We start from the raw sequence: 57,671 nt of genomic DNA on the forward strand, positions 1-57,671 counted from the left end.
GAGGCGCTGCGTCTGGCCGCGCGCAAAAGTGTGTTGCTGGTGTGTGGGGCGATGCTGTTCCTGTTGATCGCAGCCTTTATCGAGGCTTATTGGTCGTCGAAAACCAGCGTAACGCCGCTGACCAAATACGCCGTCGGCGCCGCGCTGTGGCTGGCCGTCGCGGTGTATCTGCTGTTTGCCGGAAGGACCCGCCATGCGCCTGAGTGACGCCAGCGTGGTGATCCGCCCGCGCACGACCTGGGAAGCCATGGACCTGGGCGTGTTGATGAGCCAGCAGCATCGGCGGTTGTTGATGACCAGTTGGGCGATCGTCACCCTGCCGCTGTTCGCCCTGCTCAGCCTGTTGCTGTGGGATTCGCCATCGCTGGCGGTGTTCATTTTCTGGTGGCTGAAACCGGCCTACGAACGCCTGCCGCTGTACATCCTCTCCAAAGCGCTGTTCGGTGAAACCCCGACGCTCAAGCAAGCCTTGCGTGAATGGCCGCGCCTGCTCAGGCCGCAACTGTTGGCGAGTCTGACCTGGCGCCGGCTGAGCCTGAGTCGCAGCTTTGTGCTGCCCGTAACGCAACTCGAAGGGCTCGACGGCGAGGCAAGACAACAACGTCTGCAGGTGCTGCTGCAACGCAACGGCGGCGCCGCGCAATGGTTGACGATTATTGGCGTGCATCTGGAAACCGCGCTGTGGATCGGCTTGATGCTGCTGTTCTACATGCTCTTGCCGCAGCAGATCGAAACCGACTGGGACTGGCAATCGCTTTTGCTAGCCGCCGATCAGGATTGGCGCTGGCTGGAGCACCTGACCAACGTTTTTTACGCGCTGATCCTGGTGGCCTGGGGACCGGTGTATGTCGCCTGCGGTTTCAGCCTGTACCTGAACCGCCGCACACAACTGGAAGCCTGGGACATCGAGCTGGTCTTCCGCCGTTTGCGCCAGCGCTTGAACAACGGCGTGCTCGGCGTGTTGCTGGCGGCGTGTCTGCTGCTGCCGAACCTGCAACCGGTGTGGGCCAGCGATGCGCCGGATGCTCCACGGTTGCTCAATCAGCCGCTGACCAGTCAGGCCTCGCGCGACAGCATTCAGTCGCTGCTCGAACAACCGCCGTTCAAGAACAAGGAGAGCGTCACCCGTTATCGCTTTGGCGACGACCCGGCAAGTCCGACCAAAGACGCGCAAGCGGGTGAGGCACCGCAGTGGCTGAAAACCCTTCTCGGTTGGCTCGATGGTCGACACCTTGATGCCTTGGCGAACGTGATTGAGGTGCTGTTGTGGGGCGCGCTGATTGCCGCGCTGGGCTGGCTGGCCTGGCGTTATCGCGAATTCCTCGGGGCTTTCGTCAGCCGCCGCCCGAACCTGCCAGCGCGCAGCAAACCGCCGGCGTCGCCACAAGTCTTCGGCCTCGATCTGAACCGTGAAACCCTGCCGGATGACATTGCCAGCAGCGCCGAACAATTGTGGCTGAGCGAACCTCGCGCCGCGCTGGGCCTGCTCTATCGCGGCCTGCTCAGCCGTCTGTTGCATGATTTCCACCTGACGCTGAAAGCCGCCGACACCGAGAGCCAGATCCTCAAACGCATTGAGCAATTGCAACGCCCTGACCTGCTCGCCTACAGCCGCAACCTCACTGTTCACTGGCAGAACATGGCCTACGGGCACCGACTTCCAGCTGCGCACCTGCAAGCAGAGCTGTGCAACGGCTGGCGTGAATTGTTCGGCAAAGGTGCCGGGCATTGAACCGGCGCATCGGCTGGTCTTTGGCTGCGCTGGCGCTTTTGCTGCTTGGCGGCTTGAGTCTGTTCCTCTACCTCAAAGCCCGTCCTTATCAGGAAGTCATCGATCACGGCCCCTCGCCAGCCGCGCAAGCCAATCCTTATCTGGCGGCAGAAATGTTCCTGCGCGAGCGCGGCCTCGCGGTCAATCACGCCGAGACCCTGGCGGTACTGCCGCAGATCGATCCGCACAGCCACACCTTGTTGTTGTTCGGCGAGCGCGCGCGGATGACGCCGCGTGAAGTCGATCAGGTGTTGAACTGGACTCGCGCCGGAGGACGTCTGGTGTTCGTCGCCGAATCGTTGTGGGATGCGCAAACCGGGCAAAGCAATGATCTGCTGCTCGACAAGGTGCAACTGCACCAATCGCTGAGCAAGGACTTGAAAGATCCTCCCGAGGAAGTGGAAAAGGACCGCTTCCCGAAACTGACCAAACTGTACCTGGAAGACGAAGACGCGCCGGCCTACGCCGGTTTCGACACCGACTTCCACCTCGACGACCCGAATAATGTCGCGCAAGCCTGGGCCAACAGCGCCAAAGCCACGCACATGATGCAACGGGTGTACGGCCTCGGCACGATCACCGTGGTCACCGATGCCGAACTGTGGAAAACCGGCGCTATCGGCAAATACGATAACGCCTGGCTGCTCTGGTATCTGAGCGCCGACACCGACGTCACGCTGATTTACGACACGACGCACGATGGTTTGTGGACCTTGCTCTGGCGCTACTTCCCGCAGGCCATAGTCGCCCTGCTCGGCTTGATCGGCCTGTGGTTGTGGCAGGCCGGCGTGCGTCACGGCCCGGTGCAAATGCCGGCGCCAGCGGGTCGGCGCCAACTGCTGGAGCATCTGCGTGCCAGTGCCGACTTCCTGCTGCGCCACAACGGCCAGCAGGCGCTGCTGCAAGCCTTGCAGCAAGACATCCTGCGCCGCGCCCGCCGCCGCCATCCCGGTTTCGATCAATTGAATGTGGCCGAGCAATGGCTGGCGTTATCGCGCCTGACTCGGCAACCCACCCGCGCCATCAGCCAGGCCCTGAGCCCACGACCGAAGCAGCGTTTGTCCAGCGCCGACTTCAGCCGGCAGGTCGCTCATCTGCAAACCTTGAGGAACGCGTTATGACTGAACAGATCGAGCCCGGCAGCGCGACGCACGCCGCCCAGCAGCGCCAGCGTGCCAGCCAGTTGGCGCAGGCAGTGCGCAACGAATTGAACAAGGCGCTGATCGGCCAGGATGCGGTGGTCGACGATGTCCTGACCGCGCTGATTGCCGGCGGCCATGTGCTGCTCGAAGGTGTGCCCGGCCTGGGCAAGACCTTGCTGGTGCGTGCACTGGCGCGATGCTTCGGCGGCGAGTTCGCGCGCATCCAGTTCACCCCGGATCTGATGCCCAGCGATGTCACCGGCCATGCCGTCTACGACTTGCAGACCGAGCAGTTCAAGCTGCGCAAAGGCCCGCTGTTCACCAACCTGCTGCTGGCGGACGAGATCAACCGCGCCCCGGCAAAAACCCAGGCGGCATTGCTTGAAGCCATGCAGGAACGCCAGGTGACACTCGAAGGTCGCGCCCTGCCCATCGCGCAACCGTTCATGGTTTTGGCGACACAGAACCCGATCGAACAGGAAGGCACCTATCCGCTGCCGGAAGCCGAGCTCGACCGCTTCATGCTCAAGGTGCGCATGGATTACCCCGACGCCGATCAGGAGCTGAACATGGTCCGTCAGGTCTGTCGTTCGACCCGCGCCGACATGCTCGATGTGCAACCGCTACGCACAGTGTTGCAAGCCAAAGACGTGCAGGCGTTGCAGCGTATTGCCAGCGATCTGCCGCTGGATGATCAGGTGCTCGATTACGCCGTGCGCCTGGCGCGCAGCACGCGCAGCTGGCCGGGCCTGACCCTCGGCGCCGGACCACGCGCCTCGATTGCACTGGTGCGTTGCGCCCGTGCCCGCGCCTTGTTGCGCGGCGGCGAGTTCGTGATTCCGGATGACATCAAAGGCTGCGCACTCGCTGTGCTGCGCCATCGCGTGCGCATCGCACCGGAGCTGGACATCGAAGGCCTGCAGGTCGATCAGGTGCTCGCGCAATTGCTCGATCAAGTGCCGGCGCCGCGCCTGTGAAACCCTCGCGTTTGCTGCTGATCTGGCTGGCGCTGCTGCTGGGCGTCAGCATCGTGCTTGGCGCCTTTCAGGCACTTGGCAGAGAGCTCCCGTCGAGCCTGATTTCGATCAACTGGGGGTTGCTCCTGGCGCTGTTGGCCTTGGCGGTTATCGACGCCGTACGCCTCAGACGCCTGCCCTCGCCGCGCATCAAACGGCAGATGCCCGGCAACCTGGCGCTCGGGCGCTGGGGAGAGGTAAAGCTGGAGGTCGCCCATGAGTTTGCCGAGCCACTGCAGATCAATGTCTTCGACCACGTACCCGACGGCCTCGCGTTTGAATATCTGCCAACAGTTGTCGAGCTTCAACCCGGCCATGTCAGCCAGCTCACCTACCGTCTGCGACCTCTCGAACGCGGGCATTTCTGCTTCGAACAGTGCGAAGTCAACCTGCCCAGCCCCTTGGGATTATGGTCCGGCAAACGCCTGCTCAGCGTCCGCGACGAGACCCGAGTCTACCCGGACTTCGCCCGGCTTTACGGCGGTGAGTTGCGCGCCGTCGACAACTGGCTCAGCCAGCTCGGCATACGTCAGCGACAACGTCGCGGTCAGGGTCAGGAGTTCCATCAGTTGCGCGAATTTCGCGAAGGCGACAGCCTGCGCCAGATCGACTGGAAAGCCACCGCCCGCCAGCGCACACCGATTGCCCGCGAGTACGAAGACGAACGCGATCAACAGATCATCTTCCTGCTCGATTGCGGCCGGCAGATGCGCAGTCACGATGGTGAGCTGTCGCACTTCGATCACGCGCTCAATGCCTGCCTGCTGCTCAGTTATGTGGCGTTGCGCCAAGGGGATGCGGTGGGCATGAGTACCTTCGCCGGTGATAAGCCGTGCCATGTCGCGCCAGTCAAAGGCAGCGGCCAACTGAACGTCCTGCTCAACGCTGTTTATGACCTTGGGAGCACCCAGTTCCCTGCTGATTACCAGGCCGCCGCCAGCCAGTTACTGGCCCGACAAAAACGCCGGGCACTGGTAGTGCTGGTGACCAATCTGCGCGATGACGATGATCAAGTGCTGGGCGCGGTCAGACGGTTGAGCGCGCAACATCGGGTGCTGGTGGCGAGCCTGCGTGAACAGGCGTTGGATACATTGCGCCAGAGCACGGTACAAACGTTGCCGGAGGCACTCGCCTACTGCGGCACCATCGATTTTCTCAATGACCGCTCGCAACTCCATGAGCGGCTGACTGCCCATGGCGTTGCAGTGATGGATGTTCGGCCCGCCGAGCTGGGGGCCGGACTGGTGACAAGCTACATGAGCTGGAAAAAGACCGCTGCGATCTGACAGATTCGATCAGTTGGTGACTGCAACATGCACAGCGCCGCTGTCCGAAGTGCCGTCGCTGTTTTCTACTTTGACGACCAGCGAAATCTGATCCGTAAGGCTCATCGGCCGCCAGTGAGCCTGGTATCGCCCGCTGTGACTGGTAAACGACTCAGTGAACGGTGCTCCATTAGTGGAGACAAGGATTTTCCGTCTGGGCATGGGCTCTCGCCCCTCCTTGGCCACAATCAGCGCGGTCATGGAGACGTAGGTCTGCAAGGGAACCGGATTAGGCGATGCAACAACGGATTCCACCGCTGCTGGACACTCAGTGACGGTCAACCAGAGCGTTTTTACCACCCAGCCAGCCAAACCACCCTTTACCGACGCCCGCAACGCAGCCTCGCCTGCTCCTTCCAAGACAATGCGCGCCGTTGCCTTGCCTTTGGCATCCGTCAGGGTTGTCGGCAGCGAGGTGCGGTCGTACTCCCACATCACTTCGACATTGGCCAAGGGTTGCGCGGTACTCGCTGACACTACCAGGACTTGCGCGGTCATCTGTTGCCCCGGATACCCGCTCGGATAATCGCTGACCAGTTCCTTGATCTCCCGGGGCTCGTGCAGCAAAAACGCTAAGGAAATCGACTCCGAATACAGCGCATCGCCCACCGTGGCGGTCAGTTGCGCCGCACCCGGTGTTGTCGGCACGAACCGTATCCGCGCTTCACCGTAGAAGTTGGTAGTGGTGGTCACCTCACCAAGGTCCGGACTGCGCCAGACAACCTTCATCCCTACCATCGGTCTGCCACTGATGCCCGACACAATGGTGATCCGCTCCGATACAGCCTCGCCCCAAAACAGCGTCTGACTGCTGCGCGAACGATCCGCAATTTTTACCACCTGCGCGCCTTGCCCCAGCGACATCGCAATAACTGGAGAAAGCCTGGCCAACCGCGCCGAGGCAAAGCGCAGGCCGAAACTCCCGTCCTTGAGGTCGCCCGCGTTGAACCGATAGGTCATTCCAGCTTCCGAAAAAAACCTGGGATCACCCAGACGTGGTTCCTCGAAGCGCAAGCCCAATTCCGCCGGCCCGGTGCCGGTCATGCCCAGTGTCAGATATTGGTCATGCAGCGCACTGCCAGCCGGAGCACTCACGCTCAGTTGATGCTGCCCCTTGCGCCGGGGGAATTCAGCGCTTTCACCCAGTGCCTGAAACGGTCTGGAGTCGAAACTGTATTCGAATCCGTCCCACGGATCCCCTTCCAGCGCTAGAACCTGCATGGAGCGGCGCTCTTCAAAACGGTCATAAGGGCTGATAACCGCCGCTGTCACCACATGCTCACCTGCCGTGGTTGGCGCAAAGGGAAAACCACTCCAGCCGTCGGCCCCCGTCCCGTGCACTTCGGTGCTGCCGTCGGCTGTCCATTGAACAGCCACTTGCTCCAGAGGGAGGTCGGGACGATAAGGGGAGCGTACCTTCAGCCACATCCACGCAGGATCCTGCCCAATGACCGGATCCACCGCAGATGCACGGACGTCTTCGATCGTGATTTTATTGTGGGCCAGGGTCATCGTATTGATGTCGCTCACGCCAAAGAAACTGATAATGAACTGAAGTTTGAAAACCCCGGGTTTGGTACTTTTTGAACAGTCCAGCGTCCAGGTAAACCCGCTGTCGTCCACAACATTTTCGCTATTGGGGGGTGGGCTCAACTCGATTCCGAGCTCTGCCGCCGGGCTTCCAGTCCATATCAGATCCATGGGGATACCCACTAAAGGACTCAGCGCATTGGTGCGGAAGATATAGCGATGTATAGCGCCAATACACGGAAAGAGCGGCTGCCCCCTGAGATCGGTCATCTGATCCAGGACCACAGTCATTTCTTCATGGAGGTCAGGTGATAACAGTCGGCAAGAAAAATCCTTGTTCGTGAGAGTGTCGGTGAGCAACCTCACCTCGAAAATACTGCTGGTACTTTCGATACGATCAGAGCTGAACAACCAACTCAGATCTTCCCCTTCGCGCAATATTCTCGGCATATCAAGGTCGCTCACCGCAAGCCCGATCTCTGGCTTTGCGTTGCGCCAACCGAGCGTAATTGCCTCGCCAATCAGCGGGCTATTCTCATATGCACGGACCGTCAGGATGTGCGTCTTGCCTCGCTTGCAAGCGATTCCGTCACTGGAAATTTGAAAGCCATCAAACGTGATCCTGACCTTGTCCTTCCACTCGTCTCGTGCAAACGCCGTGACCGAAAACGTGTGTCCATCTGCCGGCCCGCCTTCGTAGGCTCTCACACTGGCGGTAATCGTCTCGTTGCTCAAAGCCTTCAACGGCCGGTAATACAGGCTGGCCCAGCCACCGCTGCCAGTACGAGACTCGACAATACCCTCGGGGGTTTGCCAGTCGACGAACGCATCAATTACTGGCTCACCGGCACCTTTGTCAGTGACATGCACCACCTGCACTCGCATCAAGGTCTTTTCGTAGTTCTCGACAACCGGCGAAATATTCGGGCCGCGCGTGTCAGCGATCCTGACCTTGTTGCGCGCCAGCGACATGGGTTTACGCGGCGATGGCAGTAACAACTTCGAGCAGACCAATGACAGTTCGAAGCGACCATCCAGCCAGTCCTCGCAGGCCAGCGTCCAGAGACTATCGTCGCCATTGAAAGCGACCGGTTGCTGGAGTGGCGGGTTGACCGTGACCTTCAACTCTTCATGCCCGACGCCGCTCCAGTGCAGCGATAGATCAGTCGCCAGCAAAGGGCTGTCGGCGGGCAAGCGCACGATGAAGGGGTAATCAGTGCCACGATTGGGATAACCGGTCGCGTCCCACAGGGTTACCTGCTCTTCGACAACGCAACGCAAGTCGCGCCAGGGGTCGGTCGCCAGCACCGTGACCGGAAATTCGTGAGTCACCTCGCCATTGCCGTAATAAGCGCTGTCGACCGACGCTGTGATGACAAAATCGCCGGCTTGCTCAGGGACGAAATCGAAGTAAGCCAGGCCCTGTTCATCAGTGACTGCGGTGCCCTGCACGCCCTGCCCGATACTCGTCCACCTGACCTCTCGACCATCAAGCGAACGGCCGGTGTAGAACGAAAGGACCTGCACGCCCAACCGGACGCTTTGTGCATACTCGAGGACGGGGTAATACGCCGCGGTCTGCACTTCGCGAAGCGCCAATCGATGATGCCCCAGCGACACGTCAATCGCATAAGGCTCGGTGTTGTACTGGTTCACCAGGTTTATTGTGAAGTCATGACTTTTCTCTTCTCCCATATCCGGGCAGTCGAGCGACCACTGCGACAGCAGCGGTTGATCGACTCCCCAGTCAGGGGTTGCCTTGACTGCTTCCAATGGGTTGCCCTGAATGATCAGTGCGATATCCGTACCCAGCCAGACGCTGCCGTCTACAGGGGTAAAAGACAGACGATGCGCAATGTACAAAGAGCCGTCCGGGTCATCGCCAAGGGAAGCGCCCAGGCAAAGGTGTAACGTCTGGCCTGGTGGCAGAACTTCGTCATCCAGTCGCACCGTCTGCAGTTGCAACGGTTCAAGCTTCAGTTGCAGGTCGATTCGAGTGATGCAGATTGTCGAACTACGGTCGCCCGCGTTGCGCGGGACACCGCTGACCTCGAAGCTCAATTCGTCATCTTCGACGAACGCCAATTGGTCCAATGATCTTTGATACACCCGCGGCTTGAATTCCAGCGGCTGCTCCGCCCCCAGTCCGGCGTCTTCGTGCACCTGTTTCCGGCCTTCTTCTGCCGTGAGTTCGATGCTCATTAACACATCGCCGCTCTTGCGGATGTGCAACCAGCCCGATTCGCCCGACCATGAAACTCCGGGCCGCAGTTCGCATAGAAACGTCAGTTCGTAACCCGCGCGGGCGCCGGGGGTCTTGGGTGCCTTGATTACCTGTGTAGCCGAAGCCCCGACACCGACCTCCATGAAATTGACTAACTCGTCAGCATAGAATTCTCTCGCCAGGCCAATCATCCCGCTGGGGCGCCACTCTTTGAGCCGATCGTTGAAGTCACCATTGAGCACCAGATTCTGATTGTTTTGCACGACGGGATCATTCATGGTCGCCTGCTCCTTCGACTGGCATCTTCAAACTGGCGTTTTCAGCCTTGGTAACCAGGTCTGTGACTTTTTGGGCGAACGTCGGCTCGCCGGCTTTGGCGCTGTAGCGCACGCGGATAATGATATCGGTCAAGGATTTGAGCATTGCAGCTTGTGGCTGTTTTAGCGGTCGAGGAAAACTCAGTCGCCAGTGGGAAACCGCACCCGTGCATTCAAACGGGTTGAGTAAACCTTCATCAGGTTTCTGGTGGGTCAGGCCACTGTCGGAAAGCCCTACCGATAAAACGATCTGCTGAGCGCTGCGCAGGTTGAACACCAGATCGCCAGGTACGCCTGAGGTCGGCGTATGCAGGTACTGCACAGACTGTGTGGTGGGCCGGGTCGCCGTCACGCTACTGATCTGCAGCAAGGTTGCCCGGACATCCTCGTAAGGACCGGTCAGGACAGGCAGATCCACCTCCACTGAACTGATCTGCCTGCAGAAATGGCCGGGGTAATCCCGGTCGAACAGCAACTGGGTCAGTCTGAACTCCAATACACCTGTTGCCATCAATTGCTGGTGTGCATCTGCCCAACTGCTCACGCCCTCTTGAGGCTCGATGCCGTCGTCGCACAACTGCCGCAAGGAAACTGTTTTGACCAGCTCCAGCCGCCGCTCGTAGCTTTGCAAGCGCCTGCGTTCCTGGTCCAGCAGATACATGTGCAACTGTTCGCCAGAGCCCAGACCATAACGGTGATCGAGCCAGGCCTGAGGCAAAGGGACCGGTGCATCATAATCGCCGGTTTCAGCAGCCAGCGAAGCCTGCGCACTGAGGCACAGACTGACGACCGCGTCGTACGCCTGGTAGTGCAGGGCTTTTAGCTGGCCAAGCATCCAGCCGAACAATTCGGCATTGCTCGCGCGTTTTTTGAGGAAGTTGAACATGGTCAACGCTTGACTGTTGGCCCGAAGCGTCTGTTCAAGGCTGGATCTTGCTGCGTTGACCGCATGGCTTTGCGCTTCGATCTGCGCATTGATTGCGCCCACCTCCGCCAGCGCCTGATCGCGTTGCAGCGCCCATTCAGTGCGGCGGCGACGATAGCCTTCGGTCGTGGCTTGTCGGTCGGCGTCGATTTGCAGCAGTGACGAAGAGACGTCAAAACCGAAAGCCATTGCATCGAATGCGTGTTCGGGCTTGAAGCCACCGTTGGAAGTACCATAGATTTTCGGCAACGCCGCGATGACGCCCCCTGCCACTCTGACGGCTTTGGCCTGCAGGGCTGATGTTTTCGACTGCTGCAGGCTGGCCATGACCTGGTACTCGATCGGCGAAACGTTCTCGTTGTAACGCGTTGCATAGGCATCGGCCCGCTCCTGCGCCATTGCCCGGCTTTGCTGAAGCGCTGTTACATTCGCCTCCAGTTGGGCGATGGATTGTTCCTGCACCGTTTCGGCGTAACGGCCCAACTCCAGCAGATGGTTCTGCTGCAGTTCTTCTTGTTCGGCACGGTCGCGTTGTTCAAGCAGTCGCAGCACCAGACTGCCGAAATCCCGCAGACTCTGTACCCCACGCAGTGCGACTTCGAACGTGACACGCCAACGGTAGGCATTGACCACCAGCCGCCCCCCCATCGGTCTGGGTCCGGCCGCGCTGCCAGCGGCCAGATCGCGGAGCAATTGCCTGGGATCCGTCATCGGGCTGAACAGCAATATGTCCAGCGGTTTGCCATCGATGGTGAGATTGTCGCGCAGGTAACCAAGCCGTTGCTGCGGCCTTGCAAACAGGTCGAGCAGCGATTGATTGATCGGAATTTCAAAAGGTTTGCTTGCCAACAATCCCAGCATCGGCGGGGTATCGGAAGCGATCGGGTAATCCGCCAGGTTGAAATCCTGCGTATCTTCAAGCGCTTCAAGAGGCGGTCGTGAATCACTCTGGGCCAGAAGGTTTTCAACGGTGGCGGTCTGCCAACGAGTCGCTGTGTCGGCGGTGGGCGCCTTGCCCATCAGAAACCCGGCCTGGACGTAGCAAAGCTTGGCGGCCACCAGACTGTCACGGGTCAATTGGCGGTAATACCAATCGCCCCACGCCATCAGGTTTTCCACATAGTCAGTGAACATCAGGATCTGAAAATGCGCGGGTGCGGCATAGCCAATGGCATCCGGATCAGAGGGATTCTGGATTTCCCACCCCGGATTACTTCCCGCCCCCTCTATATCCAGAGGCCGGCAACGCCAGTACGCCGGTTTCGGGTTCATGATCGGGACCGGCGGATCTTTCCGATCCTGGGTTGCCTGTGGATCGAACACGTAATGCAGCCAGTCCTGCGCTTCCTGGAAGCGCTCTTCATCACGCAACCGGGTGGCAATCAAATGCGGCAGGTGAAAAAACAATTCCCAGAAATTCAGACCGTTGGCACCGTTGAAGGGACCATTGAGTTCAACAAATTCTGCGCCGGTCGGCGACGGTTCGAGAATGAACTGGTTGGACCAGTCCAGCACGGCGTCCACGGAAATATTCGAACGCCTTACCAGCTCCGAACCGAATAATGAATTGAGCCGAACGTATTTCAACGCCAGTCCAGCTTGATTGAATGACAGGAACTGTGCCGTGCCTGCACTGCTCCTGTGCAGAGTTGGCGGGACGAAGTCCATGAGATCGACAATCGTCAGGTCGAACTCTTTCTGTCCTGTAGGGTAACTGGGAGAGGCGAATAAAAACGTGACTGGTGTGGGCCAGGTGCCTTTCGTCCGCGAGGAAGTCCACGCTTGAGTTGTCCAGCCACCGCTTGCATCCTGGAGTTCACTAATCGGCGGCGGATCGATATCAGACGATCCCATCACTTGCAGCACCATATTCAACATAGCGCTTTCAAGTCCCGTGGGACTGCAGAAACCCTGCACCGTCAGCACATCGTTGTCATCGACGCGCGTTGCCATAACGTTCAGACCAAGATAGGGGGTCAGAGAACCATGGTTCGTTATGCGAGGGACAGCAGTAACCTGAATGTCGAGCGGGTGCTGAACCGTATCGCTGCTGACGAATCGCTCCTCAAGTGCCAGATCCAGCCACGCGCCACCGTCCAGGAGGGGGCGCATCAGCACGTCGTAAATCGCATGCACTGTCAGATCCGTTTCAGCAGAATCTTCCGGTGGAGAATCTGCGGGTGACTTCTCAGAGAACTTGCCACTTAACAGAATCCCCAACTTGCCCTTCGGATTAAGGTAATCAGCATGCACAGTCGCAATCAGTCGGGGGGGGCTCGCCAAAAGCTTGTCCTTGCACTCTGAACTGTGCACACACAACGGCGCCGACCACTGCCCGTTCTGTGTCATGAATGCCAGATTGATCACCAATTTGCTCGGGCTGAAAGCCTCCGCTGCGCTGCCGACGACCGCGTCACGCCATTCGGCCCAGACCACACATAACCGGCCATTCCAGAACACCGGGCGGATATCCAGCACCTGATTGGTGGTGGGGATTTCCACCGCTTGCCATTCACTCCAGGCCGCCGGGTTGACCGCCGCGCTGGCCGGGCTCAGTTCGATCTCGGCCTTGCGCCAAAAATACTGAAACGGCTGCACTCGCTGCCGCCCCAGGAAGTAGTAATCGGCTTTGGCTGGTGTCATGCCATCCATGAAACAGCTGATCACATCGAGATCGCAGATTTTTTCGAATGCCTGTAGATACTCCTGCAGCGCAGCCTGCACGGTATCGTTGTTCAAACGGGCCTGGTTAAGGTTGTTTTCCAGATTTCTGAACAGACTGGTTTTGCGCAGTCGCACTGATGGAATGATGAAATTTTCCGGATAGCATGGAATTTTGTGCATCGCCGCCCAATCGGAATAATTGCTGTAAAAAATCCATTCGTGCAGATGACGCTTGTCGAACTCATGATCTCCAAAGCCTGGCTCCAGCTTTCGATACACCGCATGAATGTACTGCTGCACACAGCTTGTCGCTTCGGCAACTCTGGAACTCTTCACCTGATAGGTGTCAAGCGGGTCGATGCGCAGCAATTCAAACAGATCGTCAGGCGTTTTCAGAAACGGGTATCGGGTATTGGCCACTTGACCAATGCAGTATTCGAGCAGGGCCGAGCGACGTTTTTCCAGCAGCCCGCCAATGTTACTCAGTGCCATGATCTCGCTCCTTGGAATATGGCCCGGGGACAAACGTTCGCCAGGCAGTACGCAACGTCCTGCCACTAGCTCCGGGCGAACGTGATGGCATTGGTGAATATTCTTTCGCTTTCCCCAGACTGAGTGCGAACACTGAACACGAATGTGCCGCCCGTCCTGCTTGAAACAAAAACCCGTGTAAGCCCCTGCTGATCAGTAAAACCCTGCGCCGGCCGAATAGTGACGGCATCCCTCTTCTCGGGCGCTTCGATTGTCCAGAACCACTCCACCAGCGAGTTCTGTCCGCGGTTTCCGTAGGCGTCTTCCAGCACCGCATAAAGTTCTACTTCATGGCCGTATTCCACTGTATCCAGAGGCGTAGGTGAAAGTTCCTCAAGCGGGAAAAACAGCGTAGCGAAATCGGCCGTGATCTCGATGGAAGGGGCATATTGCGGCTCGAACAAATCCAGCCAGAGCAATGGCGTGTCGTGACCCATGACATTGCCGGGAATAAACTCGGCCACAAGCGTCCCGTCGATCAGGGTGGTGTCGTCCTCAATGGTGCCCAAAGTGGCGCGCCAATGGACGGTGACGCCACTCAGCGGCTCCCCGTTGGCGTCTTTGAGGGTCACCTTGTAAGTGACTTTTTCGCCTGGCTTATTGGCCACAACAGTGCTGTTATCCACCACTTCGCACGTCATCGTGACCAGCCCTGTGACGTCGCCCGGTGCATGCACAATTGGCGCCTGCGCACTGGACTCGCCGAGCAGGGCATGTTCAGCGGCCTTGGCGTAGGAACTTTTGTCGACCGTCTCGGGCAGATTACCGATCAGAAAAATCGTTAACGCATCCATACCGGTCGCGGTGGACAGCGTCAGCACGCGCATCAACAAATCGAGCTGGCTGAGGTTCTTCAGAATCCCGTCGGCATCGATGCGGCTGACACATTCGCGCACTTCCTGCACGCTCCAGCCAAAAAAATTCGCCAGCTTGATGGCAGACGCCTGTTGCGCAAGCCTTTTCGCATCACCGCTGACTGCCGGCAATGCGTTGACCTGACGCAGGTAATCCAAAAGCTTCTGTGGCGATTGGCCGCTCGCGGCTGAGGCGAGGGCAAAAGCGCGAGTGAGCGTCGTCAGGTAATAAAGAGTGCGCACCGTCAACGTATGTTTGTCGGCCTGAACAAGCCAGTCCGTGTAGCCGCTATCCAGATATTCCTGCAACAGCGCGGCGCTTAACCCAAGTGTCGACACCACCTCACTGCGCCGACGAATTTCAGCCAGCAGATCAAATGATGCGCTTGCGGCTCGGTCGCGTGTACGGCCGGACGCCTCGGCTTGCATATCGGTTCGCTCCAATACATGCAGGAGTAATTGATGCACCGTGACGCCTGCCCAATCCAGGACCAGCAACGCTTGATCCACACCCACGCCGGCGTATGCCGCCAGCGTCTCCCTTACCAGCGAAGTCTGAGCATCGCGCATCTGTAGAAAAGCACTGACCATGCTGGTGATGATGTTCTGCCGCAATGCTGGCTCGATCTCACCCAAGGCGCTATTGACCGCCCATGAGATCTTTTGAAGGACGAAGGCCGGATACGTCTCAGCGCCTTGCTCATAGGGCAGGATCAGACCATACAAATCGGTTATCGGCCCCAGGCTGTCGGCGGACGTCGCGAGGAATTCGATCCAGTCGGTAGCACCGGCGGTCGGTACGCCAGCCATGAGGAAAGTGCTATTGGACAGCTGTGCCGTCGGCAGCAAATTGCGAATCTGCTCGAAAAACTGCTCATCCTGTTCGGACAGTTCCTGTACCGGTGGCGCGTCGACCGCATGCTGCAACATCCACGACACCGGCAGATTGTTTTGCGCGCACCACTGCACGCAACTTTGCATAGCCTCGATCAGTTCCAGCGCATCCGGTAAACCGTCCGGAACATCGTGAATGACAGGGACACCGGCGAAGCGGCTGATCCACTCATCGCCGCCCAGCATCGACAGCATCAGTACACCTTCAACCGGTGTGATGTTCAACAGCCGGGGCAGCGACACCAAACGATAAAAACTTGAGATGATCGCTGCGTTGCGATTCAGTGTTTCGGTCAAGCCATAAGCCTTGGCCACTGTTTTCGCCAGAACGTAATAAGTCTGCGGATCAATCGCCAGGCCACTGCAGAGCTGGCTGATCGTCAGATCCACCATGCCAGGCACAGGTGTTACCGCAAACGCACCGTTGTCGAGCTTGAAAGGTTCGCGATAGCCTGATTCGAAATTGAACAACTGATCGAACTGCGAAAGCGCTTCGCCGCGGCCATAAACCGACATCTCACCGATAAAAACCGCGAAGTCCGCGGCAGTGCATTGGTAGCGCTCGCGCAACTTTTGAAACAAGCCAAGTGCATGCACGACGCCATTGGTTATTTCCATTTTGTCTGAGGAGTCTTCAGGCCGATTGCCGAGCGCTGTCGCCCTGATGGCAGCTGCCAACACTACGTCTACCTGATCGAACGGCAATCCGGTCCAGCTCGCCAGGCGCACCATCCGATTCAGTCGGTCATAACGATTGAACCCGATGGACTCGTCGGGATTTGCCGTCAATCGATGCCGAAGCTCGCTTGCATTATCGATACGCACCGCCGGCGCAGTGTTGTCATTGATATAGATTGACCCCGAGCGCTCGCTTTCCGGATGCTCGGGCTTGTCATCTATATAGGTGACATTGGTCGAGCGCACCGGAGCAAAGTCGCCAATCGACAGCAGGGCTTCGATCTGCCGACTGTCGAGCTTGGTGCGCTCACCCAGGAACACCACCTGATTGAGGAACAGGTATTCGTCGAGCTTGCTGGTACCAAAGTTTTGCGCAAAGAAACTTTCGCGATCTTCGAAATCCGCCCGGGTTTCTGTCAGCAACAGGCGCTGATAAGGGCCAAGCCGCGAAGCATGGGCGAAACCCTTTGCAGTATTGGCACCCCGACCATTGGTTTGCAGAAAATACGGATAAGAGAGGTCGACCCGGTGCTCAAAGTCGCCCACCGACAGATCATGAACCTGCGCGATACCATCAATCGTGACCCAATGCTGGTAATAAGGCAGGCCATTGGGGTAGCGAGCTGCGATCAGCGCGTCTTCGATCGAATCGACATCTGTATTCGCCGCAATGAATTTTTCCAGCACCTCGACGATGATGTCCACAGACGAGATCGACTGATAAACCGCATTGAAGTCGACGCTCAGTGCCAGCAAATCCGTGCGCCGGTTATGCAGCGCATATTTTTCTTCCTTGTTGATGCCCTCCAGACGGTCACGAACCCAGCGCAACAAGTCGATCAGATAGGCTACTGGCGACCAGATGGACTCCAGCGCATCTGGCGGGCACAGTGCAGCAAAATCGGTACCGATCAGAGCGTGATAATTGGGACCGTCCACGATCGATAGCAAACCGCTGGAGCTGCGCTTTGGCGCGTCCCTGTTCCCCCTCAGCGTCCTCTCGATAAACTGGCGCCGCTGAGACGTGGCTATGCTGTTGGCGCCGCGCCAGAATTGTTGCGCTTGCTCAAAGCTGAGTTGCGGGTGCTGCTGGAGCATGCCTTGAACACCCTTTTCAACCAGTGGATAAATTGATCCACCGTTTTCCAGGTAAGTCTCGAGGTTCTGCAGTCCGACGTCCTGTGCTCGTTGTTTCTCGCTGAACAACTGGTCGAACAGTTGCAGGGCGGGACGGCGCGAATCAACCATGATCAGATTCCTTTAGGCGACAACTGGCCCGCACAGCCCGACATCCTTCGTCGGGCTGCACATTCAGTAAGTACGATTTAGCGCTGCGAAAGCCGTTCAGTCCACTGTCATTTATGACAGGTTTTATAACCGTTCGTCGGAAGTCAGGCTTGAGGAATTGTTGTGAAAAGCCGCGCGCCTTCAACTTCAAAACGCGCACTATCGGCCCAATCGGACATCGTCGCGTCATCCGCTGCGTCAGTCAGAGTCTGCCGGAATCGGTACCAGTTCCCCCCCAGAGGCAGTGCCCGCGCCGCGTCTCCGCGCCATTGCTCACCGTCCACGGGCAGCTGCGGCACCCATTGCACATCCGGGTTGTACCAACTCACGACGGCGCCCACGCCCGGACGGCCCTTGCCGCTGAACTGCACTGGCTGAGTGACCCAGCGTCCCGGCGCCGGCTCGTCGAGGGCTGGCACAAAAGTACCCAACATGACCGAGCGCAGGGTTTCAAACGATTCGAAACCGTCCCGGGATGCGACTGCCTCCAGCCGGTAAAGCCCCCCGACCAGCGAACTTGCAGCGAGCATCACTGACCAGGTGCGATTTTCCTGCACGATTCCACTTGCCGGCTCTGAGCGCGCGGCACCGACCAGCGTCACCGTAACCGTATCGCCCGGCACGCCAAAACCGCACACCACCACCTGCTGCCCGATGGCATCGTCCTCGATCGGGGTTTCAATGAAGGGGGCGGCCGGCACGACGTCAAAGTGCAGCGGCTCGCTGTCTTTCGACTCCTGCTGTGTGCCGCTTTCATCCATGTACCTTTGCCGAGCCCAGATTGTTTTGCTGCCCACCGGCAACGTCACTTCGGCTTGCCAAATGCCGTGCCAGTCGACATCGACATTACTGAGCAGAGGTTCGGTGAGCCCTAGCAGACAGACTTCGACAACCCCGCCCTTCATGCCGGTACCCTCGAGCAATGCAGTTCGTGGCAACTTGCCGTTTGGTATCGGCTGGAGAAATTCTGGCGGCAGCAACACCACCGTCAATTCATGCTCGTCACTGTACAGCGACGGTCGACCGTCCAGTGTCTGCTGTGCGTCGAAGGTGTAGAGCCTGAATTCCAGAAGGCTCAGGTCAATCGACCAGTCGCCGTCCTGGCTCAATACTTTCGGCTCTCCCAACGGACGGCCAAACCGTTTGTCACGCAGTTGCAAGGTAGCACCCACCATTCCCATCGTGCCCTCGACCGTTACGACACGGCCGACTTCCGAGCCGTCCGGCGGCTGAGTAATCACTGGCGTGACCATCGGCCTCCTGACAATAAAGGTTCTGGACGCCGGCTCCGAAGTTTGCTGCGCGGCGAGCTGGGTTACTGTGACGGTATGGGAAATATCCGGGGCAAAATCCTTGTCGCGCCTGAACTCCCACGTGTCACCAATGACGACACCCTTGTGCACAATGCCGGGTTCGTCGCTGTACTCAATGTTCACGGTTGCATCCGGCCAGCACGTACCGCTGAACCTTGGCGAAAGCCCTTCATCTTCAGGGTCGTTCAGGCTTGGGGCTTGCGGCGCGATGGTGACCTTCAGCACAAACCAGTTTGGCGACTGATGACCGTCGAGAAATTGCTTTATGTGTACCTCACGCTCGAACGACGGTCCCCAGACCGTTGAAGCCTTGGTAGACCATCGCCCGCCGTCGACCTCAGCTTCAGGCGCTTCGAGGTATCCGCTATTGGGCCTGTTTGGATGCACCATGGCTCCGTTGAAGCCTTTGCCGCTGAAGGTCGGTTGGTAGTCGTCGGTGAATTGCACGTCACTGACATCGGGGAGGATGTTTTTGACTTCGAAGGTCAGCGGGAGCGACTCGATCCAGCCGCTGGCGTTGTCAGCGATTTTTTGAATGACGGTAACGTTGTAGGTACCGACAGTCCATTCCTGCGCTGCGGTGCTCCATGTGCCACTCGGCATCACTTCGGCATTTGCGGGCGTGGGAACTTGCACCGCCCCCCCCTGACGGTGAACTGGATTTCAGATTTGCGTTTGGAATCGTAATAACCCTTGCCGGAGAAAGTTACTGTAGTTCCAGTGAAGGTGACGGTGGGCTGTTGCAGGGTGGGCGGGCGAATCCTGAAGGCTTGTGGTGCACTGCGTCCGGATGACACGCCATCCAGATCCTGTTCGACAACAAGGCTGATCGCCCCTGGCGGCACTTTGATCATCCCCTCCCACGGCCCGTCTACATCGCTAACGACTTCCCAGCCAGGAACGGAATCATTCGTCAGATCGAAAAATGCTCTCAATCGCGCGCCAGCCAGGCCGTTGGTTCCTTTCAGGAGGAAGTCTGGATCATGGATTGCCAACTCAGGTGGTTCGGATATTGACGGCACACCCATGACTCTGAAAGTCGCGGCCTCGGTATAAAAATGACTGATATTCGGTGATTTGAGTTCAGCGGTAACCGAGATCGTCCCACTTACTGGGACCTTTGTTGCCTTAGCCTCCCAACTCGTACCGGCATCTCCGACAGTAATAACGTCGCTCCAGTTCTCATAGTGATTTGAGTGCCCAACTACTCTGATATCAGTACCCGACGCAGCAATACCTCTGAAACCAACCACATCCTTTGCCAACATCAAAGCATTAGCTGCCGGGAAAGTAATTCGAGCGCGGTAGACTGTTATATAACCCGTCCGCTCGGAAACCTTACCACCGTACATTTGATATGCTTGAAACATTAGAGAATTTTTGTTTTCTGCCACGGTGACTGGCACTGACCAAGGATCGTAGAAAGCCTCTTTTGCCCCAATCGTACCGCGCCCATCGTCCAGGACAACAGTATAACGGTATATTGCCCCCGTACCCTTGACAGCGAAAGTTGAAGATGTGAAGTTTCGGATTGCACTGATGGTTGGAATGGGCATCCGATAATTGGCGATCTTGTAGGTTTTCAGAACCGGATCACTTGCGTTATCTACATCATAAATATAATCGAACCCCACTGTTACGTTTCTCTGATTGGCGATAATCATTTCTCGATAGGGTTCATCAAGATCGATCCACTCACCGGTCTGGCGAGCACTGCCCGTCAGTTCTCTTACATTACCTTCACCGCTAACCAACGAAAGATAGAATTTTACATTCCCTTCATAACGTCGATTCTCTTTTGCTCTGTACGCTGACACGATGCAAGTAAATGTCGAACCATCGTAGGAGTAGGCATAGCTCACTCGAAGCTGCGCCCACCTACCGTCTTCTTCCGCGTGCAGCTCATGGGTTACAAATGCCACATCCGTTCCGATCTCCTCAGCGCGGACTACCTCTTGTTTCGGGGGCAAGCTGTCGGAAGGATCTTTAATACCATCATCTTGTTCCATGGCCGGATCTCAGAAAGGGCAAGCTGGCTGATAGATAAAACAGGTCACATTCATTGAATACCGATGCGCCGCATCGCTACACCTGTAAAACCTGACAGTCCCGACCAACGGTAACTATTCCACGCCTTAATATGCTTGCGTCCTTCAGCCATTAAACGCGACTGCATCAGCTTGCGTTGTTGCCACACATCACTCAGAGTTCACCAACTTGTACATATGAAACGCCGCCCGGCATGGCTGATCAGGCGCGCGGCTTCGACTTCAAAACGCGCACTGTCCGCCCAATCGGACATCGTTGCGTCATCCGCTGCGTCAGTCAGAGTCTGCCGGAATCGGTACCAGTTACCCGCCAGCGGCAGTGCCCGCGTCGCCTCCCCGCGCCACTGCTCATCGACCACAGGTGCCTGAGCCAGCCACTGCACGTCCGGGTTGTACCAACTCACGACGGCGCCCACGCCCGGACGACCCTTGCCGCTGAACTGCACTGGCTGAGTGACCCAGCGTCCCGCCGCCGGCTCGTCGAGGACAGGCACAAAAGTACCCAACATGACCGAGCGCAGGGTTTCAAACGATTCGAAACCGTCCCGGGATGCGACTGCCTCCAGCTGGTAAAGCCCCCCGACCAGCGAACTTGCAGCGAGCATCACTGACCAGGTGCGATTTTCCTGCACGATTCCACTTGCCGGCTCTGAGCGCGTGGCACCGACCAGCGTCACCGTAACCGTATCGCCCGGCACGCCAAAACCGCACACCACCACCTGCTGCCCGATGGCATCGTCCTCGATCGGGGTTTCAATGAAGGGGGCGGCCGGCACGACGTCAAAGTGCAGCGGCTCGCTGTCTTTCGACTCCTGCTGTGTGCCGCTTTCATCCATGTACCTTTGCCGAGCCCAGATTGTTTTGCTGCCCACCGGCAACGTCACTTCGGCTTGCCAAATGCCGTGCCAGTCGACATCGACATTACTGAGCAGAGGTTCGGTGAGCCCTAGCAGACAGACTTCGACAACCCCGCCCTTCATGCCGGTACCCTCGAGCAATGCAGTTCGTGGCAACTTGCCGTTTGGTATCGGCTGGAGAAATTCTGGCGGCAGCAACACCACCGTCAATTCATGCTCGTCACTGTACAGCGACGGTCGACCGTCCAGTGTCTGCTGTGCGTCGAAGGTGTAGAGCCTGAATTCCAGAAGGCTCAGGTCAATCGACCAGTCGCCGTCCTGGCTCAATACTTTCGGCTCTCCCAACGGACGGCCAAACCGTTTGTCACGCAGTTGCAAGGTAGCACCCACCATTCCCATCGTGCCCTCGACCGTTACGACACGGCCGACTTCCGAGCCGTCCGGCGGCTGAGTAATCACTGGCGTGACCATCGGCCTCCTGACAATAAAGGTTCTGGACGCCGGCTCCGAAGTTTGCTGCGCGGCGAGCTGGGTTACTGTGACGGTATGGGAAATATCCGGGGCAAAATCCTTGTCGCGCCTGAACTCCCACGTGTCACCAATGACGACACCCTGGTGCACAATGCCGGGTTCGTCGCTGTACTCAATGTTCACGGTTGCATCCGGCCAGCACGTACCGCTGAACCTTGGCGAAAGCCCTTCATCTTCAGGGTCGTTCAGGCCTGGGGCTTGCGGCGCGATGGTGACTTTCAGCACAAACCAGTTTGGCGACTGATGACCGTCGAGAAATTGCTTTATGTGTACCTCACGCTCGAACGACGGTCCCCAGACCGTTGAAGCCTTGGTAGACCATCGCCCGCCGTCGACCTCAGCTTCAGGCGCTTCGAGGTATCCGCTATTGGGCCTGTTTGGATGCACCATGGCTCCGTTGAAGCCTTTGCCGCTGAAGGTCGGTTGGTAGTCGTTGGTGAATTGCACGTCACTGACATCGGGGAGGATGTTTTTGACTTCAAAGGTCAGCGGCAGCGAGTCGATCCAGCCGCCGGCGTTGTCTCTGATCTTCTGGACGGCGTTGATCTCATAGGTGCCAAGTTTCCAGCCCGTTACGGCGGTGCTCCAAGTGCCGTTGCGCTGTACTTGTGCGTTGGGAGGCGCGACCGGCATTGGGCCGGCTGGACTTTCGAGGATAGTGAACTCGATTTCGGTTCTGAGCTTCTCGTCGAAATGTCCGGTGCCGGAAAATGTGATCGTTTCATTGGCTTGCGTGTATGTGACGGTCGGCTTGCCCGTGCGTACCCGTATGCCGAAGGGTTCGCTGGTCAGCGATGTCACTCTCAAATAGGTATGCGTGCCGACAATTGAATGCGGACCAGGTGTCAGCGTGAAAGATGCAGACCATGCGCCTGTGGCGGCATCGGTTGGGATGCTGATTTGAGCTTGGGTGTTTTCCGAACGCACAGCAACAGCACTGGAGATCCCGGCGACGACAGTGCCTGTGAACGTCGATGTCATGTCCACCGTCTGCGTCAATCCAGGAGACGTTATTCGGGGGGGGTCAATGACATAAAAATTTCGTTGGACTGACGGCACTGATGTTGCGCCGTCGTATCTTTGACTGGCGACTAGAGAATAATTTTCGCCGAACGCAAACGTATAAGTGCTGGTACCACCCCATGACCCATCAATTTCGATCTTTGCGTCGGCCAATACTTTGATCGATGTGCCTTTGATGTAAACATCCACTCTCGTCATCGCTTGGTGCAGACCGCCTGTACCCGCAAATTGCGGCGTTTGTGTATTTATAACCTTCGGCAACGGCGTGAGCGTTACAGGCTTGAGTACGGTCAGTGATGCTTTCCCCGCGTAGCGCCCCTGCGTATTTCCATACTCCTCACGGATGATGAAATCCTGTAAACCCTGGGGGACATTATCAAGGAGGGTGACAGTCCAATTTCCGTAGCCATTGGTAATGGTCGTTGTGCTCAGTACAGTGCCTGAATTGGGACGCACAAGCGTGATTTTGCTGCTTTTACCGGCGAGGCCTGGAACCGTTGTAGTCACAGTACGATTGCTAGCAATGCGAGCAGCCTTTCTGACCAGCAAAGTCCGCGGTGTCCACCTTGACCATTGATCAACGTAATGCCATCTTCCATCAACTCTGACCTGCAGGTCACTCTCGGGAAGGTCTTCGACTCGAATACTGTGCCAGACGCCCCCCAACCATGCACTTTCAGTGATACGCCGGTAGTAATTATCGGCTCCGTGAAAATCCAGATGAACTTTGTGATAGCGGCCATCGTTTACCGGTATACGAAACTTGAAGTCCATCGTGGTATCTACTAACAGTGACCCGGAGCCGGCCTCATACTCCAAATCCGCGACCAAGATTCCCGGCTCTTCGGAAATCGGATCATCGGATTTTTGGGAAGGGCGATGGTCCTCAGGAAACGGGCCATCTTCTGGAGAATTGGAGCCTGGGTTCTCATGGTCGGACATGATTGAGCTTCCTTATACCGTCGGTATCTGGGTGCCTCATTGAAGAACCGTAAGCACGAAATGACACCTGTAAAACCTGACAGTCCCGACCAGCGGTAACTATTCCCACGCTGCAACATGCAGACGTCCTTCAGCCATTAGCACGCGGCTACATCAGCTTGCGCCGTTGCCTACACATCACTCAGAATCCGCCGGCTTGTGCGCTTTGAAGCTGCCCCGTAACGTGATCCGTGCCGCTGCCAAACAGTGGTCGGGTTTAGTCGCCCGGGGGTTTGTCATCAAGGTGTATAAGCGTCATCCAGTCGGGTAATCCCTATCCCCGCACTCGATGGTGGCTGTACGCAGGGCGCTTCGGCGCGCCGGTTTTTGGTGATACCCCCGGTCGACTAACCTGCGTCCAGCCGCCACCCTTTCGTTTAGTCGCGAGGGGTGAAGGCCCCAACCAAGGGTTATCACCATGATCAAACCAACACCCAATCCCCCTGAAACCGAAGACTCGACCTCCCCCTACGCTTCCCCCGATTCCACCAGACTCCACGAGGCCGCTGAAAAAGCCCTCGATCACTACCTGAAAAAACCCGGCGCTGCGCCGTCGTGCAATTCCGTCGATCGCGGCATGCAGATGTTCATGGTCGCGCCCGACATCAACCCCGAAGCGATGGCCATTCAGACCTACGAGACCTTTTCTTCGGTCAGCATTCTGCTGCTCGACCTGGCGGACAGCCTCGAGGACAAGCCGCGACATCTGGCGATGGCGATCTATCAGTTGAGCGAGATGGGGTTATTGCTGGCGGAGAAGGCGCTGGATCAGGAGCGGGCGATCGCGGTGGCGTGACGTCAAGATCAAAAGATCGCAGCCTGCGGCAGCTCCTACATCTGGAATGCGTTCCCCTCTAGGAGCTGCCGAAGGCTGCGATCTTTTGTTGTTCAGGCAGAAGCGGGCAACGGCTGAAAACTGAAGTACTGCTTCAGCGCCAGCACCAGCTCGCCGAACTCCGCCGGCGCACGCCGCAGGATGAAACCAGCGTCGTAATGCAGCGGTGTGGCGTCTTCATGGCACCACACGCAGCAGGCGCTGAAATCGATGATTTGCTGGCTGCCATCGCGGGCCGGGACCTTGAGGCGTAACTGGAAATCTGCGCCGATCATCATCGGCAACTGGCTGATCAGCATCAGTCCGTCCGCAGACACGTTGCCGAGAAAGCCGACGGGTTTGTCGGTGATGCTATTGAACACTCTGAGGTAATACGGCAACTGGTGCCGTTCGATCCGGCGGTCGGTAAACATGATGTGCTGTACGCCATGCAGGGCTCCGCCAGGGAGCCGCACCTGTGCTTCGGAACGAGCCTGTAGGCAGGCCCGCTCTCCCCGCTTCCGGTGTGACGGTCGCGACAATCGCCGTCACTTTTACCACTGCCAGTCGCAGGTGTTGCGCCGCCATCGAGACAAGCCTCGCAAGCGGTTTCCTTGACTATAGCGGAGCTTGTACAGACGGCCAGATTTTGTACGACAGTACCGTCAGAAGCGTGTCGGCCGTACCACCGCAGCGGCGCTGCGTGTCGGGTAATGGCCCAGGCTCTGCAAGGTTTCCAGACGCGCGCGGGCGCGGTAGGCGTATTCGCTGTTGGGGTACGAAGCGATGATGAACTGGTAGGTCTGCACCGCGTCGATGTACAGCTTCTGCCGTTCCAGGCACTGGCCGCGCATCATCGACACTTCCGGCCACACGTACGGGCGGGCGCGGCTGGCACGTTCTACTTTGGACAGTTCAAGCATGACCTGCTCGCAATTGCCACGTTCATAGGCGCTGTAGGCGTTGTTCAAATGATGGTTCATCGACCAACGGGTGCAGCCCGTCGCGGCGAGGACGCTGAGGGCAAGGGCGGCAATGGGCAACAATCGCATGGGGGTTCTCCTGTCTTGTGCTCTGTATCGACCCCTGGTCGAAAATCTTCAGGCGCGTTTGTCCCGAAGTTGCCACGTTCAATAAAGAAAACGATAAGTAGTGCATTCGAACAATGACTACACCCTTCGAGCATAGTAGCCTCTGCCTGCGCTTGAACTCAGGAGTCTTTGCATGTCCGTCCGTCGTACCAAAATCGTCGCTACCCTTGGCCCGGCCAGTAACTCGCCGGAAGTTCTCGAACAGCTGATTCTGGCTGGTCTGGACGTTGCCCGTCTGAACTTCTCCCACGGCACCCCCGACGAGCACAAGGCTCGCGCGAAGCTGGTGCGTGACCTCGCTGCCAAGCACGGCCGCTTCGTCGCCCTGCTCGGCGACCTGCAAGGCCCGAAAATCCGTATCGCCAAATTTGCCAACAAGAAGATCGAGCTGAAGATCGGTGACAAGTTCACCTTCTCCACCAGCCATCCGTTGACCGAAGGCAACCAGCAAGTGGTCGGCATCGACTACCCGGATCTGGTCAAGGACTGCGGCGTGGGCGACGAGCTGCTGCTCGACGACGGCCGCGTGGTGATGCGTGTTGAAACCGCCACTGCCACCGAGCTGCATTGCGTGGTGACCATCGGCGGCCCGCTGTCCGACCACAAAGGCATCAACCGTCGCGGTGGTGGTCTGACCGCGCCGGCCCTGACTGAAAAAGACAAGGCCGACATCAAGCTCGCCGCCGAAATGGAAGTCGACTACCTCGCAGTGTCCTTCCCGCGTGACGCCGCCGACATGGAATACGCCCGTCAACTGCGTGACGAGGCCGGCGGCACTGCCTGGCTGGTGGCGAAGATCGAACGCGCCGAAGCCGTGGCCGACGACGAAACCCTCGATGGCCTGATCAAGGCTTCCGACGCAGTGATGGTTGCCCGTGGCGACCTCGGCGTGGAAATCGGCGATGCCGAGCTGGTGGGCATTCAGAAGAAAATCATTCTGCACGCACGCCGCCACAACAAAGCGGTGATCGTCGCGACGCAGATGATGGAGTCGATGATCCAGAACCCGATGCCGACCCGCGCTGAAGTGTCCGACGTGGCCAACGCCGTGCTCGACTATACCGACGCTGTGATGCTCTCGGCAGAATCCGCCGCTGGTCTCTACCCGCTGGAAGCCGTGCAGGCGATGGCGCGCATCTGCGTCGGCGCCGAGAAGCACCCGACCGGCAAGACCTCCAGCCACCGCATCGGCAAGGAATTCAGCCGTTGCGACGAAAGCATCGCGCTGGCGACCATGTACACCGCCAACCACTTCCCGGGCGTCAAAGCGATCATTGCATTGACTGAAAGCGGCTTCACCCCGCTGATCATGTCGCGTATCCGCTCCTCGGTGCCGATCTACGCGTTCACCCCGCACCGCGAAGCCCAGGCCCGCGCGGCGATGTTCCGTGGCGTCTACACCATCCCGTTCGACCCGGCCTCGCTGGAACCGCACGAAGTCAGCCAGAAAGCCATCGACGAACTGACCAAGCGCGGCGTTGTGGAAAAAGGCGACTGGGTCATCCTGACCAAGGGCGACAGCTACCACACCACTGGCGGCACCAACGGCATGAAGATCCTGCATGTCGGTGATCCGCAGGTCTGAGTGACCGGCCGCTGAAACGCAAAAGCCCCGCCATGTGAATGGCGGGGCTTTTTGTTGTCTGCATGTCGCTGAAAACCAGTTTTCACAGAACGTCAACTGTCAGTTCTGTCAGTTGTTGCAAGAGCCATTCTTGACTAGCGTGCTACCTCACCACCCAACCACTCAAGACTGGACACGAGTCGTGATCAAGGAGGATTGAAGATGGACGTTGCGGCAAACATCTCGCCAGGTAAATTCGACCCAACGTTTGGCAATCAGGGCGTCGCCACTCCGAAAAAACCTCCCGATTTTTCAGGAAACCTTGTCCTGCGGGGGGTGATGGTCGACAAATCAGGGCGCACCTATATCGCGGGAAGCGTAGGCCAATCGAACGGTGATGCCTACTACTTGATCAGACTGGATAGCAATGGCGTACACGACACTCAATTTGGCCAGAGTGGCTACGTAACCGGTCAATTTGAGGACGGAGAAGGATCGCATTCCTTCGCTAACGAAATAGTGGAACAGGCCGACGGCAAACTGCTGCTCATCGGCAGTTTCTTCCAGGCTAACCTCAAGCGTGCCATAGGAGTCGTGCGTCTCGACGTCGCTGGCAACCTTGATCCGGCATTCAACAAAACCGGCAAAGTCGCTGTTTACCTCACGGACGACGACACGGCACATCAGATGCACCAGCAACTACCCAACGCAGCGAACTCAAAAACCGCTAGCCAGCGGTCGACCGTTCTGCCTGACGGCAAGATCGTATTGCATACCACCGTAGATCGGGATGGAAACAAAGTGGCGACAGCCGTCATTCGACTCTTGCCTGACGGCACACGGGATATTGAATTTAACGAGGGAGAAATCGCCTATGTTCTCCACCCGAATTTCACTCACACGGAGCTATACGATCTATTGGCAAAACAGGATGGGACCTACGTGCTCGCGGGCTGTGTACGTGGCAATGATCCTTACCGGGCAGTACTCAACCGCTTGACTGCTACCGGGAAAATTGATGACTCGTTCGCCGTTGATGGCTTTGAAGTGATGGATCCGATAGAGAACTCGCTGAGCGTCAATGTCTTGAAAGTTATCGGGCAGACGAATAAGCGGCTGTTATCCGTTGGGTATACCGAGCCTGCACACCATGGCGTATTGATCAGCCGGGAATCCGACGGTAAACCCAACATCCAGTTCAACGCAGGCAAACCACTTCTGAGCAGACTGCAAGGCATTGACACCTTATGGCTTGACGCGTCCATCCAGAGCAGCGGACACATACTTGTTGCCGGGCTGAGTCAAGTGTCCTCTGGTTTTAACCATGTTATTGCCAGATTCACCGATGACGGCAAATTGGACACGGATTTTGCGGATGGCAAAGGCTGGCGAGTGTTCGACCTGGAGAGGGGGATCTGGACCGGGGTTGCAATCGGTGAAGGTAAAATGACGTTCCTCGGCCAAAGGCAAGTCGACGGGCAACGGGTTCAATGCGTCGGCCGTGGATTGATCGAGTGACCTGGCGACGAGTTTACCGGCTGCCCCTGTTTGAGAGTTTTATGGTCTGGTCAACCCCTTTCGCGAGCAGGCTCGCTACCAACTTTGAAATGCGTTCCCCCGTGGGAGCGAGCCTGCTCGCGAAGGCGTCTTGACCGTCACCGAAAAAACCTGCTCAACGCCGCAAACGCCTCCGGCGAACAATGGCGCTCTCATCCAAAACCATCGATCACGGACCATACAATGAACATACAAACATCAAACAGTGCAGGGACCCTGGATTTTGATTTTGGCGAAAATGGGGTCGCGATGATTACCGTGCCGCCATACCCGTCAGCAAGCATCCACGGAGTGGAGATCGGCCCGGATAAAAAAATTTACTTCGTAGCAGCTCAACCTGTGCCATTCCCGACCCAATACATACTCGGCCGGCTATTGAGTGACGGTAAAGTGGACACCGATTTTGGTAAGTCCGGGTTTGTCATAGGTAATTTTCCGGGTTTTGCACTAAGCACGAATGGGGTGCAGTCCTTAACCATCCAGCCTGACGGAAAAATAATTGTGCATTGTATTGTTAAAGGTTCTGCAGGCCAGAACGCCGCGGCTTTTTGCCGCTACGACGCTCAAGGTCAGCCGGATACGGATTTCGGTACAAACGGCCAAACCGTACTGGATATAATTTTATCGCCACCGGCCGTAGCCCCCTCTACAGTCAAGCCTCAATCCTTCGAGGGGAACGCCGCCACACCGCTCAGTGTAGAAGTTTTGCCCAACGGCAAACTACTTGCGTCCCATTATTACAGTTTCGACTGGCAGCAGAGCCATGGCCTGATTATCCGACTCAACGAAAACGGAACGCTGGATACGGATTTCAATCAGATTGGCTACATCGCGGTAATTCATCCCCGATATTTGCTTGGTAACACCGTTCTGCTCAATCTAATGGTACAGGCTGATGGCAAATATCTTGGATGCGGCAATGTCGGGGAACTTTCAGATCCATTCAGTTCGGCCATGTTTGTGCGTTACGACACCTCGGGTAAGCTCGATAAGACATTTGGTGAGGGTGGTTTCGTTACTATCGCCAGCGATGCGCATTCACTTCTGATTCGCAGCATGGTGTTGCAACCCAACCAGCACATTCTGGGTGTAGGTTATACAACAGGCGAACCCGCCGTACTGATCAGCATCAAGGCCAATGGTGAGCCGGACGGTGAATTCAATGGCGGCAAGCCCCTCTTTACCAAACTTGAGGAAAGCGCTTTCACCACTTGGCTAGTCGGACGTATTCAAGCGGACGGAAAAGCTGTAGTTGCCGGGGGAGTCAGAAATGGCAATGAGGGATATATTGTCATCGCGCGGTTTATCGATGAGCAATTCGACCCATCGTTCAATTATCCGCACGGCTGGGTTCGCACTGAGTTGGGAAGCGGTTTGCACGTAGCAACTGGTTTGACATTACAGGAAGACGGCAAGATTTTGATTTGTGCTCGCCTGCCTGACGGAAAAATCGGACTGTTGCGCTACCACGCCTGATAGGTGGGAGTCCCGCTGTATAAACGGCGGGACGCTTTGTCAGGTGATCCAGAAGGTGGGGTGACTTATCGAAAGCGATTGGCCCAACGACGCTCTCAATGCCGTTGGACAAATCCGATCAGCGCCGCCACCGCCTCCGGCGAACGCAGGCGCTGGGTGAACAACGCACCCTCCTCCTCGATCACCTTGCGTAGCAGATCCCGATCCGGCGCTCGCATCAATTGCTTGCTGATGCGCACCGCTTCGGCCGGCAATTCATCAAACCGCAGCGCCACTTCTCGCGCCTTGCTCAACGCCGCTTCACCGCTGTCCAGCGCTTCGGTGGCGATCCCCCACTGCGCAGCCTGTTCGCCGTTAAAGCCTTCCCCAAGCAGCAATAACTCAGCCGCTTTCGCCTGCCCGAGCAAACGCGGCAGGATCAGGCTGGAACCGAATTCGGGACACAATCCGAGGTTGACGAAAGGCATGCGCAGCCGGGCGTCGCGGCTGACATAGACCAGATCGCAGTGCAGCAACATCGTCGTGCCGATGCCTACCGCTGCACCGGCGACGGCGGCGATCACTGGTTTGCGGCATTCGAGCAGGTTAAGCATGAAGTGGAACACCGGGCTGTCGAGGTCGCTCGGCGGTTGCTCGATAAAGTCGGCGATGTCGTTGCCGGCGGTGAAGCACTCGGCGCTGCCGCTGATCAGCACGGCGTTGATTTCGGGGTCACCGTTGGCCTGTTTCAGTGCTTCGGCGAGGCGGCTGTACATGGCGCGGGTCAGGGCGTTTTTCTTGTCCGGGCGGTTGAGGCGCAGGGTCAGCAAACCGCGTTCGCGTTCCAGCAGGATGGCTTCGGTCATGGCGTGTCTCGCGTCTGAAAATCAGCGCTCAACCGCGGCTCACAAACACGTCGGCCAGCAGTTGATTGCGCGGCAATCCGGCCAGGTACAGACGCTTGGCGAAGGCGTCGACACTGGCCGTCGAGCCGCAGACTAAGGCCAGGGTCTGCCGGGAAACAAGGCGCAGTTGCGCCAAAGCGGCGGCCGACTCGGCCGCGGTCCACAGCTCGACACTGAGGTTTTCCCGCTGCGCAGCCAGTGCGGCAAGGGGTTTGGCCAGATAGTGCTCACGTTCGTCATGGGCCAGGTGAATGACGCGGATGGCGCCTTGGTGATCCTGACGCAAGGCTTCGCGCAGCACACCGAACAACGGACCTAAACCGCTACCGGCGGCCAGCAGCCACAGCGGGCGCGTATGCCAGTCCGGGTCATAGTGCAAAGCACCACCGCGCAGCTCGCCGAGGCGGATCGAGTCGCCGATCTGCAGCTTGCGTGCGGCATCGACGAATTCGCCGGGCTGGCGGCAATCGAGGTGAAACTCCAGAAAGCGGTCTTCTTGCGGCAGGCTCGCCAGCGAGTAAGGGCGGGCGATGTGGCCGATCCACAGCACCAGATGCTGGCCGGCGCTGTAGCGCAATGGCCGCTGCGGTGTCAGGCGCAGGCGCAGAACGCTGTCGCTGAGCCAGTCCAGCGCTTCGACCAAGGCCGGCAGACCGTCAGTAATCGGATCGAAGGTGTGCACCTGCAAGTCTTCGACAACTTGGCATTGGCAGGCCAGGCGCCAACCGTCCTGACGTTGCTCGGCACTCAAGGCATCCGGGCGGTTGTCGCTGGGCACACCTCGGATGCATTGCACCAGACAGGCATGGCAACTGCCGGCGCGACAGCTGTAGGGCACGGCAACGCCGTTCTGATTGAGACTGTCGAGCAGATTGCTGCCCGGCTCAACCGTCCACTGCCGGTCACCGACACGCAATTCAGGCATCGATGTTCTCCCACGCCGCTGCACAACGATTGCGCCCGTCACGCTTGGCCCGGTACAGCGCCTGATCGGCACGCTGCAACGCCTCATCCAGATCATCGCCAACCGCCAGCAGGGTCATGCCCGCCGACAGGCTCAGGTTGCGCACTTGCAGGCCCATCAATTCCACCTCGCTGAAGGCGATGCGTAAACGCTCGCAACACGCGGTCAGGCGTTCGGCATCGCAGTCGGGCACCAGCACCACGAATTCTTCGCCACCATAACGCGCCAGCACGTCACCGTCGCGCAGGCAGGCTTGCGCCACACCGGCAAACGCCTGCAATACCTGATCGCCGGCGGCGTGGCCGTGCAGATCGTTGATGCGTTTGAAGTGGTCCAGATCGATCAGCGCCAGCCCGTGCATTACGTCGCCGTCCAACGCGTTGAGCTCGCGCGAGGCGATGCGCAGGAAATGCCGGCGATTGAACAGCCCGGTCAGTTCGTCGGTGGCCACCAGGTCTTCAAGCTGGCGCATCATCCCGCGCAGGGTGTCCTGATGCGCCTGCAAGGCAAACCGGCGCTGACGCTGACGTTGCCGCGAGACCTGGACAAAGCGTGCGTAAAGCACCAGCCACGCCAAAACCATCGCCAGAATGCACACTTGCAACGCCGCGAGCGCAGGCTCCGCCAGACGGAAATGGTAAGCGTCCCACAGGGTAATCGCGGAGAAACTGAAGAACACCAGCAGCGCGCAGCGGATGAACACCCGTCGGGTGAGATGGAACAGGCCGAACAGCAGGATCAGCACATAAAACACCAGAAACGCGCCGCGTGCCTCGTCGACATGGGCGATCAGCCACGTCTGCCAGCCGAGGCCCATCAGCACTTGCGCTTCGGTCAGGCTGGGGTCGGCGAAGCGCTGGTTGCGCCCGCTCCAGAACATGGCGAAAAGGCTCGCCTGACTGATGACCACCAGAGCGCTGCCGATGGCCACTCCACTGAGCGATTGCTGATAATGCCCGGTGAAAAACGCCAGCCACAGCAGCAGCAAAGCCAATCCGTAGGTGGCCGCAGCGAGGGCGAAGCGTTTGAGCAAAAGGCGTTGAATGGCGTTATGGGTCAATCGTTGACTCACCGTGCGATAGGAGGCTGACCGAGTGTCCTACTCTACAGACCGGATGCCACTTTAGAGGGCCGGTCGCTAAATGACCACCGATTTTCGGGCTCGAAAATTGACGTCAAATGCATGACCTGATTGAGCTGCATTGATGCCCGCACCAGGTCCCTGTGGTGAGGGGATTTCTCTTCGATGGGCTGCGAAATGGCCCCCTGCAACCTGTCAATCACACTGAGCTCACAGGTTTTACGACTGCTGCGCAGCCGAGCGGGGATAAATCCCCTCGCCACAGGGTCATCCGACCAAAAGCCAATGTGCCCCCACCACCGAGGCGCGGTATACTGCCGCGCCTTTTTAGCGTCGCGCCACAAAGGGACAGCCATAAGCCGCAAGCCTCAAGCGGCAAGCTCAAGCTGTCCGCGTAATGCTTTAACTTGCCGCTCGAAGCTAGAAGCCTGTAGCTTCCCCACCGTTTTCAGAGGAGCGCGACTCATGACCGTGATCAAGCAAGATGACCTGATTCAGAGCGTTGCCGACGCCCTGCAGTTCATTTCCTATTACCACCCCGTGGATTTCATCCAGGCGATGCACGAAGCCTACCTGCGCGAAGAGTCGCCAGCGGCCCGTGATTCGATGGCGCAGATCCTGATCAACTCGCGCATGTGCGCCACCGGCCATCGCCCGATCTGCCAGGACACCGGTATCGTCACCGTGTTCGTCCGTGTCGGCATGGACGTGCGCTGGGATGGCGCCACCATGGGCCTGGACGACATGATCAACGAAGGCGTGCGTCGCGCTTACAACCTGCCGGAAAACGTCCTGCGGGCCTCGATCCTTGCCGACCCGGCAGGCGCTCGCAAGAACACCAAGGACAACACCCCGGCCGTAATTCACTACTCCATCGTCCCGGGTAACACCGTGGAAGTGGACGTGGCGGCCAAGGGCGGCGGTTCCGAGAACAAGTCGAAAATGGCCATGCTCAACCCGTCCGACTCGATCGTCGACTGGGTATTGAAGACCGTGCCGACCATGGGCGCCGGCTGGTGCCCACCGGGCATGCTGGGTATCGGTATCGGCGGCACCGCCGAGAAGGCCGCAGTGATGGCCAAGGAAGTGTTGATGGAATCCATCGACATCCACGAGCTGAAGGCCCGTGGTCCGCAGAACCGCATCGAAGAAATGCGTCTGGAACTGTTCGAGAAGGTCAACCAGTTGGGCATCGGCGCCCAGGGCCTCGGTGGCCTGACCACTGTGCTCGACGTAAAGATCATGGACTACCCGACCCACGCCGCATCCTTGCCGGTGTGCATGATCCCGAACTGTGCCGCCACCCGTCACGCGCACTTCGTGCTCGACGGTTCCGGTCCAGCCTCGCTGGAAGCGCCACCGCTGGACGCCTACCCGGAAATCGTCTGGGAAGCCGGCCCGTCGGCCCGTCGCGTCAACCTCGACACCCTGACCCCGGAAGAGGTGCAGAGCTGGAAGCCGGGCGAAACCGTGCTGCTCAACGGCAAGATGCTCACCGGTCGCGACGCCGCGCACAAGCGCATGGTCGAGATGCTCAACAAGGGCGAAACCCTGCCGGTGGATCTGAAAGGTCGCTTCATTTATTACGTCGGCCCGGTTGATCCGGTCGGTGACGAAGTGGTTGGCCCGGCCGGCCCGACCACCGCAACGCGGATGGACAAGTTCACCCGCCAGATCCTCGAGCAGACCGGCCTGCTGGGCATGATCGGCAAATCCGAGCGCGGCCCGACCGCGATCGAAGCGATCAAGGACAACAAGGCCGTGTACCTGATGGCTGTCGGCGGCGCCGCTTACCTGGTTGCGCAAGCGATCAAGAAGTCCAAGGTGCTGGCATTTGCCGAGCTGGGCATGGAAGCGATCTACGAGTTCGAGGTCAAGGACATGCCGGTCACCGTAGCGGTGGACAGCAAAGGTGAGTCGGTACACATCACTGGCCCGGCGATCTGGCAGCAGAAGATCAGCGAGAGCCTGGCGGTAGAAGTGCAGTAAGCTTCTGGTGTCATGAAAACGGCCGGTGCATCCGCGAAGATGCCCCGGCCGTTTTTGTGTGTTCAAACCAATTGCGATAAAAGAATCGCCCAAGCACAGAAAACGATCTTGCGCACCTGTCAGATCTGACAGGTCCATTAGCGGCCCACTCCTGTTAGCGTCTATCCATACGCCCTATGTAGCGCGAATGGATTCGACCATGGCCGATCAAGACCTCAGCATCACAGCTCCTTCCATCGCCAAAAGCTCATCGATCGCCACTATCGGCAAAAGCTGGAGCGCCGTAGGGCCGACCGCCTCGGCTGGATGCGAATTGCTGATCCCGCTATCGAGCGGTCGTGGCTACGGTCCGCAAATACCCTTGGCAATCAACAGCCAGAGCGGTAACGGTTCGTTTGGCCTTGGTTGCCACCTGGGCCTGAGCCAGATCAGCCGCCGCACCAATAAAGGTGTTCCACGTTATACCGAGCACGATGAAATCATCGGGCATGACGGCGAGGTGTGGATGCCAGAGCTCGATGATGCCGGAAACCTGAAGTCGCGCACGGAACACAGCTACAGAGACCGCCCCATTGCCGAACACAACGTCGTGACTTACCGGGCGCGGATCGAAAGTGATTTTTCCCTGCGCGAATGCTGGCATCCGGCTGACGGCGGAGCCCCTTTCTGGCTGATCCACGGCGCCGACGGTACGTTGCATGTCTACGGCAAAACCAGCGCCTCCCGCCGTGCCGACCCCGACGACCCATCACGCATCAGCAGCTGGCTATTGTGTGAAAGCATGAACGCCCATGGCGAACACATCTGCTACGAGTACAAGGCCGACGATCAGCCTGACGAGCAAGACCCGATTCACGACTACCGCGCCCAGCGCTATCTGCGACGGGTGTGTTACGGCAATGCCACGGCGAGCGATCACCTTTACAGCTGGGACACTGACCGACCGACGGATCTGCCATGGCATTTTCAACTGGTGTTCGATTACGGCGAACGCAGCAATTCGCTGACGGAGATTCCGAGCTACGAGGAAGTGAACCGCTGGCGGCTGCGGCCTGATCCGTTTTCCACCTATGGCCAGGGTTTTGAGCTGAGCACCCGCAGGCTCTGCCAGCAAGTGTTGATGTTTCATCACTTCCCCGGGGGCCTGGCGACAGAGGCAAAACTTGCACGTCGCCTGCTGCTGGAATATCGACCGATCCAGAACACTGCGCAGTGGGCCTACAGCCAGATCAGCGCGGCGCACTATCAGGCCTTCGATGCGCAAGGCAATGTCGAGCACTCACCGCCGCTAGAGTTCGAATACTCGCCCTTCGAGATCAACAAGGCACCTGCACGCCTGTTGGAAAACGAGACTCAACCGGGCATCGAAGACGGCGGGTTCTATCAATGCGTCGATTTGTATGGCGAGGGCGTGCCGGGCTTTCTCTGCCGCTACGACAACGCCTGGTATTACCGAGAACCGCTACGCGCGGCGCCTGGTACCGAACTGATCGGTTACGGCCCATGGGTTTTGCTGGACAGGATCCCGGTGGCAGATCGCAACCGCGCCGTGGCGCAACTGCTTGATCTGACCGGCGACGGCCGCCTGGACCTGATCATCGCCCGGTTGGGTTACTGCGGGTTTCATGCGCTGAATGCGCAGCGGCAATTCGAACTGTTCAGCGCGTTCGACACGTTTCCCCGGGAACACCAGGATCTGACTTTGACCATGGGGGATTTCAGCGGGGACGGCCTGATGTCAGCGGCCAGCATCAGCCCCGACCGCGTGCGCCTCTATGCCAGCCTGCGCGAAAAAGGCTTCGCCGCCGCTCAGGAAATACCCCATGGATACGCAGACGATCGTCTGCCGGTGTTCAGCAACTCGCGAACCGAACTGGTGCTTCTGGGCAACCTGCTCGGCAGCGACATGCCCGAGCTGTGCCGCATCCGCCATGACGAGGTCCGCTGCTGGCCGAATCTTGGTCATGGCAAATTCGGTCAAGGTCGCAAGATCAGCGCCCTGCCCTTCACCCATGAAGAATTCGACGCCTCGCGGGTACGTCTGGCCGATCTCGATGGCTCCGGCGCGCCGGCATTGATCTATCTCAAATCCGAAGGGTTCGACATTTACCTGAACCGGGGCGGCAATGGCCTGGAGCAGATTCCCGTCAGCGTGCCGTGGCCTGAAGACGTGCGCTATGACCGTTTGTGCCAGGTCAGTTTCGCCGACCTGCAAGGCCTCGGTTGCGCCAGCCTGATTCTGACGGTGCCGCATATCCAGCCGCGGCATTGGCGCTACGATTTTGTTGCAGCCAAGCCCTACCTGCTGGTCAACAGTAACAACAACATGGGCTGTTCCAGCAGCGTGACTTATCGCAGCTCGGCTCAGGAATGGCTGGATGAAAAGGAGCGGCTGCTGGCGCTTGAGCGTGCACCGGTATGTCACCTGCCATTTCCGCTGGCCGTGGTAAAAAAGCAGGAGCAGCACGACGAGATCACCGGCAACCGGTTGACCCAGTCGTTCACTTGGCGCGAAGGGTTCTACGACGGCAGGGAGAGGGAATTTCGCGGGTTCGGCTACTTGCAGCAACTTGACTGCGAGGTTGGAACCGATCCTTCAGAGCCTGGCTTCAGCGAGCCGGTGCAAACATGCACCTGGTTTCACAACGGTCAGGAAATCAATCGCTCCCGCGACGATTATTTCAGCGCGGATGTGGACGCCTGCCCGTTGGGCGAAACCCTGTTCAGTCGTTACCATCCCAAAGGTGAAATCGATGAGCCCGTCACTCCGGAGGAGTCCGACAGTCGCTATCGGATTGCGCAGGCACTGGTTGGCTCGGTCGCTCGAACAGAAATTTTCCCCTACCGCGCCGATGCGCAGGCGCCCGATGCAGCCGCGCTGTACTCGGTAGAAGAGAAGCGCTATCTGGTTCGCAAGGTGCGGCCGCAGGGGCCATATGCCGCAGCCGTTCTGCTGCCCCTTCAGGTCGAAGCCATCAGTTATCAGTACGACGGCTTTATCAACGACCCGCTGTGCCGCCACGATGTTACCCTGCGCTGGAACGCTTATGGCGCCGCGGCCCACGCACTTACAGTGAGCTATGCGCGCAGGTTGACCGCCCAGAGCCCGCCCCCCTTCACCGAAGACCATCTGAATCAATGGTGGTCCGACGCTCACGACGAGGCGCAGCAATACTTTTACATCAGTGAAACCCGTGCACGTCTGATCAATCTGCCAGAGCCACAGCAATGGCGATTGGGCTTGCCGTATCTGGAACGGGGCGATGCGCTGAAATTGGCCAAAGGTACGCTCCCCGGCGAGTTGAACCCGGCACGGGTGTCTTTCGAATCACTGAGAGAGCTGCAGGATACGCAAGAATGGGCCATGGAAAGGGTACTGACTTCGCAATCCATACAGCGTTATGTGGACGTAGAGGGTATTGAACTGGATGACGGCGTCGCTGGATTCGAAGCGCTGTCGCACTCTCTGGAGCTTGCCCTGCTGGATAAAACCGCGCTGGACGCTTACAGCATTGTGCCGGACCTGAATATCCGCGAGGCCCTCGCGGCAATTGGTTACTCACCCATGGCGCTGCTGTTCGAAGCACCGCCCAGCGAGGAACCAAACCTTTGGTCGTCGCGGTTCAATCTGGCCCGGTACGGCGGCTTGCAAGCGTTCTACAACGTGCTCGATTTCAATGAAACGCCAAGCCATGGCGTGACCAAAGCCGAATACGATCAACGCTATCTGACAGTCATGCGCATGGAATTGCCCGACGGTTGTGCCGTTCAGGTCGCGGAGTTCGATTATCACGCCCTGAAACCCAAGCGAATCACCGACGCCAATGGCAACACTGAAGAAGTCATCTACGAGCCTTCCGGTCAGCCGCTGATCATCAGCTTTCACGGTACCGAGAATGGCAAACCTGCCGGATTCGACAAGCTGACCGATGACTGGACCTTGCCGGATCCCAGTTCGGAATACGCCATTCAGTTTCCGGAAGATACCGTAGGACACGCAGCGAGCACTCTGCACAAAAACCTTTTCAGCTGGATGGGCCTGATACCCGCCTCCACACTTCAAAGCCGCTCGATCAAGCAAGGTGACCTGTTGCCCGGCGGGCAGATCCGTGCCAGCACACGTCGCCGGCTTGCGCGAAATCCTGGTCTGACCACTGAAGACCAGCAATTGCTCATGGCCATCGAACTGGCTTACCGAGAACCGGTTCACACCGTAGTGCTCAGCGCCGACCGCTATCCCTACGACGCCATAAAGGCGCAGATCCAGATCGTCAAAACCTGCGTCGACGGCTTTGGTCGGGTACTGCAAACCCAGCAGAAGGTCGATCCGGGGTTGGCTTATGTGGTGGGTGAGGATGGTCAATTGCTGATCGAAGAAGGTGAGCAACCGACGCAAACACGCTGGCGCATCAGTGAACGCGTCGAATACAACAACAAAGGTCTGCCGCAGCGCCAATACCGGCCGTTTTTCGCCAACACCCACCGCTACGTCAATGATCAATCGCTGCGCCAACTCGGGTTGTTCGATCAGCTGTTCTATGACGCAACGGGGCGTCCGATCAAGCTGATCAACGCCAAGGGCGACTTTTCCCGCGAGACTTATCATCCCTGGTATCACGCCAGTGAGGACTTCAACGACACCGCTGAAGAGGTGATGTTTACGCGCGGGCCAGGCTCATGAGCGCCTCCGCGCATTGGCGCACGCCTTCGCTGACCGTCAGCGACGGACGTGGCCTGCCAGTCCGTCAGGTCGCTTATTTGCGTACCGTGGCGGGTGACACGCCGAAAGCTCTCGTGACCCGCCAGCGCCACGATGTCGCCGGGCGTCTGGTCGCGCAACAGGATCCGCGCCTGCCGACAGCAAACACAACCAGCGTGTTTGCGCTGAACGATATCGCCGTGTTTACCAACAGCCGGGATAGCGGCTGGCGCCTGCTGCTGCCGGGCAGGGCCGGGGAGCCCGGACACCGTTGGGATGAGCGCGGCCACGTCTGGCAGTCGACCTTCGACGAGCAATTGCGCGTGGTGCAGCTCGAAGTTTCGGGAAACGGCGAAAATCAGCTCGATACCTTCACGTACGCCCCAGGCTCTGCCGAAGCAGACTCCAACCTGCGCGGCCGGTTGATCCGGCAGACAGATCCGTCAGGTTCGCTGGACATCACCGGCTATGCCTTCACCGGACAGGCACTGGTGGAAAAGCGCACTTTTCACGATAACGAAGCGTTCACCAGCCATCAGGTGTTCAGTCCGCTTGGCGCCGTACTTGAACAGACCGATGCCGGCGGCCATCGCAGAGCATCGCGCTATGGTCTTGCCGGGCAGCTCAGGCAAATGGAGCTGCAAGTCGAGACGAAAGTCACGCAGGTCTTGCTGGATGCGCAATACAACGCCAACAATCAGATCACCTCGCAACTGGCCGGTAACGGTGTCCTGAGTCAGTGGACGTATGACCCGGCCGACGGACGCCTGCATACGCGCACCAGTCAAAAAACTGCTCAGCCCAGGTTGCAGGATCTGCAATATTTCTACGATCGCGCCGGCAATATCATCCGCATCGAAGACCACGCCTTCGAGCCCGTCTGGTTCGCCAATCAACGGGTCGACGGCCACCGCGAATTCAGTTACGACTCCCTGTACCGGTTGGTCCGCGCGACCGGTCATGACGACGCGCTGCCCCCGGACATTCCCGGCCTGCCGCGACCGCCCGACGAGAAAAACCGCCTCAATTACACGCAGACGTATAGCTACGACGATGGCGGCAATCTGACCGAATTGCGTCATCAGCGCGACGGCAACAGTCGTACCCGCACGATGTACATCGACCAGAAAAGCAATCGCGGGGTGCGTTGGGAAACGGGCGACGAGCCGCCGGACTTCGGTACCTGGTTCGACCCGCACGGCAATCAACGCAAGCTGCGCCACGGTCCGTCATTGCAATGGAGCAGGCGTGATGAGCTGGAGCGCGTGGATCTGGTTATCCGTCAGGACGGCGATAACGATGCCGAGTATTACCAGTACAGCGCCGGCCAGCGGGTCCTCAAATGTCATGAATGGTTTACCGACAAGGTCCGCCACTTCCACCAGGTGCGCTACTTGCCGGGGCTGGAAATTCGCCGCAAGGACAACGGCGAGGAGCTGCACATCATCAGCCTAGGTAACGCGCGCTGCCTGCATTGGGCGCAACGTTCAGCGCCGATAGACGACCAGATACGTTACACCCTCGAAGACCACCTCGGCTCTTGCGTAATGGAGCTCAATGAAAACGCTGTGGTCACCAGCGCAGAAGGCTATTACCCGTTCGGCGAAACCGCGTGGATGGCCCCGGAATCGGAAATCGAATACCGCTTCATCCGATATTCCGGCAAGGAAATGGATGTCAGCGGTTTGTACTACTACGGCGCCCGGTATTACGCGCCGTGGTTGCAGCGTTGGGTCAGTGCGGACCCGGCGGGGGATGTGGACGGTTTGAATCTGTATGGTTTTGTCGGTAACAACCCGATTCTGTTCATCGATAACGACGGTAACAAAAAAGACTTACCGTCTGACGTCAGGCAGGACATCGCGACTTACGCAAAAGTCCTGGATAACCTGGGCAATGAGCTGCAAACGTACAATCGGCAATTGAACGGACTGTTCAGCGCTACGGACATTTCCAAACGCATGGCCATAAACACAGGCTTCAACATTGGCAAGGGAGTTGTCACCACGACAGCAGGGAAAGGCGGCGAAGCACTTGGGACGCTGATATTGCCCGGAGTCGGGACATTTATCGGAGGGATTGTCGCCTCAAAAATCTCCGGCGCGGCAATGGACAAACTCGGCGAAATTACAACTGTTTCCACTCCCGTCCTGCCCGATGCCAAAAAACTGAACCCCGAGAGCATTCACAGCAACGCCACAACAGGCATTTTAACCCCTCTGAGATACGCAAAAAAAATAGCCAGATCATATGATCCTCGGACTTCCGAGGGAGCAAACAAGCTGATCGAAACAGTGGCCGAGAAAACGCTCAGCAAGTTTGCGCAGATACCCGCTGCAAGTGACATGATGGCCATTGCTTACTCTGGAAAGGACACAGCCACAGCGCTGGCCGGTTTAAGGGATATCGAAATTGATGACCTCGAGGCAGCGTTGGGTTTGATTATCGACCTGCTTGAACAGGACCAAAGCGACATCAATGCGGCTTTCAGCGAAATCGGAGTCAACGAATTTTATGACCAAGGCCTAGTGGGCTCATTCGGTTATGCGCTGGATCTTGCAACAGGTAGCGTCGGAACCCAGAACTCCAGCTCAATCAGCCGGGATCGGATCAAGAAAGAAATTTCCTTGCGCATGGCTGAAGCCAGGCGCGGTATCGAGTTGATTGGCAGATATCGCCAATACAACAGTCAAAAGACGGCGTAAACAAGTTCGCCTGCCTTCAGGCAGTTTTACCGTGGTTCTGCGCTTGGATAAATCATGAGCACCTGGCCCTTGAATAGATCAACGCATATCCATACGCCAAGCGTGCAGGTCAAGGATCCACGGGCTTTGGTCGTCAGGCATATTGCCTATCTGTGTGCAACGACGCATGGAGAGATCAAGCCCCTGATCACCTGCCAGACTCACAACCCTGCCGGGCGCCTGGTCGAGAAACGGGATCCGCGCTTATCTGCGCCCAACCTCACTACTCACTACGCGCTCAACGGCATTGTGTTGAAAATCGGCAGCGTCGATGCCGGCTGGCGCTTGGTATTGCCGGGGCTGGCCGGTGAGCCTCGGCAACGTTGGGACGAACGCGGCCATGTCTGGCGATCGACCTTTGACGACCAGCTGCGTGTCGTCAGACTCCAGGTCATCGAAAAGGATGAGGAGGAAGAGGTCGACACTTTCCTCTACGCCGGTGCCGCCGACACCGCCAACCACAACCTGCGCGGACGGTTGATCAAGCAAACTGATGTGTCTGGAGTTCTGGCGATATCCAGCTATTCCCTCGCTGGCCAGCCGATGCAGGAAACCCGAACGTTCCAGGACACGCAGGCTTTTACCAGTCATCAGGTGTTCAGCCCGCTGGGCGCGGTGCTGGAGCAAACCGATGCCGGCGGCCATCGCAGAGCATCGCGCTATGGTCTTGCGGGGCAGCTCAGGCAAATGGAGCTGCAAGTCGAGACGAAAGTCACGCAGGTCTTGCTGGATGCGCAGTACAACGCGAACAATCAGATCATCTCGCAGCTGGCCGGTAACGGTGTCCTGAGTCAGTGGACGTATGACCCGGCCGACGGACGCCTGCATACGCGCACCAGTCAGAAAACTGCTCACCCCAGATTGCAGGATCTGCAATATTTCTACGATCGCGTCGGTAACATCACTCGCATCGAGGACCACGCCTTCGAGCCCGTCTCTTTCGCCAATCAACGAGTCGACGGCCACCGTGAATTCGACTACGACTCCCTGTACCGCCTGATCCGCGCGACCGGTCATGACGACGCACTGCCCCCGGACATTCCCGGCTTGCCGCAACCGCCCGACGAGAAAAACCGCCTCAACTACACCCAGACGTATAGCTACGACGATGGCGGCAACCTGATCGAACTACGTCATCAGCGCGACGGCGCCAGCCGCACCCGGCGCATGCGCATCGATGATCAAAGCAATCGCGGGGTGCGTTGGGAAACGGGCGACGAGCCGCCGGACTTCGGTACCTGGTTCGACCCGCACGGCAATCAACGCAAGCTGCGCCACGGTCCGTCATTGCAATGGAGCAGGCGTGATGAGCTGGAGCGCGTGGATCTGGTTATCCGTCAGGACGGCGATAACGATGCCGAGTATTACCAGTACAGCGCCGGCCAGCGGGTCCTCAAATGTCATGAATGGTTTACCGACAAGGTCCGCCACTTCCACCAGGTGCGCTACCTGCCGGGGCTGGAAATTCGCAGCAAGGACAACGGCGAGGAGCTGCACATCATCAGCCTCGGTAACGCGCGCTGCCTGCATTGGGCGCAACGTGCAGTGCCGATAGACGACCAAATACGTTACACCCTCGAAGACCACCTGGGCTCTTGCGTAATGGAGCTCAATGAAAACGCTGTGGTCACCAGCGCAGAAGGCTATTACCCGTTCGGCGAAACCGCGTGGATGGCGCCGGAATCGGAAATCGAATACCGCTTCATCCGATATTCCGGCAAGGAAATGGACGTCAGCAGTTTGTATTACTACGGCGCCCGGTATTACGCGCCGTGGTTGCAGCGTTGGGTCAGTGCCGATCCGGCGGGGGATGTGGATGGGTTGAATCTGTATGGATTCGTCGGTAACAACCCGATCGTTCATGTCGACCAGACCGGTGCCTTCAAAGTGGTGTTTGACCTGATCAGAAAAGCGGTGGGTATTTTTGATCAAGCGCAAACTGCGGCGGAGCAATTGCACAACCTGACCACCGAGTTCGATGGCCTGATTCCTGAAGGCCAGAACATCGAGGAGGTGCGCAAAAGCATGACGTTCGGCAAATTCATCACCTCCCGGGCCGGCATCAAATCGGTCTTTTACGGTATCGGCAAAGGCATCGCCATCGGCAGTGTCATCGGCACCGTGGTACCCGGAATCGGCAACGCCATCGGTTCCGGCGCAGGGGCAATCGCGGGGGCAATAGTGTTTCCGGTATTGCGTTACCACTTCTTCAAGAAAGGTTTGAAAGCAGCGCAGACACTGCACACCCAAGAGCTCAAGGACGGGCTGAAAACGCTGGGCGACGGCGCTGCAAAAGCCGTCGACGGCGCGGGGGCTCTTCTTGATGGAGGTGCTGCGCTTATCGACAGCATCAAGACCTTCACGGATAACCTCAACAGCTACTCCGAGCACATCCAGAAGATGTTCTATGCCCAACTGGACGCACTGGATGCAGAAAAACAGCGTCAGGTCATGAAGCTGTCCAGGAATGGTGTAGACCCGTTCGAAGCCATCGACAAGGTCATGCAAACCGCACAGGCAATCATCGAAGCGCCGAGCGAGGCGCAAGGCGTGACTGAACGCCTGCAGCAACTGGAGCGCTCGCTCGCTGCCGAACCTCAGGCAAGACCGGTGCCGAAGCCGAGGTTGAATCTTGTGCATCGACGTCAGGTACAGGAGACAGCTGTTTAGCAGACACGGCCGGCGCGAACAGCGCGCCCGGCCATCTCGGCCCATGCTATCGTGCCCGCCCGTCCTGCCGACCTTTGATCCAGCATGCTGCCGACTTCCCGTACCCTGCGTCTGTCGTTGTATTCCCTGCTGATCATTGCCGGCACGGTCATTGCCGCGACGCTCGCGATGCGCCACGCCGAGCGTCAGGCACTGGAAGAAGACGCGGCCCGCGCCAATCAGCAACTGGGGTTGTACGCCAACTCCTTGCACACCCTGATCGACCGCTATCGCGCCCTGCCCGCCGTGCTGGCGCTGGACCCGCAATTGCGTTCGGCCCTGGCCGGACCGGTCGATGCTGCGCAGCAAGCGGCATTGAATGTGAAGCTGGAAAAGATCAACGGTGCGGCGCAGTCCTCGACCCTGGAACTGCTGGATCGTACCGGCCTGGCCGTGGCCGCCAGCAACTGGCGCTTGCCCAGCAGTTACGTTGGCCACAATTACGGCTTCCGTCCCTACTTCAGCCAGACCCGCACCCAAGGCACCGGGCGTTTTTACGCAGTGGGCGTGACCAGCGGCATTCCCGGGTATTTCCTTTCCAGCGCCGTACTTGGCGACAACGACGAGTTTCTCGGCGCGATGGTGGTCAAGCTGGAATTTCCCGAGCTGGAACGTGAATGGAGCCAGGGCAGCGACACGCTGCTGGTCAGCGATGCACGCGGCATCATCTTTATCGCCAATCAGCCGGGTTGGCGTTATCGCGCCTTGCGGCCGTTGAGCGCCGATGATCTGGCCGAGATCAAAACCACGCGTCAGTACGACAAGCAATCGCTGCTGCCGCTGACCCATTTGCCGCTACGGCGCTTCGATGACAACAGCGATCTGCGCCGGGTCGAAGGTCCGCAGGGCACGGCGGACTATTTATGGGAATCGCTGCCGCTGACGACCGAAGGCTGGACCCTGCACCTGTTGCGCCGTCCGCAAGTGGCCTTCGAAGATTTGCGCAACGCCGCACTGGCCGCCGCTGGCGTTTGGCTGGCGCTGGTGTTCTTGTTGCTGTTTCTCAATCAGCGCTGGCGGCTGGCCAAGGTCCGTCAGCGCAATCGCGAAGAACTCGAGCGTCTGGTCGAGGAGCGCACCCGCGACTTGCGCACCGCGCAGGAAGGTCTGGTGCAATCGGCCAAACTCGCCGCGCTGGGGCAGATGTCCGCCGCACTGGCCCACGAAATCAATCAACCGCTGACCGCCCAGCGCATGCAGCTGGCCACCCTGCGCCTGCTGCTCGAACATGGCCGCGTCGATGACGCCTACAAGGCGCTGAAACCGGTGGACGATATGCTCACGCGCATGGCTGCCCTCACCGGCCACCTCAAGACTTTCGCCCGCAAAAGCCCGAGCGGTCTGCGCGAACGTCTGGATCTGGCGACGGTGGTCGATCAGTCGCTGCAACTGCTCGATGCGCGGCTGCGTGACGAACAAGTCAGCCTTGTGTTGCATCTGACCCGTCCGGCGTGGGTACGCGGTGATGCGATTCGTCTGGAACAGGTGTTGATCAATTTGCTGCGCAACGCGCTGGATGCGATGCAGGGTAAAGCCTGCAAGCGCCTGGAAATCCGTCTGGAGGCCGATGAGCAATTGTGGCGGCTCAGCGTCAGCGACAACGGCGGCGGGATTGCCGAGGAACATCTGGGCCAGGTGTTCGATCCGTTCTTTACCACCAAACCGGTGGGCGATGGTCTTGGCCTGGGGCTGGCAGTATCCTTCGCCATCGTGCATGAATCCGGCGGGCGCCTGAGCGTCGAGAATGGCGACCACGGCGCGGTGTTCAGCCTGACCCTGCCAATCGATCTGGAGGCACACATCTGATGCTCAATTCGGTGATGGTGGTCGACGACGAAAGCAGCATTCGCGACGCCGTTGAACAGTGGCTGAGCCTGTCGGGGTTTCAGGTGCAATTGTTCAGCCGTGCCGAAGAATGCCTCGCCGCGCTCCCGGAACATTTTGCCGGGGTGATCCTCAGCGACGTGCGCATGCCCGGCATGGACGGCTTGCAATTGCTCGCCGAAGTGCAAAAGCGCGACAGCGATCTGCCGGTGATTCTGCTTACCGGCCATGGCGATGTGCCGATGGCGGTCGAAGCCATGCGCGATGGCGCCTACGACTTTCTGGAAAAACCGTTCAGCCCGGAAACCCTGCTCGGCAGCCTGCGCCGGGCGCTGGACAAACGCCGCCTGGTCCTGGAAAACCGCGCGCTGCACGAACTGGCCGACAACCGCGCAAAGCTCGATGCGACGCTGCTCGGCGTGTCCCGCGGCTTGCAGACATTGCGTCGGCAAGTGCTGGATCTGGCGACGTTGCCGGTCAACGTGCTGATCCGTGGTGAAACCGGCAGCGGCAAGGAACTGGTCGCGCGTTGCCTGCATGATTTCGGCCCGCGCGCCGGCAAACCTTTCGTGGCGCTGAACTGCGCGGCGATCCCGGAGCAACTGTTCGAGGCTGAACTGTTCGGCCATGAGAGCGGCGCGTTTACCGGCGCCTCGGGCAAGCGCATCGGCAAGCTGGAATATGCCGATGGCGGCACGCTGTTTCTCGACGAGATCGAAAGCATGCCGCTGGCCCAGCAGGTGAAATTGCTGCGGGTCTTGCAGGAACAGAAACTCGAGCGGCTGGGTTCGAACCAGAGCATTCGCGTTGATTTGCGTATCGTCGCGGCGACCAAACCGGACTTGCTCGACGAAGCTCGCGCCGGGCGTTTTCGTGAGGACCTGGCGTATCGCCTCAACGTCGCCGAACTGCGCTTGCCGCCGCTGCGTGATCGCCGCGAAGACATTCCATTACTGTTTGAAACCTTTGCCCAGAACGCCGCCCAGCGTCTGGGCCGGACCTTTCCGCCGTTGACCGGTGCGCAGCTCAGTCACTTGCTCAGCCATGACTGGCCGGGCAACGTCCGCGAACTGGCCAACGTTGCCGAGCGTCAGGTACTGGGGCTTGATGAACCGGTCGCCGGAATCGACCCGGGGCAGTCACTGGCGGCGCAGCAGGAAGCGTTCGAAGCGCAATGCCTGCGCGCGGCGTTGACCCGGCACAAGGGTGATGTCAAAGCCGTGCTCGAAGAACTGCAACTGCCGCGCCGCACGTTCAATGAAAAGATGCAGCGGCATGGGTTGAGTCGGGAGATGTTTCTGGCGGAGTGAGGCAGAGATTTGTGGTGTAGCTGAAATCCATCCCCCTCACCCCAGCCCTCTCCCCCAGGGGGCGAGGGGGAAGGGAGCCGATCTCCATGCTTTCCCGAATCTGTATTCGACTCGATATTGCAGGTCGATGTAACCCACAAGAACACCTCGGTCAGTCCCCTCTCCCTCTGGGAGAGGGCTAGGGTGAGGGGCTTTTGATCTTCACGCGGTAAGCGGAAATCCGCTCACTCAGCCCAATCAGTCGGCACAAATCCGCTCACTCCTCCCCGCCACCCCCTCTAAACCGGCCCCTCACCCGTTGGCACACCTCCTGCTATAGCCCTGGCAGGCTGCGTTCCGACGCGCTCCACAAAAACAATTAAACGAAGGATCCTTCAATGGATAACTCCAACGCCCTGCCCCTTGGGTCGGCTGCCGTGCCGGCCAAACCGAGAACCACCGCCAGCCGGATCAAATCGATCTTCAGTGGTTCTGTCGGCAACATGGTCGAGTGGTACGACTGGTATGTGTATGCCGCCTTCTCCCTGTACTTCGCCAAGACCTTTTTCCCCGCCGGTTCCACCACCGCGCAACTGATGAACACCGCTGCGATCTTCGCCGTGGGCTTCCTGATGCGTCCGATTGGCGGCTGGCTGATGGGCATGTACGCCGACAAGGTCGGGCGCAAGAAAGCGCTGATGGCCTCGGTGTACCTGATGTGCTTCGGCTCGCTGCTGATCGCCCTGAGCCCGAACTATGAAACCATCGGCATCGGCGCGCCGATCCTGCTGGTGTTCGCCCGCCTGCTGCAAGGCCTGTCGGTCGGTGGCGAGTACGGCACCTCGGCGACTTACCTGTCCGAGATGGCGACCAAGGAACGTCGCGGCTTCTTCTCCAGCTTCCAGTACGTGACCCTGATCTCCGGCCAGCTCATCGCCCTCGGCGTGTTGATCGTGCTGCAAAACATGCTGACCACCGAACAGCTGTACGCGTGGGGCTGGCGTATCCCGTTCGCCATCGGCGCGCTCTGCGCAGTGGTAGCGCTGTACCTGCGTCGCGGCATGGAAGAAACCGAATCGTTCACCAAGAAAGAGAAGTCCAAGGAAAGCGCGATGCGCACCTTGATGCGCCACCCGAAAGAGCTGTTGACCGTGGTCGGCCTGACCATGGGCGGCACCCTGGCGTTCTACACCTACACCACCTACATGCAGAAATACCTGGTGAACACGGTCGGCATGAGCATCTCCGACTCGACCACCATTTCCGCCGCCACGCTGTTCCTGTTCATGTGCCTGCAACCGATCATCGGTGGCCTGTCGGACAAGATCGGTCGTCGCCCGATCCTGATCGCGTTCGGCGTGCTCGGTACGATCTTCACCGTGCCGATCCTGATGACCCTGCACACCATCCAGACCTGGTGGGGCGCGTTCTTCCTGATCATGGCCGCGCTGATCATCGTCAGCGGCTACACCTCGATCAATGCGGTGGTCAAAGCCGAATTGTTCCCGACCGAAATCCGCGCCCTGGGCGTCGGCCTGCCGTACGCGCTGACCGTGTCGATCTTCGGCGGCACTGCCGAATACATCGCGCTGTGGTTCAAGAGCATCGGCATGGAAACCGGTTACTACTGGTACGTCACCGCGTGCATTGCCGTGTCGCTGCTGGTGTACATCACCATGAAAGACACCCAGAAGCATTCGCGGATCGTCACTGACTGATCGCACCGCATCGCTGGCAGGCCACAAAATCTGTGTCCTGCCACGAACCCTACGGGGTCTCGCGTCTGGCTGGAAATATGCGCTGGGTCCTTGCACTATGGCTGCATCCGAATGCAGCTCAGGAATCCGCTCCCCATGCCCGATGACATCCACTTCTACGAACCCGCCAACGGCCACGGCCTGCCTCACGATCCGTTCAACGCCATCGTCGGCCCGCGGCCCATCGGCTGGATTTCCTCGCAGGATGCCGAAGGCCGGCTCAATCTCGCGCCGTACAGTTTCTTCAACGCGTTCAACTACGTGCCGCCGATCATTGGTTTTTCCAGTGTCGGGCGCAAAGACAGTCTGAACAACATCGAGCAGACCGGGGAGTTCGTCTGGAACCTCGCCACGCGCCCGTTGGCCGAGCAGATGAACCAGAGCTGCGCGATGGTCGCGCCTGAGGTCAACGAGTTTGAACTGGCAGGGCTGACGACCGTGGCGTCAAAGCTGATTTCGGTGCCTCGGGTCGCCGAAAGCCCGGTGTCCTTCGAGTGCAAGGTCACGCAGATCATCCAGCTGCAACGCGCCGATGGCGAAACCGTACCGAGCTGGCTGATCCTCGGTGAGGTGGTTGCAGTGCACATCGCCAAATGGCTGCTGAAGGACGGCATCTACGACACTGCCGCCGCACAACCGATTTTGCGCGGCGGCGGGCCGGCGGATTATTTCCAGCTGGGGCCTGAGGCTCTGTTCAAGATGTGGCGCCCGGGCGCACAGAAGTAATTACCAGATCAGCTCGGCGTCGTCAGTGACGCCCTTGAGCTTGTCCAGCTCGTTGATGGCTGCGTCATCGGCAGCAATGGCGCCGGGGAACACTTGCTCATTGAGCAACTTGTGAAAGCGTGGGGCGCCGCCATCGACCAGGGCCTTGACCGCGATGGCCGCGTAATAACCCTTGTTGCCGCCCAACTCGACGGGGACGACTGCGGAGACTGCTTCGAAGCGTTCAAACTCTTTACGTGCCATGTCGCGGATCCTGGCTCAATCAAATAAGCCGGACATTAAACCCTCAACCGGCGAGTTTGTGTATCGGCGCGGCGCATTGACCGAGGGCCTGCGCGGCGGAAACGTCTCTGAAGGTGTGGAAGTCGAGGCTGTTGACCACCAGGTCCTGGACCAGCTCGGCGAAGACTTCCATCGACGGACTGTTGAAATAAGTCGTCATCATCTGCTGACTGCTCCAGTAGCCGCTGACCAGCCACAGGTCGGCGTCGCACTGCGATTGTTGCAGGGAAAAACTCAGGCAGCCGGGCGCCGCGCGCGAGACCTCGATCAACGCGCTCAGGCGCACGCCGAGTTCCGCCGAACGCCCGGCCTGGGCACGAACGAAGGCCATATGACTGACAGGCATTTGCTTGGACATGATCAACCCTCCATGAAATCGCATGGCAGCCGGGGGAGGGGCTGCGACTGAAGCAAAGATTAAGGGCCGGGCCGGCTGCGCCGTTAGTCGATTCCTGCCTTCGCGTTGCACAATCCTGCGAGACTGCGCAGACGACCTGTAACAACCTGTAAACCCGCGCAACACGTCTGTCATACGGGTTTTGTGTAGGAGTTGCCGAAGGCTGCGATCTTTGGCTTTTGCCTTGAAGATCAACGATCGCAGCCTTCGGCAGCTCCTACGGAATCGTCTGGCGGGTGACCTGCGTGCACCTGCGGGCAGAATCAGGCAAGCATTTGGCAGAATGTGTCTACCGCTGCTGCTTGCACAAACATATGCTCTGCTGCATTCCCCCCTCACTTGCCGAGGATGCCGTGCATGACGTCATTCGATCGTTTTCAAGCCGAACCCAGCGCCGACATGGAAAAGCAGCGTGCGGAGCTGGCGGCGATCATCCGCCGCAACACCAGCGACGATGGCAGCTACCAGACCGCGATCGGTTCGCTGGTGATGTCGCGCCACACCCAGTCCCATGACTTTGCCCCGGTACTCGCGCAGCCGGCGCTGTGCATCATGGCGCAGGGGCGCAAAGAGGTCCGCCTGGCCGATGAGTTCTTCAACTACGACCCGCTGAATTATCTGGTGGTGTCGGTTTCGATGCCGCTCAGCGGCCGGGTGGTCAATGTCTCGCCGGAAGAACCGATCCTCGCCGTGCGCCTCGACATTGACCCGACCGAAATCACCGCGCTGATCGCCGACGCCGGCCCGATGGGCGTGCCGACCCGGCCGACCGGACGTGGTCTGTACGTGGAAAAAATCGACAGCGCCATGCTCGACGCGGTGCTGCGTCTGGCCCGGCTGCTCGACGCGCCGAAAGACATCGCCATGCTCGCGCCGCTGATTCGCCGGGAGATTCTCTATCGCCTGCTGCGCAGCCCACAGGGCCATCGTCTGTATGAGATTGCGATTGCCAACAGCCAGAGCCATCGCATCAGCCAAGCGATCAAATGGCTCAACGGCAACTTCGAGCAGCCGCTGCGCATCGATGATCTGGCGCGGGAAGTGAACCTCAGCGTGTCGACGTTGCATCATCGCTTCAAGGCGATGACCGCGATGAGTCCGTTGCAATATCAGAAGCAATTGCGCCTGCAAGAGGCGCGGCGGCTGATGTTGACCGAAGGGCTGGAAGCCTCGGCAGCGGGGTATCGGGTGGGCTATGAAAGTCCGTCGCAGTTCAGCCGCGAATACAGCCGCCTGTTTGGCGCGCCGCCGTTGCGGGATCTGGCGCGGTTGCGGCTTTCGGTCTGATCCGGAACCTGAAGTGGGGCTTATGGCGCTTTCGCGAGCAGGCTCGCTCCCACAGGGAAATGCATTCCAATGTGGGAGCGAGCCTGCTCGCGAAGGGGTCAGTCCAAGCGCTACATATCTATGATCAGACCGCGCGGATCACATGCTTGATCTCCTGAAACGCCGCCAACCCCCAAGGCCCCAGTTCGCGGCCGACACTGCTCTGCTTGTACCCACCCCATGCCGTCTGCGGGAAGATCACCTGTGGCGCATTGATCCACACCAGCCCCGCCTGCAAGGCGTTGGCCACGCGATCCGCCGTTGCAGCATCGCGCGTCACTACACTCGCGACCAGTCCGAACTGCGTGTCGTTGGCCAGCGCAATCGCCTCGCTCTCACTGGCGAAACCGCGCACACACACCACCGGGCCGAAAATCTCTTCGCGCCATAACGCGCTGTCCAGCGGCACGTCGGTGAACACCGTCGGTTGCAGAAAATAACCGCGCGGCAAATGCGCCGGACGATTGCCGCCGCACACCAACCTCGCCCCGGCGCTCAAACCGCGATCAATATGCCCAAGCACCCGCTGGTACTGCGCCTGATTGACCAGCGCGCCCATCTCCACATCCGCATCAAACGGATCGGCGACTCGAATCGCCTCCGCACGTTTTTGCAGGCGCTGAAGAAATTCGTCCATCAATTCCTCGGCCACCAGCACGCGACTGGTGGCCGAGCACATCTGCCCGGCGTTGAAGAACGCCCCGCCACAGGCCAGTTCCACCGCCAGCTCCAAATCGGCATCCGCCAGCACCAGCAAGGAAGATTTGCCACCCAGCTCCAGGCTCACACCCTTCACCGTTTCGGCAGCGCGTTGCATCACCTGCACGCCAACCGCATTGCTGCCCGTGAAAGAGATCTTGGCGATACGTGGATCCGCCGACAACGGCGCGCCCACCGCCAGACCAGTGCCGCAGACCAGATTGAACACGCCGTCGGGCAAACCGGATTCAGCGATGATCGCGGCCAGTTCCAGCTCCGGCAGCGGCGTCACTTCAGAAGGTTTCAGCACCACGCAGCAACCAGCGGCGAGCGCTGGTGCCAGTTTCCACGCGGTGGTGACCATGGGGAAATTCCACGGCACGATCAGCCCGACTACGCCGCACGGCTCGCGCCGCAAGCGTGCGCTGAAATCCTCGCTGGGCAGCGGCACGTTGCTTTCCTGACCGGCGTCGAAGCCTTCGGCGAGTTCGGCGTAATAGTCGAAAGTGGCGATCACGTCATCGACATCGATGGCCGCTTCGAACTGCGGTTTACCGTTGTTGCTCGACTGCAGGTTCATCAAGTGATCGCGACCGTTGCGCACGCCGTTGGCAATGTTGCGCAGGATCGCAGCGCGCTCGGCGCCGGTGGTTTTCGACCAGTGTTCGAACGCCTCGGTCGCCGCGCTGATCGCCTGGTCGACGGCGTGCTCGTCACCACCATTGACGGTGGTCAGCAGCGCTTCGGTAGCGGGATTGATCACCCGTAGATGCTCGCGGCCCGACGACCATTGACCGTTGATGTAGAGCCCGTCGAGTGTGGTTGGAAAACTGATCATTGGGCCACCGCCTGCATCCACTGGTTCTGGTCGATTTCAATCAGCGTCGGGCCTTGCCGGTCCGTCGCTTTACGCAGCGCTGCGCACAATTCGTCGATGCTGCTGATGGCTTGCGCGGCGCAACCGAGGCCCTTGGCCACGGCGACGAAATCCGGGGTGTAGATGTCCACGCCGACCGGTTCGATGGCGCGGTTGACCATGTACTTTTTGATCTCCTCGTAACCCTGGTTATTCCACAGCAGCACGATCACCGGCACCCGTGCTTCAACGGCGCTGGCCAGTTCCGGCAGGGTGAACTGCAAGCCGCCGTCGCCGATCAGGCACACCACTGGCGGGCGCGCGCCGTTATCGAGTTGGCCGCCGAGCCACGCACCAATCGCCGCCGGCAACGCATAGCCGAGGGTGCCGTAACCGGTGGATGCGTTGAACCAGCGACGCGGACGCTCGGGGTTGAACGTGAGGTTGCCGGTGTACACCGGTTGCGTGGAATCGCCGACGAACACCGCTTCGGGCAATTCGTGCAGCACGGTTTCGAGCAAACGCGTCTGCGCCAGCGTTGGTGCATCCCAGCTCGCCGCCAATTCATTACGCAGACGCGCGGCGCGGACCTGGCCCCAATCATTGCGGCGCTCGGCCAGCGGTTGGTGCGACAAGGCGCTGAGCAATGCTTGCGCGGCGTTGCGCGAATCAGCGACCAGTGCGATGTGCGGCGGGTAGTTGCGCACGGTCTGATCGGCATCGATGTCGATGCGCAGCAGCTTGCCGGGAATCTCGAAGCCGCCGGCGAAGGTCACGTCGTAATCGGTCTCGGCCAGCTCGGTGCCGATCGCCAGCACCACGTCGGCTTCAGCGACCAGTGCGCGGGTGGCAACCAGGCTCTGCGTCGAACCGATCAACAACGGATGACTGGTCGGCAGCATGCCTTTGGCATTGATGGTCAGCGCCACTGGAGCGTCGAGCAATTCGGCGAGTCGGGTCAGCTGCGGCGCTGCGTTGATGGCACCGCCGCCGGCGAGAATCAGTGGACGTTGCGCCGTGGCGAGCAGTTCGCTCATGCGGGCCACGGCAGCCGGTGCGGCGCCGGCGCGATCGATATTCACCGGCAGGCTGGCGAGCAACTCATCGGCCTCTTCCACCAGCACGTCCAACGGAATTTCGATGTGCACCGGACGCGGTCGCCCGGCCTGGAACAGCGCGAAAGCGCGAGCAAGCACCACCGGCAGTTCGGCAGCGGACATCAGCGTGTGCGAGAACGCTGCGACGCCGCCGACCAGTGCGCTCTGGTTCGGCAGTTCATGCAACTTGCCGCGCCCACCACCCAACTGACTGCGCGACTGCACGCTGGAGATCACCAGCATCGGAATCGAATCGGCGTAAGCCTGGCCCATGGCCGTGGTGATATTGGTCATGCCCGGGCCGGTGATGATGAAGCACACACCGGGTTTGCCGCTGGTGCGCGCGTAGCCGTCAGCCATGAACCCGGCGCCCTGTTCGTGGCGAGGCGTGACGTGGTTGATGCTTGAACGGGCGAGGCCTCGGTACAGCTCAACGGTGTGCACACCGGGAATGCCGAACACCTGCTCGACCGCGTAATTCTCCAACAGCTTGACCAGTACTTCGCCGCACGTTGCCATGTTGATTGCCCTTTCATTCACTGAACACTCCCTGTGGGAGCGAGCCTGCTCGCGAATAAGCGGTCCAGCCAACATCCGTGTCGAACCTTGAACCGTCTTCGCGAGCAGGCTCTCTCCCACAGGGTCCGTGGAGTGCCCATTGGAACGGTGCGCAACTGGCAGCAACAATCGATTAAAAGTCATACTAGCCATGTCGCCACGTCATACCTCGGATCGCCATGAAACGCCTGCCACCCCTGCCCGCTCTGCATACGTTCTGGATCACCGCGCAATGCTGCAACTTCACTCGCGCCGCCGAGCAGCTGCACATTACTCAGGGCGCGGTGAGCCGGCAGATCGCCGGGCTCGAAGAACAGCTCGGTTATCCGTTGTTCATTCGTCTGGCCCGAGGTCTGGCGCTGACGGCCGAAGGCCGCGAATGGCTGCCGCGAGTGGAAAAGGTCTTCGGGCTGATCAGTGAAGCGACCGAGCAGATCGGTCAGACGCGGCAAACCTTGCAACTCAAGGCCCCGAGCTGCGTGATGCGCTGGCTGCTGCCGCGTCTGCTGCAATGGCAGAAGGAACGCCCGGACGTGCCGGTCAAATTGACGGCCTCGCTGCAACACGGCGTGGACTTTCAGCGCGAGCAATTCGACGCTGCGGTGATCTACGGCCCGCCGCCGGACCATTCGCCAGGCGCGCTGCATCTGTTCGACGAGCAACTGACACCGGTCTGCTCGCCGCAATTGCTCAAGGGTTCGCCGGCGCTGAATTCACCGCAGGATTTGCAAGAGCATCTGTTATTGCACCCGACCCACGACATTCAGGACTGGTCGGTATGGCTCGATGCAGCGGGATTGCGATTGGGCAACCTTGGCAGCGGGCAGCATTTCGAAACGCTGGATCAGGCGATGTCGATGGCCTCCCATGGCACGGGTGTGGCGATCGGGGACTGGTCGCTGATTGGCGATGATCTGAACGCCGGACGGCTGGTGATGCCGTTTGCGTTGAAGGTGAAGACGGGGTTGGCGTATTACGTGGTGGTGCCTGCCGCAGCCGAACCCTCGCCGCAACTTGAGGAGCTGATGCTCTGGCTGGTTGAGCAGGCTCATTTGCGCTGAAGCCTCTCCCCTCACCCTAGCCCTCTCCCCAGGTAGAGGGAACTGATTGGGGATACTCAAGAAATTCATCGACCTGACACAGCCACGCCGAATCCACAATCGACACGGTCGTTCAGGTCAATGCGTGACCCAAGACAACTCGGTCGGCTCCCTCTCCCCCGGGAGAGGGAGCTAATTGGGGATACTCAAGAAACTCATCGACCTGACACAGCCACGCCGAATCCATAATCGACACGGTCGTTCAGGTCAATGCGTGACCCAAGACAACTCGGTCGGCTCCCTCTCCCCCGGGAGAGGGCTGGGGTGAGGGGAAAAG

Annotated in this window: 34 protein-coding genes (1 of these 34 only partly in view); 19 read left to right on the forward strand and 15 right to left on the reverse strand. The window is 59.0% G+C overall.

Features of this window, described 5'->3' with window-relative positions:
• The 5 genes in view from ACYSTU_RS02350 to ACYSTU_RS02370 are tightly spaced (each overlapping or abutting the next) and all read left to right on the forward strand, a layout consistent with a single transcriptional unit that may run on beyond the window.
• Positions 1–207, forward strand: partial view of a stage II sporulation protein M gene (locus ACYSTU_RS02350; RefSeq protein WP_281895996.1) — the 3' portion only. Its footprint begins 771 nt before the window's first position; only the last 207 of its 978 coding nucleotides appear in the window; its start codon lies beyond the left edge, outside the window; the stop codon is at positions 205–207.
• Entirely contained in the window at positions 194–1,732 is a 1,539-nt protein-coding gene (locus ACYSTU_RS02355) for a DUF4129 domain-containing protein (RefSeq protein ID WP_498995640.1), read from the forward strand. Before ACYSTU_RS02350 ends, ACYSTU_RS02355 begins: the two co-directional genes overlap by 14 nt.
• On the forward strand, positions 1,729–2,892 hold the full coding sequence (locus ACYSTU_RS02360; protein ID WP_498995643.1) for a DUF4350 domain-containing protein: 1,164 nt from the start codon (positions 1,729–1,731) through the stop codon (positions 2,890–2,892). Before ACYSTU_RS02355 ends, ACYSTU_RS02360 begins: the two co-directional genes overlap by 4 nt.
• The gene (locus ACYSTU_RS02365; protein ID WP_217878739.1) at positions 2,889–3,890 is read left to right on the forward strand and encodes an AAA family ATPase; all 1,002 of its coding nucleotides are present in this window, start codon (positions 2,889–2,891) and stop codon (positions 3,888–3,890) included. The genes ACYSTU_RS02360 and ACYSTU_RS02365 overlap by 4 nt, the downstream gene beginning before the upstream one ends.
• Positions 3,887–5,215 carry a DUF58 domain-containing protein gene (locus tag ACYSTU_RS02370; RefSeq protein WP_217878740.1) on the forward strand — a complete coding sequence of 443 codons (1,329 nt, stop codon included), beginning with the start codon at positions 3,887–3,889 and terminating at the stop codon, positions 5,213–5,215. Before ACYSTU_RS02365 ends, ACYSTU_RS02370 begins: the two co-directional genes overlap by 4 nt.
• A gap of 9 nt (positions 5,216–5,224) precedes the next feature.
• Here the strand turns inward: ACYSTU_RS02370 and ACYSTU_RS02375 are convergent, their stop codons facing one another.
• The 6 genes from ACYSTU_RS02375 to ACYSTU_RS02400 all read right to left on the reverse strand — a co-directional run bounded on the left by ACYSTU_RS02375 (position 5,225) and on the right by ACYSTU_RS02400 (position 23,872).
• Positions 5,225–9,286 (reverse strand): Ig-like domain-containing protein, encoded by a 4,062-nt coding sequence (locus tag ACYSTU_RS02375; RefSeq protein ID WP_498995650.1) that lies wholly within the window; start codon positions 9,284–9,286, stop codon positions 5,225–5,227.
• Entirely contained in the window at positions 9,279–13,406 is a 4,128-nt protein-coding gene (locus tag ACYSTU_RS02380) for a Tc toxin subunit A-related protein (RefSeq protein ID WP_498995653.1), read from the reverse strand. Before ACYSTU_RS02380 ends, ACYSTU_RS02375 begins: the two co-directional genes overlap by 8 nt.
• 65 nt (positions 13,407–13,471) lie before the next feature.
• The gene (locus tag ACYSTU_RS02385) at positions 13,472–17,119 is read right to left on the reverse strand and encodes a Tc toxin subunit A (RefSeq protein ID WP_498995657.1); all 3,648 of its coding nucleotides are present in this window, start codon (positions 17,117–17,119) and stop codon (positions 13,472–13,474) included.
• 143 nt (positions 17,120–17,262) lie between these two features.
• Complete coding sequence (locus ACYSTU_RS02390; RefSeq protein WP_498995660.1) at positions 17,263–19,107, reverse strand: hypothetical protein; 1,845 nt, start codon at positions 19,105–19,107, stop codon at positions 17,263–17,265.
• The gene (locus tag ACYSTU_RS02395; RefSeq protein WP_498995663.1) at positions 19,074–20,480 is read right to left on the reverse strand and encodes a hypothetical protein; all 1,407 of its coding nucleotides are present in this window, start codon (positions 20,478–20,480) and stop codon (positions 19,074–19,076) included. The genes ACYSTU_RS02390 and ACYSTU_RS02395 overlap by 34 nt, the downstream gene beginning before the upstream one ends.
• Before the next feature lie 200 nt (positions 20,481–20,680).
• Positions 20,681–23,872: a hypothetical protein gene (locus tag ACYSTU_RS02400; protein WP_498995666.1), complete on the reverse strand. Its 3,192-nt coding sequence runs from the start codon at positions 23,870–23,872 to the stop codon at positions 20,681–20,683.
• Positions 23,873–24,329: 457 nt separating this feature from the next.
• Between ACYSTU_RS02400 and ACYSTU_RS02405 the strand changes: the two genes are divergently transcribed.
• The gene (locus tag ACYSTU_RS02405; RefSeq protein WP_024014114.1) at positions 24,330–24,707 is read left to right on the forward strand and encodes a DUF6124 family protein; all 378 of its coding nucleotides are present in this window, start codon (positions 24,330–24,332) and stop codon (positions 24,705–24,707) included.
• Between the two features lie 92 nt (positions 24,708–24,799).
• On the opposite strand, the gene ACYSTU_RS02410 is transcribed toward ACYSTU_RS02405, so the two are convergent.
• A complete protein-coding gene (locus ACYSTU_RS02410; protein ID WP_016773462.1) occupies positions 24,800–25,159 on the reverse strand; it encodes a PilZ domain-containing protein in 360 nt (119 codons plus the stop codon).
• Positions 25,160–25,390: 231 nt separating this feature from the next.
• Positions 25,391–25,777, reverse strand: a complete 387-nt coding sequence (locus ACYSTU_RS02415) for a tetratricopeptide repeat protein (RefSeq protein ID WP_016773461.1) — start codon at positions 25,775–25,777, stop codon at positions 25,391–25,393.
• 172 nt (positions 25,778–25,949) lie between these two features.
• On the opposite strand from ACYSTU_RS02415, the gene pyk reads away from it, so the two are divergent.
• From pyk to ACYSTU_RS02430, 3 genes are all read left to right on the forward strand, one after another.
• Positions 25,950–27,401, forward strand: coding sequence for a pyruvate kinase (gene pyk, locus ACYSTU_RS02420; protein ID WP_024014116.1), 1,452 nt, complete (start codon positions 25,950–25,952; stop codon positions 27,399–27,401).
• Positions 27,402–27,602: 201 nt separating this feature from the next.
• Positions 27,603–28,898, forward strand: a complete 1,296-nt coding sequence (locus ACYSTU_RS02425; protein WP_498995674.1) for a hypothetical protein — start codon at positions 27,603–27,605, stop codon at positions 28,896–28,898.
• A gap of 222 nt (positions 28,899–29,120) precedes the next feature.
• Positions 29,121–30,413: a delta-60 repeat domain-containing protein gene (locus ACYSTU_RS02430; RefSeq protein WP_498995676.1), complete on the forward strand. Its 1,293-nt coding sequence runs from the start codon at positions 29,121–29,123 to the stop codon at positions 30,411–30,413.
• Between the two features lie 95 nt (positions 30,414–30,508).
• Here the strand turns inward: ACYSTU_RS02430 and ACYSTU_RS02435 are convergent, their stop codons facing one another.
• Genes ACYSTU_RS02435 through ACYSTU_RS02445 form a run of 3 tightly spaced genes read right to left on the reverse strand, consistent with a single transcriptional unit; the run spans position 30,509 to position 33,321 of the window.
• Positions 30,509–31,258 carry an enoyl-CoA hydratase-related protein gene (locus ACYSTU_RS02435; protein ID WP_498995679.1) on the reverse strand — a complete coding sequence of 250 codons (750 nt, stop codon included), beginning with the start codon at positions 31,256–31,258 and terminating at the stop codon, positions 30,509–30,511.
• Between the two features lie 28 nt (positions 31,259–31,286).
• Entirely contained in the window at positions 31,287–32,222 is a 936-nt protein-coding gene (locus ACYSTU_RS02440; protein WP_498995682.1) for an iron-sulfur-binding ferredoxin reductase, read from the reverse strand.
• The gene (locus tag ACYSTU_RS02445) at positions 32,215–33,321 is read right to left on the reverse strand and encodes a GGDEF domain-containing protein (RefSeq protein WP_024014121.1); all 1,107 of its coding nucleotides are present in this window, start codon (positions 33,319–33,321) and stop codon (positions 32,215–32,217) included. The genes ACYSTU_RS02440 and ACYSTU_RS02445 overlap by 8 nt, the downstream gene beginning before the upstream one ends.
• A gap of 486 nt (positions 33,322–33,807) precedes the next feature.
• Between ACYSTU_RS02445 and ACYSTU_RS02450 the strand changes: the two genes are divergently transcribed.
• The 8 genes from ACYSTU_RS02450 (at position 33,808) to ACYSTU_RS02485 (ending at position 51,079) form a co-directional block, all read left to right on the forward strand.
• Entirely contained in the window at positions 33,808–35,331 is a 1,524-nt protein-coding gene (locus ACYSTU_RS02450; protein WP_024014122.1) for a fumarate hydratase, read from the forward strand.
• 199 nt (positions 35,332–35,530) lie between these two features.
• Positions 35,531–40,012 (forward strand): SpvB/TcaC N-terminal domain-containing protein, encoded by a 4,482-nt coding sequence (locus ACYSTU_RS02455; RefSeq protein ID WP_498995687.1) that lies wholly within the window; start codon positions 35,531–35,533, stop codon positions 40,010–40,012.
• On the forward strand, positions 40,009–42,735 hold the full coding sequence (locus tag ACYSTU_RS02460) for an RHS repeat-associated core domain-containing protein (RefSeq protein ID WP_498995690.1): 2,727 nt from the start codon (positions 40,009–40,011) through the stop codon (positions 42,733–42,735). Before ACYSTU_RS02455 ends, ACYSTU_RS02460 begins: the two co-directional genes overlap by 4 nt.
• A 54-nt stretch (positions 42,736–42,789) precedes the next feature.
• On the forward strand, positions 42,790–45,444 hold the full coding sequence (locus tag ACYSTU_RS02465; protein ID WP_498995692.1) for an RHS repeat domain-containing protein: 2,655 nt from the start codon (positions 42,790–42,792) through the stop codon (positions 45,442–45,444).
• Between the two features lie 84 nt (positions 45,445–45,528).
• Positions 45,529–47,289 (forward strand): sensor histidine kinase, encoded by a 1,761-nt coding sequence (locus ACYSTU_RS02470; RefSeq protein ID WP_125917718.1) that lies wholly within the window; start codon positions 45,529–45,531, stop codon positions 47,287–47,289.
• A complete protein-coding gene (locus ACYSTU_RS02475) occupies positions 47,289–48,617 on the forward strand; it encodes a sigma-54-dependent transcriptional regulator (RefSeq protein WP_016773449.1) in 1,329 nt (442 codons plus the stop codon). Before ACYSTU_RS02470 ends, ACYSTU_RS02475 begins: the two co-directional genes overlap by 1 nt.
• A 377-nt stretch (positions 48,618–48,994) precedes the next feature.
• The gene (locus ACYSTU_RS02480) at positions 48,995–50,314 is read left to right on the forward strand and encodes an MFS transporter (RefSeq protein WP_024014128.1); all 1,320 of its coding nucleotides are present in this window, start codon (positions 48,995–48,997) and stop codon (positions 50,312–50,314) included.
• Positions 50,315–50,449: 135 nt separating this feature from the next.
• A complete protein-coding gene (locus ACYSTU_RS02485; protein WP_016773448.1) occupies positions 50,450–51,079 on the forward strand; it encodes a flavin reductase family protein in 630 nt (209 codons plus the stop codon).
• On the opposite strand, the gene ACYSTU_RS02490 is transcribed toward ACYSTU_RS02485, so the two are convergent.
• Entirely contained in the window at positions 51,080–51,322 is a 243-nt protein-coding gene (locus ACYSTU_RS02490) for a hypothetical protein (RefSeq protein WP_041479831.1), read from the reverse strand.
• A gap of 43 nt (positions 51,323–51,365) precedes the next feature.
• Positions 51,366–51,719 carry a putative quinol monooxygenase gene (locus ACYSTU_RS02495; RefSeq protein WP_016773446.1) on the reverse strand — a complete coding sequence of 118 codons (354 nt, stop codon included), beginning with the start codon at positions 51,717–51,719 and terminating at the stop codon, positions 51,366–51,368.
• Between the two features lie 396 nt (positions 51,720–52,115).
• On the opposite strand from ACYSTU_RS02495, the gene ACYSTU_RS02500 reads away from it, so the two are divergent.
• The gene (locus ACYSTU_RS02500) at positions 52,116–53,045 is read left to right on the forward strand and encodes an AraC family transcriptional regulator (protein ID WP_016773445.1); all 930 of its coding nucleotides are present in this window, start codon (positions 52,116–52,118) and stop codon (positions 53,043–53,045) included.
• 124 nt (positions 53,046–53,169) lie between these two features.
• On the opposite strand, the gene ACYSTU_RS02505 is transcribed toward ACYSTU_RS02500, so the two are convergent.
• Entirely contained in the window at positions 53,170–54,621 is a 1,452-nt protein-coding gene (locus ACYSTU_RS02505; protein ID WP_498995705.1) for an aldehyde dehydrogenase family protein, read from the reverse strand.
• Positions 54,618–56,255 (reverse strand): 5-guanidino-2-oxopentanoate decarboxylase, encoded by a 1,638-nt coding sequence (locus ACYSTU_RS02510; RefSeq protein ID WP_498995708.1) that lies wholly within the window; start codon positions 56,253–56,255, stop codon positions 54,618–54,620. Before ACYSTU_RS02510 ends, ACYSTU_RS02505 begins: the two co-directional genes overlap by 4 nt.
• A gap of 218 nt (positions 56,256–56,473) precedes the next feature.
• Here ACYSTU_RS02510 and ACYSTU_RS02515 point away from each other — a divergent pair, with 218 nt between their 5' ends.
• Entirely contained in the window at positions 56,474–57,355 is an 882-nt protein-coding gene (locus ACYSTU_RS02515) for a LysR substrate-binding domain-containing protein (protein ID WP_336463843.1), read from the forward strand.
• Positions 57,356–57,671: the final 316 nt, after the last annotated feature.

The organism is Pseudomonas glycinis (assembly GCF_054871425.1).

Excerpts from the sequence above, each read along its gene's own strand:
- ACYSTU_RS02495 (WP_016773446.1), bottom strand. The coding sequence starts at position 51,719 with ATGTCCAAGCAAATGCCTGTCAGTCATATGGCCTTCGTTCGTGCCCAG.
- ACYSTU_RS02395 (WP_498995663.1), bottom strand. The coding sequence starts at position 20,480 with ATGGAACAAGATGATGGTATTAAAGATCCTTCCGACAGCTTGCCCCCG.
- ACYSTU_RS02380 (WP_498995653.1), bottom strand. The coding sequence starts at position 13,406 with ATGGCACTGAGTAACATTGGCGGGCTGCTGGAAAAACGTCGCTCGGCC.
- ACYSTU_RS02365 (WP_217878739.1), top strand. The coding sequence starts at position 2,889 with ATGACTGAACAGATCGAGCCCGGCAGCGCGACGCACGCCGCCCAGCAG.
- ACYSTU_RS02465 (WP_498995692.1), top strand. The coding sequence starts at position 42,790 with ATGAGCACCTGGCCCTTGAATAGATCAACGCATATCCATACGCCAAGC.
- ACYSTU_RS02410 (WP_016773462.1), bottom strand. The coding sequence starts at position 25,159 with ATGTTTACCGACCGCCGGATCGAACGGCACCAGTTGCCGTATTACCTC.
- ACYSTU_RS02385 (WP_498995657.1), bottom strand. The coding sequence starts at position 17,119 with ATGGTTGATTCGCGCCGTCCCGCCCTGCAACTGTTCGACCAGTTGTTC.
- ACYSTU_RS02500 (WP_016773445.1), top strand. The coding sequence starts at position 52,116 with ATGACGTCATTCGATCGTTTTCAAGCCGAACCCAGCGCCGACATGGAA.
- ACYSTU_RS02490 (WP_041479831.1), bottom strand. The coding sequence starts at position 51,322 with ATGGCACGTAAAGAGTTTGAACGCTTCGAAGCAGTCTCCGCAGTCGTC.
- pyk (WP_024014116.1), top strand. The coding sequence starts at position 25,950 with ATGTCCGTCCGTCGTACCAAAATCGTCGCTACCCTTGGCCCGGCCAGT.
- ACYSTU_RS02460 (WP_498995690.1), top strand. The coding sequence starts at position 40,009 with ATGAGCGCCTCCGCGCATTGGCGCACGCCTTCGCTGACCGTCAGCGAC.
- ACYSTU_RS02455 (WP_498995687.1), top strand. The coding sequence starts at position 35,531 with ATGGCCGATCAAGACCTCAGCATCACAGCTCCTTCCATCGCCAAAAGC.
- ACYSTU_RS02355 (WP_498995640.1), top strand. The coding sequence starts at position 194 with ATGCGCCTGAGTGACGCCAGCGTGGTGATCCGCCCGCGCACGACCTGG.
- ACYSTU_RS02375 (WP_498995650.1), bottom strand. The coding sequence starts at position 9,286 with ATGAATGATCCCGTCGTGCAAAACAATCAGAATCTGGTGCTCAATGGT.
- ACYSTU_RS02405 (WP_024014114.1), top strand. The coding sequence starts at position 24,330 with ATGATCAAACCAACACCCAATCCCCCTGAAACCGAAGACTCGACCTCC.
- ACYSTU_RS02415 (WP_016773461.1), bottom strand. The coding sequence starts at position 25,777 with ATGCGATTGTTGCCCATTGCCGCCCTTGCCCTCAGCGTCCTCGCCGCG.
- ACYSTU_RS02475 (WP_016773449.1), top strand. The coding sequence starts at position 47,289 with ATGCTCAATTCGGTGATGGTGGTCGACGACGAAAGCAGCATTCGCGAC.
- ACYSTU_RS02480 (WP_024014128.1), top strand. The coding sequence starts at position 48,995 with ATGGATAACTCCAACGCCCTGCCCCTTGGGTCGGCTGCCGTGCCGGCC.
- ACYSTU_RS02435 (WP_498995679.1), bottom strand. The coding sequence starts at position 31,258 with ATGACCGAAGCCATCCTGCTGGAACGCGAACGCGGTTTGCTGACCCTG.
- ACYSTU_RS02510 (WP_498995708.1), bottom strand. The coding sequence starts at position 56,255 with ATGGCAACGTGCGGCGAAGTACTGGTCAAGCTGTTGGAGAATTACGCG.
- ACYSTU_RS02485 (WP_016773448.1), top strand. The coding sequence starts at position 50,450 with ATGCCCGATGACATCCACTTCTACGAACCCGCCAACGGCCACGGCCTG.
- ACYSTU_RS02515 (WP_336463843.1), top strand. The coding sequence starts at position 56,474 with ATGAAACGCCTGCCACCCCTGCCCGCTCTGCATACGTTCTGGATCACC.
- ACYSTU_RS02425 (WP_498995674.1), top strand. The coding sequence starts at position 27,603 with ATGGACGTTGCGGCAAACATCTCGCCAGGTAAATTCGACCCAACGTTT.
- ACYSTU_RS02505 (WP_498995705.1), bottom strand. The coding sequence starts at position 54,621 with ATGATCAGTTTTCCAACCACACTCGACGGGCTCTACATCAACGGTCAA.
- ACYSTU_RS02430 (WP_498995676.1), top strand. The coding sequence starts at position 29,121 with ATGAACATACAAACATCAAACAGTGCAGGGACCCTGGATTTTGATTTT.
- ACYSTU_RS02450 (WP_024014122.1), top strand. The coding sequence starts at position 33,808 with ATGACCGTGATCAAGCAAGATGACCTGATTCAGAGCGTTGCCGACGCC.
- ACYSTU_RS02400 (WP_498995666.1), bottom strand. The coding sequence starts at position 23,872 with ATGTCCGACCATGAGAACCCAGGCTCCAATTCTCCAGAAGATGGCCCG.
- ACYSTU_RS02440 (WP_498995682.1), bottom strand. The coding sequence starts at position 32,222 with ATGCCTGAATTGCGTGTCGGTGACCGGCAGTGGACGGTTGAGCCGGGC.
- ACYSTU_RS02470 (WP_125917718.1), top strand. The coding sequence starts at position 45,529 with ATGCTGCCGACTTCCCGTACCCTGCGTCTGTCGTTGTATTCCCTGCTG.